The sequence below is a fragment of the Methanoculleus sp. genome (assembly GCF_036677455.1).
Lineage (GTDB): Archaea > Halobacteriota > Methanomicrobia > Methanomicrobiales > Methanoculleaceae > Methanoculleus.
In genome coordinates, this window is record NZ_JAVBWL010000008.1 from 1 (window position 1) to 55509 (window position 55509).

Consider the following 55509-nt stretch of genomic DNA (forward strand, 5'->3'; position numbering starts at 1 on the left):
TGACGTTCGCGATGATCTTCTCGATGCCGAGGTTCTCGGTCTTACAGGACCCGGCGATTGCCGCTCCGGCATCGCAGATGCCCTGCTCGTCGAGGTGGGATCCCATGGTGACGACAGCGACGCAACTCTGTGCATCTCCCGTGTGGAAGTCGCCCTGAACGATCGGCCATCCGCTGGCCGGTGATTTCTTTTCAACCATGTCCTTCACCTCACAGCAGTCCTAATACGACGACACCAGCAACCAGAAGGCCGATTGCCATGCCATACCAGAATGCGGTCACGCCTCCGGCGATGTTGAGAACTCCCTCCCTGTTCGGGAATGATGCCAGGAAGTTGCCCTCCCCGGAGAGCATACCGACCAGGTCGTCGGTGATCTTCTCGAGTTCTGCTACCTGTTCGAGCACGGGGGTGTACGAAACACCGGCGGTGGTGACGACGCCGACCAGCGGGTCGACAACCAGCCCGTACTCGGGCAGTACCTGGATGTATGCCATCTAGGCACCTCCCTTGGGCTCCAGGATCGGCTGCGCATCAAGCCACGCGTAGGCGTCACGCTTCGAGAGCGCGATGTACTGCACGTAGGTGTAGATCCACCCGATGAGTGAGACCAGCAGAGAGATGAGGGCCGGTATGAACGCGATGAACGCAAACGATATGATCGCAATGGGGATCATGGAGAGGAACCCGCACTCTGCGGCGAGCGTCAGCGTCCGGTCCTGCTTCTCCCCCGGCCCGAGACAGGCGTTGAAGGAGTGCTGGATGGCGATGGCGCCGAGCATGAAGATAACGGCGATGATGCTGCCGCCGACGAGGGAGAACTCATAGGTTGTGACAGCGAATCCGAGGATCGCGATCTCGCCGGTGATCATGCCGAGGAACTCGAACGTTCCGCAGGCCATCGCCGAGAGACCGAGGATGGTCATCGCGCCGACGATCGCAAGTTCCGTCAGGGATACGATCATGACCGGGATATCCATCCGGACCACGTGGTTCGCCAATACCCCGGCGACTGCACCGATGATCGCAGCGACGATGAGCGTCACGATGGGCGCAGCGATGCCGGTCGTCGCCCCGAAGAGCGCGCCGATAACACCGGACCCGAGCGCGATCATACCCGCCGACGGGACGCCGGTACCGAGACCGTAACTGCAGAGGTGCTTGATTGTGTCGGTACCCCAGAGGAGTGCGACCACGGCAGCAAGCCCGCCGAAGAACGAGAAGTACTCGGTGTTGGTGATCGTGTTCAGGTATGTCAGGTAGACGAGGACGAGCGATCCCACGAGGCCGTAGATCAGGATCTGGTTGTGCGGGATGCCGCCCCCTGCTCCTGCTTCAACTTTCACTGACATTTAGAATACCCCCACCAGTTCGAGCAGTGCGATCGAGAAGAAGCCTGCAACAGCGGATGCCACGGCGGCGGCAATGACCGCTCTCGGGAACCGCTTGAACTTGGGGTCGTGCGGCCCTTCGATCGTACCGGTGATGTTGTACGCAGCGAGGACGGCGTTCATCAGGAACATACCGACCGCGAAGATACCGGCAAGCGAGATGGCGACGGGCGCGATCTGCTCGACCGTTGCGTTCAGGATGACCGGGAGTTGCGCCTGGTAGATATCGAGGAGCTCGAGGTAGATGAGCGTTCCGCCGAGACCACCGAGTGCGCCGCCGATGACGCCGCCAACCCAGGAGATGAACGGGAGGCCGTGCCCCTCGGTACCCTGGCTCTTATACTCGGGGAAGGTGTCGCCGGTGATCGGGTCCTTTGCGACCTTACCGGAAGCTGCCGGGATACCCATGCCGAAGACGTAAATGACGTTGACCATCGTACAGGTGACCGCCATCAGCAGCCCGCCGCCGATCGCACCGCCAGCGAGGGCGATGGGAAGTCCGAATGGGGCGGCCCATGCGCCACCGAAGAGTCCGGCAAGGCCGGCACCGGCGGCAAGCATCGCGACACCGGTCGCAATACCTGGTGCCTGTCCCATTGCAGCGGGGGCACCGCCGACCGGGACGAAGTGGACGCCGAACCCGACCAGGACACCGCCGATGATGATACCGACGAGCGCGATCAGTCCAGCCATCTGTGCGAAGAAGAAGGCAAGCACAAGTGCGATGATGATAAGTACAATGCTGATAGCGATGCCCATTCCCGTCGGGGACTGGACACCTCCAGTCTGTTTAGGTCCACCGAGTGCGCTCATGATGATGCCTCCTCAGGGGCCGTGTAGGGTCCGAAAGTCTTCCTTGCCCAGACCTCGATGTAACGGTCAATGATGGCAAAGATCAGGATGATAACGATACCGATGATGACCGCTCCCCATCCGGCGGCGAGCGGCTCGAAGACAACGGTACGCCAGAGTTCGAAGAAGACGATCAGGCCAAAGCAGATCCCCGATGCGGGACCGCCGAGTTTGGCGCTGAAGAAACCGTTGTCGAGCGAGTTCCGCTGGCCGGCTTCGGCGTAGCGGACGATGTTACCGGACGCGGAGATCGGAACACCAGCTCCGAATTTCTGCTCCTGGTACTGCCGCTCCTTTCCGTAGAACGGGTTACCGGTCGCAGACCCGGCTGCACCGAGCGCGATACCCCACACGAGGCCCAGCAGCGGGAGTGGGAAGGGGTGGCCGAGCGCGCTGATCATCAGGTGACACATCGCGACGGTGGCAAAGATAGCTACGAACGCGTGCGCCATGGTCACGGTCGTCATCGACTTCAAGATGTCGATATAGACCGGCTGTCCAAACTTAGCGAGACTTGCAGTACGGCCGAGATATGCGGTCGTTGCATAGACGCCCTGCACGAAGACCGCGAGAGCGCTCCCGAGCACAATTGCAAGTATCGGGTTTATCTGCATCGCCATGAATGCCCAGGCAAGGCCTGCACCCAGAGTAACCCATAAGCCGTACGCTGGGGGTTCACCGGCAATCGCCTTGTTAAAGATGCGGTGAATATATCCCATTTGCGGAGCAAGCTGAACCTGTGAGTTCGGGTCACCCTGTGATCCGATGTCAGATTCAACGTCTTCCGCAGCGCCGGCGACGGTTGCAAGAGCACCTGCCAATGCTGTAATGCCGATGCCAAATACGATCTCTTCCATTCAGCACCCTCCTCTGATGCGCATTGCGCCAGAGTATAAGTTCAAAACCTTTTTGGTTCATTTAACAGTTGTTTATGACTTAATTAAAGGTTTCGAAAAGTTGCGCCGATATCGCAATGAAATGTAAAAATTCGTCTGGAATACCCGTATTAGACATATGTGGTTACACTAGGGAAAAAAAAGTTGAGTTAGGATTACCGCGCCGGGATGATGAGGGAGCGCTCGCCGGCGGGCATGAACTCGCGGATTGCACCCTTCGCGAACTCGCGGCGGGGTTCGGCGAAGTCGAACTTCAGCGCCGGGTCGGCGAAGCAGATCTTCACCCGCGGGTCGAAGCACCACGCGTCGCCACGGCCGTAGTGGGCACCACCGGTGATCGCGGCGTACTCGCCCTGGTGACCGACGTTCATCGCGTAGTTCGGGTAGTTCGGACCACGGACCTCGCCGATCGCGCCCTCGTCTCCACGGATGGAGAGGGAGTTCGCGGAACCGCACTGGTCCTGGAGGTCGTAGCCGAAGAAGCCGAGACGCGACCATCCGTCCTTGTGCAGGAGCATGCAGAGGTACCAGGCGTTCAGGCCGGCGTTGGAGTTTCCGGTCGCGATGGAGGTCGACAGACCGCAGGCGGCGGCAAGCACACCGGCACGCTGGGACCCGCCGAAGTGGTCCTCCATCATGGTCGGGAACTGCTCGTACTGCTCCATGCCGTTGAGGGCGACCTCGGTCGCGATGTCGTTGACGATGTCGTAGGTCGGCTTGACCTTGTCGTTCGGGCTCGGGTTCTTCCAGTCGACCTTGTACTTGTCCTTGATGTAGTCCATACCGTAGTAGGTGAACTCATCGAGGATGTTGTCGGTGTAGGCCGCGGTCGCGTACTGGGTGAATCCGACACCGCCGGACATGTAGGAGCCGAGCCAGATCTGGTCGTAGAGCATGGTTCCGGCGCCGACAACCTCGAGGGAGGCCCGGGCGGGGTCGTTGGGGTACTTCCGGTTCGCCTGAACGATATCCGAGAAGAGACCGAATGCAAGGCCACCGGGCTCGTTCGGGCCACGGGCACGCCGGGCGGGCAGGTGGGACGCCATCTGGATGACACCCGCGTGCTTCGCGGCGTAGGAGAGGTCGGCGACGGCTGCTTCGCCGGCGCACATGCGGTAGGCGCCGATGAAGGACATACCGATCTGCATCGCAGACCACCGGGAGGTCGTTCCACCGTCGCAGGTCCGGACGACTGAGGTCGGGATGTGGATTGCCTGCCAGAGGGACTTTCCGACGGCGGCGGAGAGAGCCTCGGCCTGCTTGGCGGGGAAGGCCTTCTCGACGTCGATGACGAACTGGGGTTCGATATCGTCGGCAAGTTCCTGGTCGCCGGTGAAGACCTTGACGTAACAGTCGTCGACGAGGCCGGGGTGAGTCTCGACCATGTGTTCCTGGACGACGGCCGCGCCGGGCATGGCGTGGTTCAGCACGTGCAGGTACTCGTTGATCGTCTCGGGGGTGACTTCCTTGCCCAGACGCTTCTGCAGGGTCTGGTGAGCGAGGTCCATGTTGACGATGACAGTCCGCCGGATGTCGTCCCACATCTGCTGCATCGCAGCGTTGTTGACGAAGTGCAGGTCGTCGCCCTCCACAAAGACTCCGGTGCCGCTGACCTCGTAGGTCATCAGCTGGCGCTGGCCGAGCGGGATACCGCCAAGGTGGCAGCGCACGGGGTCATACATGGATATGTTGCGCTCCATCTCGATGGCACGGCTGGCCTTTACGAACTCCTCCTTGCGGGGGGACTGGTGGTAGCCGTTGAACTTGTAGAACTCGGTGTTCTCGGCCTCGACATCCTGTCCCTGGAACTTCTCCTTGAGGGACTTCAGGAACAGCTTCTGGGTTCTCTCAATCTTTGCCATCTTCATGCCTCCTTCGGAAGGAACCCGTATTTCGTTCTCAGCGTGTGGATACGCTGGACGTACTCGATATACTCCTTGTCGTCACGGTACTTGACATCGCCAAGCGAGTGGAAGATCGTCGTGTTGGCCTTGAGCCACTTCTCATCGAGCGGCTTGCCGATGGCAACCGCACGGTCGAGCGGCTCGCCGATCTGGTTCTTGACGTAGCGGACGACGCCATCCTCACCGAGGACGCTCCTCTGAAGCATATCGAACATCATGCCGTTCTCGGCAAGACGAAGCGAGTGGCCGTGCACGGTCGCACCGCGGATGCCGGTACGGGCCGCATCGAGGAGGTTGTTGTTGATGAGTTCCTTTGAGTACTTCTCGAGGTCACGCTCGCGGCACTCGACGATCTGACGACCGGAGAGCGTGCCGGGGTCGATGCCACGGAAGCGGTAGCACTCGGTGTATGTCCGCTGGTAGGGGTGGCAGGGCGCAAAGAGCATCGAGTCCGTGAACTGGATGTAGCGGACACGATCGCCGGCCTTGGCACCGTCGGTCGGGGTTACAATCTTCCTGATGGGACAGTCGGGCTCCTGCTGCTCGGCGAGCGGCGGGTGGGCCGTCGGATAGGCGGCTCCCGGCGCCCTGTGGCCGAGGATCAGCACGATATCCTCGTCTGTCACATCGCGCATCTTTTCAAGCTTCTGGTTGGGGTTCATCTGCTTGCGCCGGTTCTCGGCGACCTTGGATGTACCCGGTCCGTATTGGGGCTTGTATGCCATGTCTCAATTCACCTTCATGTTGGGCTTTTTAGCACTTTCATAACGGCACGAACGACTTCTGCCAATTTTTCCCTGCCAGGGGTCTGACCCCGTGTCACACCGCTGACGATATCCATCACCATGCCTTTCGTCTTAACCCGGTCGGGCGGCGGCATAACAACCGCTGTCCTGACTCCCTCCTTTGCGAGATCTTCAAAGTCTATCGGGACCTGAGAAACGACGATCGCCCTGATCTTCACGTGCTCAAGGATAAACCGGATCTTCTGCACCACATGAGAGCGGACATTCCCGTGGTGCAGGATGGCGACCTTGTGCTGCTCGATCTGAGCAATCTCCTTCTCCGTTAGCCCGAAGTAGGCTCCGAGGACATGACCCTTGATAGGTGAATCTGCCGGGACTCCGCTCCCTGCGTTCAGGACAAGCGTGGTCACGGAGAACTCCGTCCCTTCCCTCCGGAGGCCGGAGGTGATGTCGCAGACCGGTTTTGTGACGTGTCTGCGGCCGGGGGACATTCCAATCACGATCACATCCGGGGACCTGGCTTCAGAGATAGTCCCGCGCTGGGCAAGACCGCCTCCTTTTCCCATCCCCATGCTCTCGCGGCAGTCGACGACCTGGGTTACTCTTCCGATAGGCATCTTACTTGGTTCCCTGAATGATAATGGGACCGTCTTTCTTTCTTGGATCGACAAGTCCGAGAATATCTCTGTCGGCGTCAGGTCCGTACTTCGCGTAGTCGGACGTTGTCGGCTGGGTCTTCATGTATCGTCCCTTCTGGACGATACAGGAGAAGTCCTTATCGGCAAAGACTTCGTCAACTGCTTCCCCGATAACCGGAATGTACGACTCGTCCTCGAGTTCCAGGATGATTGTTCCGACCTGCACCTGGAGCTGGACGTCCTGGTCTCCGACACGGATAACCTTACGGTCCGGATGGGGGTTGGGTTTCCCCCGTGCCGGGCCGTACGGAACGGTGGCGGGGAGGTTTGGTCCATTGATGGACATCCGGCGAATCCCGCCGACCTGAACAAGTCTGTTCAGGAGTTCTTCTACCGTATCGGGTCTGAGGAATCGCGCAGAAACGATTCGAACCTGAGGGTATATGGCGTCAGTCATTAGCATCCTTATGTTATTTACACACCCTGTGCGATCTGCTGGATCGGCTTGTTGAAGACGTCGACCTTGCCGTAGGTGTCGGCATAGATCTTCGAGGTGCTCTCGGGCGAGAACATCTGGGTTCCGGCGTCGAGCGCCGCTGCAGCGACCACACACGGGATAGCCACGCCTGCGGCGTGCCTGGTCACGACGTGGTTGCCGCTGAAGATACCGGGGCCGCCACCGCCGTAGATCGAGTGGCTGAAGAACGAGAACCCGACGGCAGTACCCATGACACGGCCGTAGTCGCAGCCGGGGAGGCCGGTCTCGTGCTCAAGCAGGTCGTTGAAGTACAGGAGCGTCGAGGAGACTGCCTGGGCGAACCGTCCGGCACCGCAGTTGACCATGGTGGCTGCCATGGTTCCTGCAGAGGCGTAGGCGTTCCAGAGCATGGGGTCCTTGGTGTCGTAGAACTGGAAGTACCCGCCCTTCTTGCCCGGGGTGATGACCTTGTCCTCGATGGCGCGCTCGACCAGGCTCTGGACGACCGTGCCGATGGTTCCGGTCGCACCGTTCGCCTTGACGAGGTCGTAGACCATGTTGTTCGCGTTCAGGCCCTGGTAGGCGTACGCGAGCAGCTGGGCGCGCTCGAACGGTCCGATGGCGTTACCCATCTCAAACATTCCTGCCTGCTCGAAGGTGGACGAGAGTGCGGCGCCCTGCATAGCGTTCCGGTTGGTCATCATGACACTGTGGTTGACCGGGATGTTCCGGAGCGCGTAGCCGAGACCTTCGTTGTTCTGGGGGATCGACAGGATCGACGTGACGTTAGCGCCGGAAAGATCCATCGTGTGCGGGTAAGAACCCCAGACTGCCGTCTTGACCATCGCTGCGTCGAACGCTCCGATGTTGAACTGCTCGACGAGCGAGTAGGTGGTTGCGGCTGCGACCGAGGTGATCGCGGCATCGTAGGTGGATGCGGCCTCCAGGCGGACGCTGGGCACCTCGACGAGGATGAGTTTACCGCCGCCGAACTCGCGGATCTTGGTGTTGTCACCCTCCTCGACCTGGACCATCTCCTTGATCTTGGAGATGACGGCATCCTTGTTGCCAATGATGTCGAGGTTCATCTCGCGGCCAAGGACGCTCCCCTTTGCGACCTTGCCGGTCTTCAGGGACTCCTGGATGCCGTTCAGGTTGACTGCAACCGTCCTCTTGGTCAGGTCGATGAGCTTCCTGGTTGCCGGGTTGACCAGCGGGCTGATCTTTTCAAGCGGCACACCACTCTTCAACTGCTTGCCTGCATCATCGTACAGGTCAATAGTTTCCTTGTATTTCGCCATAATCTTTCTCCATTACCCTCTTTAAGTGCATACAGTCCGTAACTGTGTGGTGAACGCTAAAAGTATCGCTGATTGTGTCTGATGGTAACTACTGCACGTCCTCGTGGGACAAGAGATAGTAACCTTCTCTGATGATATAAGCATTGCTATTTATACCTATGATCAGGTATATATCCGGAGTGCAATACCAAATATCTGCTAGATTACAGTCAATTGCACAGAAAAGCAAATTATTATATCCCTCCGGCAGGTGATATGAATTATAAGCAACAGTAATACTCTGTGTTACTCTTTACCCTGGCGGTCACGCTCTAACATTGTAGGCCTCCGCCGCATCGTCTGCGCGGTAAAAAAATAGGGAAATTTCAGGCCTTGATCCGCTGGTATAATTTGCCGTAGATCGTCTGGCCTTTTCTCTTTCGGTGGCGCTCACCCAGGTCACCCTCATAGAGAGCAAACCGTCCTTTGGTGCCGTTCACCTCGATATCGACATCCTCGCGGTAGGTAAACCCGGGCATCATGAGATCGATGTCTCCAAAGACATAGATCTCGCCCTCGACCATCTGGCCGCCAAGGCGTCTCTTTGCATTGCCCTTGATGATGATCTTCCCGCCCTCGGCATGGGTGGCAACGTGAACATCGACATCGCCGCCGACGATGATCTCGCCGCCGTTCATGAACGTGCCAAGATCGCTCCCGGCATTGCCCGCGACCGTGATCTTCCCGCCCTGCATCCCGCGCCAATCTCCGCGGTATGCAGCGCCGAGGTAGTTCCCAGCGTTGCCCTTGATCTCGATCTCGCCGCCTTTCATGCCAGTTCCGGCAAAAGCGTCGACATTCCCGTTCACGGTAATCTTGCCGCCCTGCATCCATGCACCGACGTACATGTCGGTGTTGCCGTTCACGACAACTTCGCCGGCGGTCATCTTCATGCCGATGTATTTGACCCGGGAGAGGTCACCGTTGACGACGATCTTCGTCTCAGCCGGGGTTGCTCCGGCCTTGCCGGAGATCTCGAAGAAATCTCCAAGCCGGTGCTCCTCTCGCCCTACGTAAACGGGGAGGCCGGCGATCTCTTCCGCCTTCTTCCCGGTGAACGCATCGGGTGTGATGGTGTTAGCCTCGAGGTATAGCCCGGGCTGGTTCTTTATAGTGAGTGTAACGGTTTCCATCCTTCTCCCCTCACTGCGTGGCATCAACCTCGATCACGTACGGGTTGGGTACATAGTGGTGACCGGTAACCTCGTAGTTGTTCAGGGTGACGGTGTAGTAGCGGAGGAACTTCTCCTTAACGTCACGCATCACCTGCGGGTTCTCGTTGACTTTGGCGTTCACCCAGAGCGTCCGCTTGTTGCCGTTCGAGACGATCTCATGGTCGCTGATGACCGGGACCCCTGCTTTGAAGAGGCAGTTCGCGTTGCTGAACGCAGTCTCGATCGCGTCGGGTGCGTAGGGCTCGTTCGGGTTGAAGTCAAAGATGGCAACGTCCCCTTCGAGGCCGGGTGCAAGCCCGCCATACATGTGCGCGAGGCCGAGCGATTTTGCCGGGCCGGCGCGGGTCATCTGCGCGATCTCGTAGAGGTCGAGTTCACGGTCGATACCGGCGAGGTTGGTCGCATCGATGACCTTGTCCTTGTGCTTGAAAGCATCGAACTGCTGCTCACGCGCTTCAGTGCTCATGAGCCACTTCATGATCCGCGGGTAGCGGATGAACGGCCCGGCGTTCGGGTGGTCGGTGGTCATGAAGACCCGCATGGGATCTTTCGCGAGCAGCGCGAGTTCAAGGCCGATGGCCCACTGAATGGCGCAGACCTTGATGCTTGGGCTGTAGATGTACGGCACGACCCCGGATCCGGTCTCGAGTTCCACGTCGGCGTTTGCCCACTTTAAGTGGTTCAACTCGGTGAGGTGGTGCTCGAACGGCCCGTCGGCGGTCATCGTCGTGGTCTCATCAAGCGTCACCTGACCCATGTCGATGGTGATGTTGTCATGAGAGTTCACGTAACCCATGATGTCCTTTGCTTTGGACTCCACGTTCGCCCAGGAGTCGCCACCATAGGAGTGGAACTGGACGTGGGTGTGGTGCATCACCTGGTCGCGGCCGAACTTGCTGTTCGGCTTGATACCCTCTGAGAGTTTGAACGAGTCCAGCGTCGTCGTGTAGTTGCCGGGGTTCCCGAGGTTGTTCGCGTGCATGTGCATGGAGTGCGGGAGCCCGAGATACTCGTTTGCCTCGATGAGGCCCTTGATGATCTGTGCCGGGGTGATATCGAAGTAGGGGACCGGGTCGTGAACGTTCTCACAATTCAGGCCCCATGCCCAGGCTTCGGTGCCGCCGGGGTTGACGACCTTGACCGCGTAGCCCTTTGTCGCGCGAAGCAGCCAGGCGATGTAGGCGGCGGTGTTCTCGATCTCGTGGTTCTTGAGGTACTCAAGAACGAACCAGTTGTTCCCGAAGACCGGGTAGGCACCCTGGTCGAGGATCGGCGTGTCTCGCATCTCCTCGTGGGTGTGCCGGGCGTAGAGCGGCGGCATGGCCGCTTCCATCACGGTGGTATAGCCCATGCGGGCGTAGTTGTAGCCGGTCCGGATCGTCGTCGGGACGGAGAACCCGCCCTGCATCCGCTCGATACCGCGCCCGGGCGTGTATCCGAATAGTTTGTCTTCCGGACGGAAGTTCCGGCCGATGTTCACCTTCGGGCCGGCAACGTGGGCGTGGACGTCGACACCACCGGCCATAACTGTCTTGCCGGTCGCATCGATGACCTTCGGGCTCTTGACCGCCGTGGTCTCGACGATCTTCCCATCTTTGATGGCGATATCGGCCTTATCGCCCTTGATCCCGAGGACCGGGTCAATGACGAATCCATTCTTGATAAGATACTCTGCCATCGGTTACACCCCCTTGATCTCCTTGACACGCGTAAGAACACGCTTCAAGAACTCTTCATCGGTCATCATGCCCTCAGGGGGCTCAACGACCTTTCTGGTCTCGATCGGCACGTTGTCCATCCGGTAGGCGCACCCGCCGATCTCGACGCCCACGAAAGCGACCGGGACGTGGACCTTGCAGACCTCGGTGGTCGGGGTCTCGTGCGGGTCGATGGCGACTGATGGGAGGTTGTAGATCTTCTTCACCGAGCTGAACGGGAAGTGTGCACCGGGATCGCTGCCAAGCACGAAGACGGCGTCCACTTCATCCCTGCGGAGCAGGTCGTTCGACGTCGTCTCGCCGGGGTTGTACCGGGCGAAGCCGCGGGAGAGGTCCACCGCGAAGGGGAACCCGAACTGCCAGCCCCAGACCTGGCCGGAGCCGGTGACGTTGTAGTGCCCGCGCATCGGCATGATGGCGGCTTTCGTATATTCGTTTAAGTCACGGGTGACCGCGATGGCTTCGTCGATGTTGTGGTTCTTGCCGATCGACTGGGTCACGCCCATGCCGAAGAAGATGATCGCGAAACGGCCGCTCTTGAGCGTCTCGGCGACCTCGTAGATCTTTTCTTTTGGGATCCCGGCGACGACGTCGGGAAGTTTCTCACCCTTGAACGCCACACGGAGCGCGTTGAGGAGTTCGTAGTCGTGCCCCTGCTCTATCTGCAGGTGGACGTCTGCCACACGGGCGGTGTCGGTGACACGCGGGTCGACGACGATCACCTTCCGGCTCGCGTGACCCTTACCGGTGAAGAATCCACGGGGGAAGATCGAGTAGCGGGACATGTGCCGCGGGTGGGCATGTGCCGGGTTGCACCCCCAGAAGAGGATCCGGTCGGCACGGTTCTTGACCTCGCCGAGCGTGCAGCTCGGGATACCGATATCCTGGACCGCGATGAGCGAGGTGCCATGGCAGACGGTTGCCGTGTTGTCCATGACCGCTCCGACGGCCTCGCCGATCTCGGACCCGACAGACTGGGCTTCACAGTTTGTGGAACTCCAGCCATACATCAGGGGCTTCTTTGCATCGGCAAGCATCTTCGCCGTGTATTCGACGGCCTCGTCGTAGGTGATCTCTTTCCAGGAGCCATCTTCCTGCTTCATGCGGGGCCGGGTGATACGGTCCTTTGCCTGGGAGTGAAGGAACTTCTCGGCGCCGATGGCGCAGGCGTTATAGACTTCGAGAAGTTTCTTCCCGTCTTTGCTGACGACGACTTCAAGGTCGTCGCAGAGCGTTCCGCAGAACGGGCAGATAACGTCGGTTACAGTCTGTGTCATGCGAGTTCACCTCTGCATCCTTTGCGCACCAGTTCCAGTGAGCCGAGGACGGGTTCGTTCTTGGCGACTTCTATCTCAACCGGCGTACCCTTGAATGTTGGCATCCCTGTTGAGTAAGTGTCCGGGTTGACAAGCATGTTCGCCCATGGCCCCATCGGTATGTATGCCACACCGGGGTGGGGACCCTGGGTCGCCTCGACCGCTTTGACGACGACGCTACCGTGGTCGCTGGTGACACGTACGTTCGTGTTGCGGAAAACTCCCAGCTTTTTAAAGTCCGCTGGGTCCAGCTCAATGATCCCGCAGGCAGTGGTGTAGGCGGGTTTTTCCTTCCCCGCCTCCATTGACACCCCCTGCTGGATGGTGCGACCCGTGATCAAGTTCACTCTGATTGCCATTGTTATTCATCCCCTGTCTATGGTATTATCTGGCAAACTCTTTGAGCGGGCTTGGGCCGAGCTCGTTGATGGTCTTGACGACGTCTGTCATGACCGTCCCCCACTTTGCACCCTCTGATGCGGAGACAAAGGTCATCCTGAGACGCTTATCGTCAAGACCGATGTTCTTGAGGACACTCTTCAAGAGGAACATCCTCTTGGCCGCCTTATAGTTGCCCTCAAGGTAGTGGCAGTCGCCGAAGTGACAGCCGGAGACCAGCACACCGTCCGCTCCATCCTGGAATGCCTTCAGGATGAAGAGCGGGTCGATCCGGCCCGTACACATCACACGGATGGCACGGATGTCCGGGGGGTACTGAATGCGGGCGCCACCGGCAAGGTCTGCACCGGCGTAGGAACACCAGTTGCAGATGATGGCGATGATCTTGGGTTTCCAGTTCTCGTCTGCCATTTACTGTTCACCTCCGAGGAGGAACGCATCGATCTGTGCAACGATCTGCGGGGTTGCAAAGTGCTGCATCCAGATTGCACCGCCGGGGCAGAACCCGCCACAGGTACCGCAACCCTTGCACTTGGCCTCAGTGACCTGCATGACGGTGCGGCCGTCCTTCTCGACGAGCGAGAGAGCGCTGTAGGGGCACTGCGGGACGCACATTCCACATCCGGCGCACTTGTCCTCCATGCACTGGGCGAAGTAGGGCTCGAGCTCCACCTCTCCCCTGTGGATCGGGATGGATGCCGCGGATGCCGCACCCTCTGCCTGGGCGACTGTGTCAGGAATATCTTTGGGTCCCTGGCAGACGCCGGCGAGGTAGACACCGGCAGTGGTGGTGCCGCACGGGTTCAGCTTCGGGTGTGCCTCAAGGAGCCAGCCGTCCTGCGAGCAGGAGACACCGAAGAGCCTCCGGGTCTTCTCGGTCTCGGCGGCGGGCTGGATAGCTGCCGCGAGTACGACCATGTCGACTTCCATGTCGATAGGCCGGCCGAGGAGCGTATCCTCTGCATTGACGTGGAGGTTCTTGGTCACCGGGTCTTCGGTGATGTTGGCTACCCTGCCGCGGATGAACTTTGCACCCTCGTTCTGGATGCGGTAGTAGAACTCCTCGTACATCTTGCCGAAGGACCGAATGTCCATGTAGAAGATGTAGGGCACTGCCCCGGGGATCTTCTCGATGATCTGGTGGGCGTGCTTGAGCGAGTACATGCAGCAGAACCGCGAGCAGTAAGGCTTGCCGACGCCGGTCGAGTCACGGGAACCTGCACAGAGGACGAACGCGATCTTCTTCGGGGTCTCGCCGTCGCTCGGGCGGATGAGGTGACCGCCGGTCGGGCCGGACGCACAGATCAGGCGCTCGAACTCGAGCGACGTGATGACGTTGTCGTAGTTCTTGTAGCCCCACTCGAACTTCTTCTCGATGGGGAAGATGTCGTATCCCAGGGCGAGAATGACGGTGCCGATCTTGACGGTCATGAACTCGTCCTTCGCGTCGAGGTCGACCGCCTTCTTGTCGCCGCACGACTCGACGCAGAGACCGCACTTGACGCAGGAGTCGAAGTCGACGGTGTAGATCAGCGGGGAGACCTGCGGGTGGTAGATGTAGATCGCCTTTCTCGGCGCCATCCCGAGTTCGAACGGGTTCGGCTTGATGACCGGACAGACCTCGGCGCAGTCGCCGCAGCCGGTACAGCCGCCGCCGACGATGCCGCGGGCCTCGGCCTCTTCCGGAGTGAGGACGCCGCGTGCCTTCTTCCGGAGGGTCACATCGAAGTTGCCGATGTATCCCTCGACCGCCTCGACCTCGGTGTAGGTGAGGAGCTCGATGTTCTCGTTCCGGTACACGTCCACCATCTTCGGGGTCAGGATACACTGCGAGCAGTCCAGCGTCGGGAAGGTCTTGTCGAGCTGGGACATCCTGCCGCCGATCGTCGGGCTCTTCTCGACGAGGTAGGTCTTGATCCCGGCGTTCGCAAGGTCGAGCGCTGCCTGCATGCCGCCGACACCGCCGCCGACGACCATTGCGGTCTTCTCTACGGGGACGCTCTTCGGAACGAGGTCCTCAAGCAGAGAGGCCTTTGCTACGGCGATCCTGACTGCATCCTTTGCCTTCTCGGTAGCCTCTTCGGGCTGGTGCATGTGCACCCACGAGTTCTGGTCCCGGATGTTTGCCATCTCGAACCGGAAGGGGTTCAAGCCGCCCGCCGCGGTCGCGTTACGGAACGTGGGTTCGTGCAGACGGGGCGTACAGGCCGCTACGACGACTCCGGTCAGTTTCTGCTCCTTGATGGCGTCTGCGATCTTGTTCTGCCCGGGAGTCGAGCACATATACGCGTAGTTGTCAGCGACGACGACGTTTGGGATTGTTTTGGCGTATTCCTTTACTGCCTCGATGTTGATGGTACCCGCAATGTTGGTACCACAGTGGCATAGAAAGACGCCAATTCTTGGCTCTTCGTATTTCTTGATTTCTGCCATGTATTTGCACCTCACAGGATCTTCTTCAGGAACGGCTGAACATCGATGGCATGGAGGTCGAGTGCGAGCTCGTCCGGGCTCATGCCCTGTGCCAGTCCCAGGAGTTCGTTGTAGTGCAGGACGGGGATGCCGTGTTCGACACCAAACTTCTCCTTGATCTCAATCTGGCCGCGGTCGAACTGGAGCTGACAGAACGGACAGACCTCGGTGACTGCATCGACGCCTACCTCTTCCATATTGATCAGCTTCTCATTCGTGATGTCGAGCGCGTGCGTGATATCGAATCCGCGGACACCGCCTCCGGCACCGCAGCACTGCATCTTGTTCCGGTACTGGACCGGCTCGGCGCCGAGAGCGGCGACGAGTTCTTCCATCCACATCGGGCTCTCGGTGTTCCCGAAGTGCCGCTCTTTGCTCGGCTTCATCAGGTGGCAACCATAGTGGACGGCGACCTTCGCACCGGTCAGGGGGCGCGTGACGCTGTCGGCGAGCTTCTTGACGCCCACGATCTCGGGGTCGTAGTAAAGCTCGGCGAGGTGCCAGACATCGGCGGTCCCCTTGAATTCCATATCGATCTCTTTGAGCACCTCGTTGACCCCGTCGCGGAGTTCATCGTTGTGCTTCAGTTTGTGGTTGACTTCCCAGATGGACTTGTAGCACCCGTTGCAGACCAGGGCGATATCCATGCCCATCTGCTCGGCGAGCACGACGTTCCGGGCCGCCATTGCGTACCAGACGTTTAAGTCGATCGACCCGAACGCACCCGGTGCCGGGCAGCAGCTTGCTCCCTTCAGGGGCAGAAGGTCGATGCCGACGTTCTTGCTGGTCTGGATGGCCGCTGCCTCGATTCCCGGATACCGGTTCGGGGCAATGCACCCGAGGAAGAATGCATACTGATGTTTGTTCGCGCTCATGGTTTCACTCACCCTCTGCCAGTATTCTGTCTGCGTTCTCTTTGAGCCTGTAGTGGTCAAGGATCCTCCGGATGCCGGGCAGGTATTCGGGGTACTTGTGTGTCGTCTCAGGCTCCTCATCGAGGCCGAGTCTCTTCCGGGCGGCGCGGTTCGCGTCGTTGTTGGGGACGCCGTGGCCGCTCTTGTAGATGAGCTGAACGGTCTGGAGGAAGTTGCGCGGAATGATGTCCCGCTTGAATGCCAGGTTCCTCATCGCCATGATCGCGTCGGTGGGCGCGAGGTCACGGGGGCACCGGTCAGTGCAGCTGTAGCAGGTGGTGCAGAGCCAGAGGTCCGGATCGGTAAGGGCCTCTTCCTCGAGGCCGAGGACTGCCTTGCGCATGAACAGCCTGATACGATACGAACTCCGGGGTGCCGAGGGGCACGATCCGGTGCAGGTGCCGCACTGGTAGCACATATGGGCGGCCGTCTGCCCGATCTTCTCGACATCCTTGATGAACTCAGGGTTGCTGTCAGGAATGTAGTACTTCCTGTCCCGGAGTTTCTCAGCGAGTTTCTGGTCCTTGTAGTCTTTCTTTACTGCCATTGACTATCCCTCACGCCTCTTCTGCTTTTCGCAGACGCTTGATCTCGACCTCTCCAGGGGTGGTCTCATGTACCTTTGACGTCCTTGTGGTGAGCAGTTTCTCCTTGATCTGCTTGAAGAGATCCGTCTCTTTATCCTGCATCCGGATGGCCGTCCGCCGCAGGACGATCGCGTCCTCGCTCGGGCAGGCGTTCACGCAGGCACCGCAGAAGATACAGAAGTCCTTGTTGATGGCGATGTTGGGCTCAATCTCTCCCTTCATCTCCTTTGCCGGGACAGGGGTGGGCAGGTAGAGCGCGTTACAGGGGCAGACCTCAACACAGGTCGAACAACCGCCGGGGCACTTCTCGGGGTTGATCTCGATGTCGCCCTCGAAGATCTTCTCGACGGTGATTGCCTCTTCAGGGCAGGACTGGACACACCAGGTGCAGGTGCAGCAGTTTTCCTGCTCGATGTCGACCTTGCCGGGCAGTCTGTCGCTGACGACCTCGCGCTCGAGAGTGATTGCATCCTGGGGGCAGGCTTCCACGCAGATCGTGCAGCCGTCGCAGGTGCTCTCTTCCCACAGGACATCCCCCTGGACCTCAGGGCTCTCGGGGTTTGCAGCCTTGCGAACGACGGTGATGCTCGGACAGAGTTCGCCGCAGATGCCACAGACGTCGCACTTCTCGGTGTCGACGGTGAACGTAGTCTTGGTCTGCAGTGCGGTCTCGCGCGGCCTGCCGGCCTCGTCGCCACCCTCAAACGCGGGGACATCGCGTGCGATGGCGTCCCGCGGACAGACCTCCTCGCAGATGGTGCACCGGTCGCACTTCTCCTCATCGATCACGGTGACCATGTCGTATGTGGGGAACCCTTCCTTCTCAAGGATCGGGAGCCTCTCCTCCCCGTCGACCTTGAGTGTCATCGCATTGAAGGGGCACATAATGACACAGACGCCGCAGTATGAACACTTCTCGGGGTTGACGTCGACAGGTTCTGCGTAGTCGATTGCCCCGCGGCGCGTCGCACCCACAGGTCCGAGCACGATTGCCTCTTCGGGGCAGGCGTCGACACAGATACCGCAGCCTGTGCAGGTTTCTGCGTTCAGGATCAGGTTGTTGACCGCCTTCAGGAGCTTCTGCTCCATGATGACGTTCTGTCCTTCCCGCGTTTTGGAATACTTTGGAAACAATGCCATATTTTCGTCTCACTCCTAGGCTTCCACTTTTCGGGCCTTCGCCCGGCTCTCCCACGGTCCTGCAAGCTTGATGACTCCATAGGGGCACGCCTGGACGCATACGCCGCAACCGGCGCAGAGCTCGGAGTTGAAGTCAAGGATGACGGCTTTACCGTCCTTTACCTTGTAGATCTTCTCCCTGGTTACCGGATCTTCGGTATAGAGCTCGAGAGCGTCGACCGGACATGCCACCACGCAGTTATTGCAGCCTGTACATCTTTCCATATTGATGTGCAATGCAAATGCCATGGTATCACGCACCAGATCTGATCGATTAAAAATCGATATAAAAAGAATAGTAAAAGAATATACATAAACTTTCTGAAATCCGGCAGTCTTATATTTCAGAACCATGATTATTCGTCGATTTTTATAAGTGAAAGGAATTGTTATCCAAATCCAATACTCAAGATGCCGCCGTTAAACACAGTTGCCGGGAAAACAACAAACCGGAACCCTTAAATTATAGTTTCAACGATTTGATGAAAATCGGTGGCAAATTCAGGTCGATAATGGTGAGTGCAGACCGGATCTCCATGGAAACCGGGCACAATTCCAGTACCATCTCTGTTCAGGCCGTGTCACCGGGTGCGCGGTGTGAGTAGCAACCGTTTCGGTATCCGTTAGTTCTCCACTCCCCGTGCAGAACGGATCTGCTTCGTCCTGAAGTGCCTGCGCCGATCCCCGCCCACGGTCCCGGCCACGTCACGGACGGGGCCTCCCGGCAGGGCTCGTGGTTCGAGGCGTGTTGAGTCCGGCCTCTCCTTGCAAGTATGGCTATGTGCCCAGATCTAATCTGAAATGTGCAACGGAGAGGAATCCGGGTGTTCCACGATCTGTTCGCCGGTCCCCTCCATCCTTCCTCCTCACGGATAGCGGATATCGGTGGGTGGGGGGGTGCCGCGCGGTTTCGGCCTCCCGGGGTTTCCGGCGCCGGCTGTCGCGCCGCCGGGAAAAAAAGAAACCTTATTCTGTCCGCATCGTGACATTGTAGCAAACGAGGTGAACTCTGTCCATGGAACTGAATGGCGTTACTATCGATGATACCTATGCAGAGGCGTTTCCAACCTGGGTAGCACGGCCGATTATCACTGCCGTCACTGAAGAATGGGCATACAAGGCAGCAGTGGAGGCCGTCGGCTTTGCCACCTCCACCATCGGATGTCCGGCGGAGGCAGGTATTGACTGCTTCGTCCCCGCTGACGAGACCCCCGACGGGCGCCCGGGCTATGCGATCATGATCTGTGCGAGCAAGAAGAAACTCAAGGAGCAGGTCGTTGAGCGGCTCGCCGAGTGTGTCCTCACCGCCCCGACGACGGCAGTCTTTGACGGCCTCGCGGACGTCGTCGCCGAGGTCCCGGAGAAGATCCCGGTCAAACTCCACTTCTTTGGCGACGGGTTCGAGGAGAAGCGCGAGGTCGGCGGCAGGACGGTCTGGGCCATCCCGATCATGGAGGGTGAGTATATCGGTGAGGAGGAGTTCGGTATCGTCAAGGGTGTTGCAGGCGGTAACTTCTTCATCATGGGTGAGAATCAGATGGCTGCTCTTATGGCTGCCTCGGCAGCGATCGACGCTATCAGTGGTGTCTGCGGCGTCATCACATCCTTCCCCGGCGGTATTGTCGCGAGCGGCTCGAAGGTCGGTAGCAAGAAGTACAAGTTCATGGGTGCCAGCACCAACGAGGCCTACTGCCCGACGCTCCGGGAGAAGGTCGAGGGGAGCAAGGTGCCCGAGGGCGTGAAGGCCATCTACGAGATCGTCATCGACGGCGTCGACGAGGACTCGATCAAGACCGCGATGGCCGAGGGCATCCGGGCGGCGACCAAGGTGCCGGGTGTGAAGTTCATCAGCGCCGGGAACTTCGGCGGCAGCCTCGGACCGTTCAAGTTCGAGCTGAAGGATGTCCTGGCGGACTATCTCTAATCTTTTTTGTATCTGTTCCCGAATTCGCCTTCTATTTGCCCTTGTTATCGGGGCCATGGGGTTGGTGGTGTAAACTACCATCGCCTGCGGGAGGCGCTCAGGGACACGTCAACAGCCCTTCGCCCGCCGCCGGCTTCTCCCGATCGATCCCATTAAATACCGTTATCAACGACATTCTTGTTAACGATAATTTCGGTGACATCATGATCACGCTCACACCTGATGAAGTCAGGGGCCGGTTCGGCCCGTTGTTCTCGATGAAGTACCTTGCCATGGTCGACCAGAACGCCGGTCTTGCGGAGATCCGTGAGCAGTGCCGGGCCCGGGGAACCATCGAGTGGGATGCGGCGAACCGGGTGCGGGCGAAAGGTGCGGTCCGGTCCTGCCATGTCGAGGGCACGACGATGACGATGCTCGCCCGGCTGGGTGTATCCCCGGCGAGCTTCGGGGCTGCCGGTAAGGAGATCGGCGGACAGGCCCTCGAAGGGGTCGAGGTCCTCGGGGACGAAGTGGTGACGACCTGGGCCGGGATTGCCGGAGCAGGTGTCGGCGTCGCGGCCTGCCTGCCGCAGGCGCCGGGCGTGACCCGGGCCGAGTACCCGTCCGATGACGACCTCCGGATCGGCGGTGCCCGGGTCTGCCGGGTGCGAATCGTCTCCCCGCTCTACGAGAAGGTGACGATCGGGATCGACGACACCGACACCCGTGAGGAAGGTGCCACCTGGGTCCTCGCGCTCAAGTGCGCGGAGGCCTGCACAATCCCCGGAGTGGAGTATCTGGACATGCGCCTCGTGCAGTTGAATCCGGCGGTCCCGAAGAAGACCACCAACTGCGTCGGGTCCGCCCTGAACTTCGCGGCCCGCCCCGGGAAGGTTGACGCGCTCCTCGAGTATGTCCGCGACTTCGTCGAGTCGGGAGCGGTCAGCAACGACACCGGTATCGCTGTCTACCGGGGGATTGCGTTTGCCGAGGAGTCCCCGTATCTCAAGCGGGTCAAGACCGAACTCCTGACGATCGACGACGCGGAGAAGGAGGCCGCGCGGATGGGCGTCCGGTTCATCGATTCAAACGCGCGGAAGGGCCGGATAGGAGCGCTGGGTGCCGTCCTCTGGGGGAACAAGGGCGTCGAGGCGGCTGGTCTGTATGGAGAGACTCTCTGATCCCTACACAATACGGTATCCGCAGATCGTGGCGGTGGCCGACGAGAGCGGGGAGCACGTGGAGCTCATCGAGTTCTTCGACTGCACTGGCGGAGCGATGTGGGTGAAGCGCCACTACGCGCAGAGCCCGCTCGTTTGTTCCGTCCGCACCGTGGGCGCGACCAACCGCTACATCCTCATGACCGGCAGCGCCGACCTCGCGCTCGAGGGATCTGTCTTCCCGGCGGGTATCAGCGCCGTCGCTGTCGAGGACGACGAGATCGCTGTCACCTATCGCGGCCTCGGCGGCGGCGGCGTGGGAGCATCCATCTGCCGCGCCACCGCTCGCGGTGTCGTCCGCCACAGAAGCGACCCGGCCGGCGGCGGACGCCTCGCGGGCTCGACGATCTGGCTCCCCCGGCGCGAGCGGGTGATCATCGGGGTCGACGACACTGATACCCCGGAAGAGGGCGCCACCTGGACGCTCGCCCACAACATCGCCCGGGCCGTCGAGGACGACCGTTCCCGCTACCTCTCCCATACCATCGTGCAACTCTACCCTGTCCCCTACCGGACCAAGAACTGCGTCGCCATCGCCTGTGAATTTGCCACATCCGATCCCGCGGGGCTGGTCCGGCGCTACCACGACTACCTGAATGAGTACACGCTCTCGGATGAGACCGGGATGGCGGCCTGGCAGGGGTTCGATCCCGCCCCGCTCGAGGAGTTCGGTTGCCGCGTAAAGAGGGGCGAAGTCGCGCCCGACGAGCTTGCCGCTCTCGCCGACCGGCGGCTCTCCGTCATCATGAACGGCCGGGGCGCGATCGGGGCGGTCGCGGCGATCCCGTTCTCCACCCGGTATGAGGAGGCGCTGGCGCTATGGAATGGATCCGGTTAAAGGCCAGGCTGCTTGAGGCAGGTGCGGCCCGCCTCTCCGGCGAGCCTGCAGATGAATACGTATCTCGTTCGGCGGCCGGCCCCTCGGCAGGGAGGAAGTCCGGCTCGCTCTTCTTCTCCGTCGGCGATCGAAGGGTCCGTCTCGGTCTCGACGAGGCAAGTCCCATTATGGTTTTTCACCGTGGAGGGGGTGAGGCGGTCCTCATCATCGACAGGGAGGAGGTCCCCGGCCGCCTCGAGCCCGCTGCCCTCCACTGCCCCCGCCAGGCCTACGTCACGGTCAGCGAGACCTGCGTCTTCCACTGCCGCTACTGCCGTGTCCCGGCTCTCCCCGGGAGGCGTAAGGATATCGCCGATATCGTGGAGATGGTTGAGAGCGTGGCTGACCGGGTTGATGCCATCTCGATCACGAGCGGCGTCGCCTCTTCGATCGAGGAGGAGGAAGCCTACATCCTCGAGGTCGTGGCGGCGCTCATGCCGTTCGGCCTTCCCATCGGTGTCTCGATCTATCCTGGTTCCGAAACCCCGGCCCGGCTCCATGCCCTTGGCGTCGTTGAGGTGAAGTTCAACATCGAGGCGGCAACGGAGGTGCTCTTCCGCGAGATGTGCCCCGACCTCTCGTGGGGTGCGGTCTGGGATTCACTGCGGTCATCCGTGGCGCTCTTTGGGCGGGATAGGGTCTTCTCGAACGTCATCGTCGGCCTCGGGGAGACCGACGAAGACCTGGAGCGGGTTATGCAGGACCTTGCCGCGATCGGGGTTATCCCGGTCCTCCGCCCGCTCACCCCGGCGGCATCTCTCACCGACCGGTCCCGCCCGCCCGCCGCCCGTCTGCTCTCGCTCTACGATACCCACGAGCGGATCCTCCAGCAGGCCGGGCTCGACCCCCGCCGGGCGCTGACGATGTGCGCGGCATGCACCGGGTGCGACCTCGTGCCGGGGAGGGACAGATGAAGGGCACGGAAGCGCTCGCCATGGCGCTCCGGCGATCTGCCGACCGTTGCTATGCCGTCCCCGGCTACCCGGTCTCAGGGCTTGCCGCCCTGACCGGGGCCGCGATCACGACAAACGAGAAGGTAGCGCTCGAGTATGCCCTCGGCGACTCGCTATCGGGGCGGAGGGCCGCGGTGATCGTCAAGCACGTCGGCCTCAATGCCTGCGCGGACCCACTGGTGCATGCCACCGCGCAGGGCCTCCGAGCAGGCGTCGTGGTCGTCGCCGGCGATGACGTGCGCGCGGCCGGATCCGATGTCGTCCAGGACTCCCGCTACTACGGTGAGGTTGCCCGGGTGCCGGTGCTTGAGCCTGACGGCGAGACGCTCGGTCCGGCGATCGAGGCGGCCTTCGAAGCATCCGAGACCTTCTCCCGGGTGGCCATCGTCCGGGTCACCCCCGGTCTCCTTGATGCGGACGTAGAAACCCCTCCCGTGCTCCGCACGGATCGGCCTGGGAGCCTCGCAGACCCGGACCTTACGATGGGCGGCCGGGCGCGGGCAGCGGATCAGAGGACTGCGGCGATGTTTGCCTGGTCGCGGTCATCACCCCTCAACCGCTTCTCCGACGGGAAGTTCCGCCCCGTCACCGTCTACCCCCCGCCGGCGGACCCGGAGCTCCTTGCCCGAGCCGTTGAAGTCGGCCGCCCCTTCCTCAGAGAGCACCGGCTCCTCACCCCCCCCGAGACTGCCGGGGAGCCCGAACGGTTCTCGTCCCGGGGCTTCTCGCGGACATTCTGCCGGGACTGCCCGTTCCACCCCGCTCTCGCCATCCTCTCCGAGCGCGGGATGCAGGCAACCTGCGATGCCGGGTGCGCCATCCTCGCGATGAACCCGCCCTACCGGGTCGGCATCGCCACCTACGGCCTCGGGTCTTCGGTTGCCGTGGCGGCGACCGGCCCGGGCGTCGCGCTCACCGGCGACTACGCGCTCCTGCACTCAGGGTTGAATGCCCTCATCGACGTCTACGAGCGCAACTTCCCGCTCCTCTGTATCGTTTTCGCGAACAACCAGATGGGGATGACCGGCGGTCACCCTATCCCTGACGTCCTTCGCTACATCGCCTGGGCAAACCCGGTCGTCTGCAACGCTGACGACATTGCGGCGCTCCGCCGGGCTCTCTCCCCCCCGCGGGAGGGACCCCGGACGGTGGTGATCGAAGGTGCCTGCCCTGAAGGTGCACGACATGAAACCGTGGCATATTGAGATCTGTGATGTAACGCTACGGGACGGGGAGCAGACTCCCGGCGTCTCGTTTACCCGTGATGAGAAGATGGCGATCGCAACATCGCTCGACGAGATCGGCGTGGAGGTGATAGAGGCCGGTTTTCCCGTGGTTTCGGCGATAGAGAAGGAGTGCGTCGCCGCCATCGCCCGCAGCGGTCTTGATGCGCGGGTCTGCTGCCTTGCGCGGGCGCTCAAGCCCGACATCGAGGCGGCCATCGATTGCGACGTGGACATGGTCAGCATCTTCTTCGCGACCTCGGACCTCCACATCCGGCACAAGTACCGCAAGCCCCGTGAGGAGGTGCTCGACGGCGCTCTCGATATGGTGGAGTTCGCCTCCGACCACGGGGTGCAGGTAAGGTTCGCTGCTGAAGATGCGTCGCGGACGGATCCGGCGTTTCTCATCGAGATGTATACCCGCGGCGTCGAGTGCGGCGCGGGTCTTGTCAGTTTCGCGGATACCGTCGGGTGCCTCACCCCGCTTGAGATTCACGCGGTCATCTCGGAGATCCTCGGTGCGGCGCCTCTCCCCCTCTGCATCCACTGTCACAACGACCTCGGTTTTGCGGCGGCAAACACCATCACGGCCGCGGCTGCGGGGGCGTTCCAGCTCCACACAACCGTCAACGGTATCGGCGAGCGTGCCGGCAACGCCGCGCTCGAGCAGGTGCTCGTCGCCCTGCGGATGAAGGGCGGCGTCGACCGCTACGATCTCTCCGGCCTGCAGGAGACATCAAGGCTGGTTGCCCGGGCTTCAGGCGTCTTCCCCGAGCGCACCCGGCCGATCGTCGGCGAGAATGCCTTCGCCCATGAGAGCGGGATCCACATCGCCGCCATCCTTGAGGACCCCTCGACCTACGAGTACGTCCCTCCTGAACTTGTGGGCGGCGAGCGGCGGTTTGTCCTCGGGAAGCACACGGGGAAGCGGGCGCTCGAGCACGTTGCGAAAGCCTACGGGTTCACCCTCTCCGATGAGGAGGCGCGGTGGGTGCTCGAGCAGGTCAAGCAGAAGAGCGAGGGCAAGTGCAGCGTCACCCGGGATGTGCTCTGTGGAATCCTCAAGCAGGCAAAGGAGGGGATTCTCGTATGAGCACACTCTCTGAAGCGATCCTTGGCGCACCGGCGGGGGCATACGTGGATCGCGAGGTCGATATCGCCTTTGCCCACGACGGGACCGGCGTCCTCGCCCGGGAGGCGCTCCGGGAGATGGGCGTAGAAAACCTCCCCCACCCTGAGCGCCTGCGCCTCGTCTTCGATCACATCGTCCCGGCAAACACCGGGACGACGGCGACGCTCCAGGCGGAGCTCCGGGAGTATGCCCGGGCATCGGGGATCGCGCTCTCGGACGCCGGGGGCGGGATCTGTCACCAGGTGATGAGTGAAGGAGTCGTCCGTCCCGGCATGATCGTCGTCGGCGCCGACTCTCATACCTGCACCCTCGGCGCTTTCGGTGCGTTTGCCACCGGGGTGGGGGCGACCGATATGGCGGCGATCTGGGCTTCGGGGTCCACGTGGTTCCGGGTCCCGGAGACGATCGCAGTCAATCTCTCGGGGAGGCTCTCCAGCGCCGCGGAGCCAAAGGACGTCGCCCTCAGGTATGTCGCAGAACTCGGGATGGAGGGGGCGACCTACCGGGCGCTGGAGTTCGTGGGCGACGGGGCGGCGGGAATCTCCATGGACGGGCGGCTGACCCTCTGCAATATGGCGGTCGAGACGGGAGCGAAGGCCGGGATCTTCTACGCCGATGCGGTCACCATCCGCTACCTCGCGGACTACGGCCTTGCGGCATCACCGCAGGCACCGGAGGACTCCCACTACGAGCGGACGGTCGAGATCGATCTCGCCGATATCGTGCCCCTCGTCGCGGTCCCGCACCGGGTGGATACCGTCCGCGAGGCGGCGGACGTCGCCGGGACGCATCTCGACCAGGTCTTCGTCGGGACCTGCACGAACGGCCGCTACGAGGATCTTGCCCGGTTCGCCCGGATCGTCCGGGGGAGGAAGGTTGCGATCCGCACCCTGGTCGCCCCCGCCTCGCGGGCGGTGCTCTCCCGGGCGATCGCCACCGGCGTCCTTGCCGATATCGTGGATGCGGGGTGCATGGTGGCGACGCCCGGGTGCGGGCCGTGCCTCGGGGCGCACGCCGGCGTGATCGGGGAAGGCGAGGTCTGCCTCTCCACCGCCAACCGGAACTTCAAAAACCGGATGGGCGTCGGCGGCGAGATCTACCTCTCGTCGGTGGCAACCGCCGCGGCAAGCGCTATAGCCGGCGTAATCACCGTGCCGGAGGGAGCGTAATGCAGGGAGCCGGACCGGCGGTCTGCCTGGGGAATGATATCGATACCGATGTCATCATCGCGGGCCGTTACCTGCGGACGAAGGACCGTTCGGTCTGGGCGGAGCACGTCCTTGAAGATCTTGACCCCACGCTTGTCGGCCGCCTCCACGGTGCGGTCATCGTCGCCGGGAGGAACATGGGGTGCGGGTCGTCCCGGGAGCAGGCGGTGGTCGCCCTCCGGGGGGCCGGGGTGGTCGGTATCGTCGCCCCGTCGTTCGCCCGTATATTCTTCCGGAACGCCGTCAATGTCGGCCTTCCGGTGATCGAGGCCGAGGTCTCCTGCACCGAAGGTGCTCATGTCGCATTCGACCTCGACGCGGGATGGGTAGAGGTTGATGGGGAGCGGCACCCTGCCCGCCCACTCTCCCCGAGGATGGTCGCCATCCTCCGTGCCGGAGGGCTGGTCCCCTACTGGAGGTCGTGCCCATGATCTTTCCATCGCACTGCAAGTTTGTCGGGTCCGCGAACGGCACACCGTGCGGGAAGCGGGCCTACTTCCTCTCGCGCTACCTGGTCCGGGAGACCGCCGACGGCACCGAGGTGCTTGAGGTGGTGCCCGACCCAAACGGAACCGGCCTGATGCGCGACGTTCTCTCGGCCCGGGTGCTCGCCTCCGGCGACGAGGTCTACCGCTACCCGGATCGAGTGAACGTTCAGGATCGGACATTCTTAGTACAGGAGGCGATGCGATCCGGGTACCGGTGTACCGTGTTCTGCGGTCACGGCGAACAGACCACGTTCGTCCTCGACCCGGACCTCTCCGGGTTCCTCCGCATCCACGTCTACGATATCACCCCTCCCCGGCCGCACCTCTCGGCCACGCTCGGCGACCTCGAGGGGACCGGGCTCTTCGGCGACCTCGAGGTCGTCTTCGAGCACCATGTCCGGGATATCCGCGATATGAAAGCCGACGTCTATCCCTGCCGGGCAGCCGGGTTCCCCCGCACCGTCGATGCGGACCCGCTCCGGCCCGGCGACCGCGTGGCGGGGTGCCTGACGGCAAGGGAGCTACTGCGGGAGTGCTACGGCAAAGAAGTTGCCGTGGAGAACATCTGCCCGCTCGAGACGCTCGCGGCCGAACCTTTCATCGCACGGTGCTGCAGGAGCGAGCGGGCCGGGATCGGCCTCCGGAACGGCCTGTTTGGCGCGGTCGTTCACTGGGGAGCATCGTCGTGGGAGATTGCGACGGCGGCAAGAGAGGTCGCAACTGCGTGGAGGAGAGAGCATGGTGAAGGTAGCGGTCGTTGAAGGCGACGGCATCGGGCACGAGGTCGTCCCCGTCGCCCGCGATATCCTCGCGGCCGTGCGCCCGGACTTCGAGTTCTTCGACGTCGAGGTGGGGTACGGGCTCTGGGAGCGGACCGGGAGCGCCTGCGGGGAGGAGACGATGGCTGCACTTCGGTCGGCCGACGCCATCCTCTTCGGGGCCGTCACAACGCCGCCCGACCCCGGCTACCGGAGCGTTATGCTGCAGATTCGCCATGCGCTCGATCTCTACGCGAACGTCCGGCCGATACGGGGCGAGGGGGTTGATATCATCATCGTGCGGGAGAACACCGAGGGGCTCTACTCGGGCATCGAATGGACGGAGCCGGACCGGGCCTGCACTGTCCGGGTCGTCTCCCGGCGCGGGAGCGAAAGGATCGCCCGGTATGCCTGCACCCTCGCGAAGTCCCGCCGTCACCTCACCGTCGGCAACAAGGCAAACGTCTTGAAGTCGGACTGCCTCTTTGTCGAAGTCTGCACGGCGGAGGCGGCCCGGGCGGGCGTTCCCTGCAGGGCGAGTTACATCGACGCGCTCTGCCTCGACCTCCTGACACATCCGGACCGCTATGATGTGGTCGTGACCACCAACATCTTCGGGGATATCCTCTCCGACGCCGCCGCCTACCAGGTGGGAGGCCTGGGTATGCTCCCGAGCGCGAATATCGGGGAGCACCACGCCCTCTTTGAGCCGGTGCACGGGAGTGCCCCCGATATTGCGGGACAAAATATCGCAAACCCCATCGCGGCCATCAGGAGCGCCGCGATGCTGCTCTCCCACTTCGGGGACCCGGCATCGGCGGCGGCCGTGGAGGAAGCAGTCTCCCTGGTGCTTCGCGGGGGTATCCGGACCCGCGACCTCGGCGGCGTCGCCGGCACCCGGGAGTTCGGGGCGGCGGTTCTCAGCGAGGTCGGGAGAAGGAAGGCCTAAACAATTCAACGTCGAGAGTTACAGCATGGTGCGCGTGGGATGCCATGTCTCCATCGCCGGCTCAATCGACCTTGCGGTCGGCAGGGCTCATGATGCGGGGTGCGACACGTTTCAGATCTTCTCCCGGAACCCCCGGGGCTGGAAGGCAAAGGACCTCGATGCGGGCCCGACCGATGCGTTCAGGGCGGCGCTGCGTGCATCGGGGATCGGCCCGGTCGTCGACCACATGCCCTATCTCCCGAACCCGGCCTCGCCCGACGACGAGATCTACGAGAAATCGGTCGCGGCGCTCACCGGAGAACTCCAGCGGTGCGCTCTTCTCGGTATACCTTACCTCGTGACCCACCTCGGGCACCACCGCGGCGCCGGTATAGAAGCCGGGCAGGCACGGGTCATCACCGCCGTCAACCGGGCGCTCGCCGATGCCGGGGCTGACAGCGTGATGCTCCTTCTCGAGAACACCGCCGGGGAGAAGAACAGCGTGGGGACGACCGCCGCGGATCTCCGCCGGATCCTCGATGGCATCGAAGCGGGAGGGAGAGTCGGGATCTGTTTTGACACCTGCCATGCCTTCGCCGCCGGCTACGACCTCAGGACCGCGGAAGGGGTCGATGCGGTCTTCGGGGAACTCGATGACCGGCTCGGCCTCTCCCATCTCCGGGTCATCCACCTCAACGACTGCAAGGGCGCTCTCGGGAGCGGGCTTGACCGGCACGAGCACATCGGGCTCGGTTCTATCGGGGAGGAAGGCTTCCGGCATATCCTCCGCCACCCGACCGTCCGGAGCCTCCCCCTCATCTGTGAAACCCCGGTTGACGGAAGGCGGGACGATGGGGGGAACATCGCGAAGGTCAGGGAACTCGCGGGAGAGTGAGGTATTCTCCAGAGCCGGGCCCGGACAATATTCCCTCATTTTTATAAAAATGTCCGATGCTCTCTCCCGCAGCCGGGAGGCGTAGGGGATATATATTTATAGCCGGATCATGTCCTTCACGAACCCTTTATCCTGTGGAACCCGGTGATTCTCCGGCACCCTGCAGGACCTCAGTTTGCACGCCGGCGGGTCGATAGGAGTCTCCACCCGCCTGCAGGCACCATCGTGTGAGACGAAAGGGGGCGTTCTCATCGTGGTGATCGAAGAATGGCAGGACGTATAACGCTGATAGTAGTCTGCACCGTCGTTCTCGCCGGGCTGCTGGCCCCGCCCGTTCTGGCGGTGGAGGCGGCCCCGGGAGAGACGGTGTTTTATTGTACCGCTGGCGGATCACAGGAGCATCCGGATATCGATGGTGGTATGGTCGTATGGGAAGACGGTCGGGACGGGAAGTATATCTACCACTCAGGTAGCCCCGGCAGCGATGGCCTGAGGATCACCGACGGCTCCGCTGCACAGGCGTACCCATCTTTCTCGGGAGATTACATTGTCTGGGAGGACCGTCGGGATGGTGACTCGGAGATCTACTTCTTCTCCTCACAGGGGGGCGAGAAGCGGATCACCGACAGCACGACTGACCAGCTGAGGCCCGTCGTCTCCAGGGATCACATCATCTGGTATGACTCCCGGAAGGGAGAGGTCGATATCTGTCTCTACACCATCGGAACGGGTCAGGAGACCTACCTTGAATGCTCGCCGGTGACCCAGTGGAAGCCTGCGCTCTCGGAGAGGTATGTCGTCTGGGAGGAGAGCACCGGGGGCGGCGACATCTGGGCATTTGAGATCAAGACCGGTATCAAACGACAGATCACGGGAAACAGTGCCCGGCAGGCTTACCCGGCGATATCAGGAAGTCGAATCCTCTGGGAGGACTACCGGAATGGAAACCCAGATATCTACCTCTCCGATCTCGACAACCCGTCCGGCGGGGAAGAGAGGATCACCGACGATCCCGCCGGGCAGGTCTCCCCGGCGATCGATGGAGACCTCATCGCCTGGGAGGATAAACGGAGCGGGGTATGGAACATCTACATCTGCGATCTCGCTCTTGGCAAAGAGGTGCAGATGCCCCTGTATCCGTCCAGTACCGAGCAGATCTATCCGTCTGTCTCCGGCACTACGATCGTCTGGCAGAATGGCCGCGGTGAGAGTGCAGATATCTATGCCTTCACCTACAGCGCCGACGGAGTGCCGCCGGCGGCGGATTTCTCGCCGGATCCGGCCGTCGGCACGGCTCCGCTCACCGTCCGGTTCACTGATCGATCGACCGGCAACCCGGATGAGTGGGAGTGGGAGTTCGGCGACGGGGGGTCGTCGGTGGAGCAGAACCCGGAGTATACCTACACGGCAGCCGGTGAGTATACGGTCTTACTCACGGTGAGCAACCGGTTCGGGTCCGACACCGTCACGAAACTCGATCAGATCACCGTTATCGATCCCCCGGTAGCCTCATTTGAGGCCAATACCCGGAACGGGACCGCTCCCCTCACCGTCCGGTTCTCGGACTCCTCGACCGGCGATATCCAGACCTGGTCCTGGAAGTTCGGGGACGGCGGGACCTCCTCGGCTCAGAACCCGGAGCACACCTACACGGCAGCCGGCACCTACGCCGTCTTGCTTGAGGTCGAGAACGCGGCCGGGAGCGATACCGAGATGAAGGCCGGCTACATCACCGTGGTTGAGCAGCCGGTCGCGACATTCACCGCAAACCCGACGATGGGGATCGCCCCGCTCGTAGTCCAGTTTACGGATGCCTCGACCGGGGTCCCGGCATCCTGGTCCTGGAAGTTCGGTGACGGGGGCGTCTCTGCCGACCAGAACCCCGTGCATACCTACGGGAGTCCCGGGAACTATACCGTCACCCTCGCCGTCGCGAATCGTGCCGGAGAGAATACGACGACCCGCACTGGGTACGTAACTGTCGTTGAATCTCTGGCTGCCGGGTTCGAGGCGAACGCGACAGCGGGCAGGGCGCCGCTCACCGTCCAGTTCGCCGACCGGTCCGCCGGCACCCCGGAATCGTGGCGGTGGGATTTCGGCGATGGCGGTTCGTCGAGTGAGCAGAACCCAACCCATACCTATCGGAGCGCGGGCACCTACACCGTCAGGCTCACTGCCGCGAATGAACTCGACAGCGACATCCAGACGATGGATGGATACATCAGGGTCACTGCACCGCCGGAGGCCGGGTTCTCCGCGAACGTGACCGAAGGCAGGGCCCCGCTTGCGGTGAAGTTTTCGGATGCGTCGACAGGCGGCACGGAATTGTGGTCGTGGGATTTCGGTGACGGCGGGTCCTCGGCCGATCGAAACCCCGTGCACATATACCCGGCTCCCGGGACTTATACCGTCACCCTCGCCGTAACAAACGATGCGGGAGAGAACACAACGGTCAGAACTAACTACATCACGGTCCGTGAATCGCTGGCTGCCGGGTTCACCGCCAACGTGACCGTCGGGGCCGCCCCGCTCGCAGTCCAGTTTACGGATGCGTCGGTGGGAGAGCCCCGGTCATGGTCCTGGGACCTCGGCGGTAGCGGGACGTCAACCATCCCGGACCCGGTCCACGTGTTTGAGAAGCCCGGTAACTACACTGTCAGCCTGACGGTCGTCAACGGCAGTGATCGCTCAACGAAATTCCTGCCGATCCGTGCCTTCGGTCCGCCGACTGCAGGGTTCAGTGCCGCGCCCCTCAACGGAACGGCCCCCCTCAAGGTTGCGTTCACCGACACTTCCACCGGAGAACCATCTTCCTGGCTCTGGAGTTTCGGTGATACCAGGACCTCGACTGACCGGCACCCCTCGCACACCTACACCGTCGCCGGGAACTATACCGTCAACCTGACAGCAGGGAACGCTGCCGGGAAGGATACTGTGGTGAAGACCGGGTACGTCACGGTCCGCCCCGCCCCGGCCACCCCGGCTCCGACACAGACATCGGGTGGCGGCGGTGGTTCGAGTAGCGGTGGCGGCGGAGGGGGCGGGGGCGGTGGCGGCGGCCTGAAAAGCCCGGCCTGGAACACCCCGACCCCCACCCCGACCCCAACGACGAGCACGACGCCGATCGCGGCCCCCGGGGCTCGTCCCGGCCAGCTCACTCTCGGGGAGACCGGCCTCGTGGAAGACCTCGTCAGGATCGGCTCGCCCGACGGCGTCGCGAGCCTCGCCGTTGCGGAGGGTGTCAGGGCCGTTGATGCCGCCGGGACTCCGCTTCGCGCGGTGACCCTCGACGTGCTCGATCCAGCCGACGTGCCGGCGGTGCCCGGCGAGGGAACGTATGCGTTTGCCGGGTATGCCTGCACCCTCGGTCCGGAGGGCGCCGTCTTCTCACCGCCCGCGACCCTGGCGTTCAATCTCACCGGAGAGCAGTGGGATGACGCCTACAACAGCAGCGGGCAGATCGGACTCCAGGTGCAGTGGTACAACCGGTCGGCGAACGCCTGGGAAGAAGTCCCCACCACCGTCTCCCCGGAGACCCGGAGCGCCACGGCAGAAGTCTCGCACTTCAGCCTGTATGCGCTCTTTGTCGAGGCCTCCGGGGGCAGCGCAGCACAGGTGGTCGCAGACGGCGCTCAACCGCAGCCGGATACCGTGCAGGGTCTCCCGTATGCGCCCCTCGTCCCCGGTCTGCTTGCTCTCATCCTCGTGGGTGCGGGGGCGTTCCTCTATTTCCGGAAGGGGGAGCCCTGAAACAATTTTTGGTGATAAAAATAGGATTGCGAGATAGGGGTTATCTTCCCCGCTTCCTTCCCGCGATCATGAGAAGGAGGAACGCTGCCCCGGCCCCGATCGCACCGAATCCCGGTGTCGTCGGAGCAGCTCCCACCGGCTCCTCAAGGCCGGCCATCCAGGCGGCGCTGGTCTCGGGCGAGAGGAACCGAATACCCGCAAGGGTGTAGCCGCCGGGAGCATCGGTGGCCGCGTAGACCCCGGTCCCGGGGAACGTGGTGTTCCACTGGATGGTCCCGTCTCCGTCGGTCCCGAGGGCGAACCCCTCTCCGCTCCTCGCGTCCGTGCCTGCAATCATATACCCCCCGGAAGGCCGCAGGGTGACGGCGTATCCGGTGAGGCCTTCCATGTTCTTGAGCCAGACCTCCTCGCCCTGCGCGTCGACGAGGCCGTACCAGTAGTTCCCTGAGTAGACGAACTCGCCTTCATCGGTCTCTGCAATGTCCAGGATGGTCGGCGCCGAGTAATTGTTTCGCCAGAGCGTGTTGCCGTCGGCATCGAGACGGATGAGGAAGGCGTCCCCGATATCGTTGTTGAAGGGCGACTTCGTGCCCCCGAGGATGTAGCCTCCGTCGGCGGTCACGATCCCTGCGTTCGCTGCGGCGCTGGAGAATGTGCGGTTCCAGACGGGCGTGCCGTTGCTGTCGGTCTTCGTGACGACCGCCGTGGTATCATCCATCGACCCGGACTGGCTCCAGAGCCACCCGAAAGCGACGTATCCACCGTCGGCGGTCTCTGCAACGGACGAGACCTTCATCCCTGGCAGGACCTCTCGCCACTCCTCCTTTCCGGCGGCGTCGGTCCCGATAAGAACCGAGACACCCTGATAGATGGGGTTCTCACCAACCTCGGTTCTTGAGATGTTGTAACTCCCGATGATATACCCCCCTTCGGAGGTCTCAGCAACGGATGCCGGAGCCAGATCGGGGAATCTCGTGGTCCAGACCTCGTTTCCCTCTCCATCGGTCTTTACAAGCAGCAGGTCTTCCCTGCCCCCGTAGAGTTCCGTAAGGGCGGAACCGAGAGCGATATAGCCGCTGTCCGCGGTCGGCGCAACGGCATCGAACTTGTTGTTCTTCTCCGGCGAGAACGTCGTGTTCCAGGTGATCGAATCTGCGGCCTCTGCTGCAGTGACGGTCGCGACCGTCAGCACCGCCGCGATGAGCAGCGCAGCCACGAGTGTTCTGGAATACCGGGGGTATCGGTAACTTTTCGTCATGGAATCGATCATGGGTGCGGTGCGGCATGCAAAAAACGTAGTGGTCCATCGCCGCGGACGCGCTGGCAATTCATCAATCCATTAATGAACGTGAACTCCCTATAGTTGAGCACGTGTTAGCGATATTCGACGGAACCTGGGTGCGCCTCGGCGGTGAAGGACGCACGCTCTACGAACAGGGCGGCTACGGGAGGCTGGAGGGAACAGGTCTTCGCCTTGCCCCTGAAGAGGCGCTCTACCTCATGGAACGGAACAAGATCGACGTGAAGGATTTTGGGTTTGATGCCCTGCTCGGTCTCTTCGCCGGTCAGCCGAACTTCGTCCGCAGGTATCTCGTCTACCGCGACATCCGCGAGCGGGGGTACGTGGTTCAGCCCGGCCCCCAGGACTTCCGTGTCTTCCGCCGCGGTCACAAGCCCGGGGTCGGAAAGTCCCAGTACCTGATCCGGGTCCTCTCCGAGCGGGATCTCATCGACTTCGACCGGCTGAGCCAGGACGTGCTCACCGCGGTCAACATGCGCAAGCAGTACCTCCTCGCGGTCGTGGACGACGAGGACGAACTGACCTACTACGAAGTGCGGGTGCAGGACCCCCCCGGGGTCGGGGAGCCGGCAGGGTGTGCAACACCGGTGGAGGCGTCCCTCTTCGGAACCTACGCACTGGCTCACCTGCCCCCGGGGACTCCACTTGAAGAGGACTGGTATGGCAAACGGCTCGATCCCGAGCGGCTGCTCCTCCGCCCGGTCGAGTCGATCTATCTCATGCGCCAGGGGTGCCTCTCGGTCAGGCGGGACAGTGCACCGATGACCGCAGAGCAGTTCCTCGATGCGGTGGCGGAGAAGGACATTGAGATCCAGGAGAAAGAACGGGTCTTCTCCGACCTCAGACAGAAGGGCTACATTCCGAGGACCGGATATAAGTTTGGGCACCACTTCCGCGTTTACTCCGGTAAGAAGACCCATTCCGAGATGCTCGTCCACGCCGTCCCGTCCGGGACCTCCACCCCGATGAGCGGTGTCTCCCGCTCGGTCAGGCTTGCTCACAGCGTCAAAAAAAAGATGTTGTTTGCCTGCATATACAATACCGCTATCAAGTACGTCGAATTTGCCCGAATCAAACTGTGAGCGTCAACTCATGCAGTCCGGAATGAATCCGTGGTCGAGTAATCAGACCGTCGATGTAGATCGACTCTTTGCCGAGTTCGGCATCGAGCCTGTCGGTGAGGTCGCCCGAAGGCTTCCCGAGGTACCGCCGTTTATGCGCAGGGGTGTCGTCGTCGGACACCGGGATTACGGCCTGATCGTCGACGCCATCCGGAACCGCACACCGTTTCACGTGCTGACCGGGTTCATGCCCTCAGGCCTCCCGCACCTCGGGCACCTGATGGTGATGAAGGAGGTGGTCTGGCACGTCCAGCAGGGTGGGAACGGCTATGTGGCCGTCGCCGACCGGGAAGCGCATGCGGTCCGGGGCGTATCGTGGGAGAAGTGCCGCGAGTACGGAAAGGAGTATCTCAAGGCCCTCTACGCCCTCGGGTTTTGCGGCACGACCTACTACCAGAGCAGGAACGATCGCTTGAAGGACCTCGCGTTCGAGGCGGCCACGAAGGTGAACTTCTCGGACCTTGCGGCGATATACGGGTTCGGGCCGGAGACCTCGCTCTCGCATGCCATGAGCGTCGCTACCCAGGTGGCCGACATCCTCTATCCGCAGCTCGACGCCGGTCCTGCCCCTACGGTCGTCCCGGTCGGCCTTGACCAGGACCCGCATATCCGGCTCACCCGGGACGTGGCTTACAAACTCCGGATGTTCACGGTCGAGGACCGCGGCGACCACGTCAGCGTCCGTTCAAAGAACGCGCCGGAGGAGGCCATCGAAGCCGTACACCGCGCATTCTCGGGGTCAAAGAAGTATACTGGCCACGTTGATATCACCGGTTGCCCGATCGGCCAGGTCGAGGATGCCGTCAGGCGGATCGAGATCGCCCACGGGGGATTTGGGTTCTACCTGCCCTCGTCGACCTACCATATCTTCATGCCCGGGCTCCAGGGCGGGAAGATGTCGAGCAGCGTGCCCGATAGTTCGTTCGGGTTTTATGAATCCGAAAAGTCAGTCAAGAAGAAGGTCATGAGCGCGCTGACCGGCGGGCGGATGACGCTTGAGGAGCAGAGGCGTCTTGGAGGCGAGCCCGACGCCTGCTCGGTCTATCTCCTGAACCTCTTCCACATGCTCGATGACGATGTGGAACTTGCCGACCTGCGCCGTCGGTGCGAGAGCGGTGAACTCACCTGCGGGCAGTGCAAGAAAGAGACGTATGAGCGTGTGCAGGCGTTCCTCGCGGATCTGCGGGATAAGATGGATGCGGTCGAGCATCTTGCAGAGGAGGTGTGAAGAGTGGAACTGACGTTAAACGAGAAGAAACTCCTGGTTGCCTTAGAGGCGGTGGGGTCTGCCGACGCGGCCACCCTTGCGGAGAAGATGGATGCCCGCCGGGAGGCGGTGGTGCAGTATGCAAACCTCGCCGGCGATCGGGGGCTCGTGGACGTGGAGAAGCACGTCTCCCGGCGATATGTTCCGACCGAGGAGGGCCGGGCTTACGTCGGCAAGGGTCTCCCCGAGCGGCAGGTGCTCGAGAGTTTCGATGAGACCATCCCGATGCGGGACCTTCAGGCGCATCCGCTCGCAAAGATCGCGATCGGTTGGATGCGGAAGAAGGGCTGGATCGCCATCAATGGCGGGATCGTACAAAAGACCGGTAACGTCGTTCCGGGGCCCGACGAGGCCGCGTTTGCCCGGGTGGGCGAGAGCGGTTCGATCGAGGACGGCGAGGGGGTTCTCGACCTTCTCCGCCGCGGGCTCGTCGCGGAAGAGGAGACCGCCACCTACACCGTCTCGATCACGCCCCGGGGCCGGGAGATCCTTGTCGAAGGGCTCGACCTGCAGGAAGAGGTCGGCACGCTCACCCGGGACCAGATCCTCTCCGGTGCCAAAGACCTCCCCCTCCGGCGCTACGATGTCTCAAAACTCCCTAAGCGCGTCTACCCGGGAAAGATCCATCCCTACCAGCGCCTCATCGACGAGATGCGTCGTGTCCTCCTTGACATGGGATTCACGGAGATGGCCGGCGGGATCGTCCAGAGCTCGTTCTGGAACTTCGACGCTCTCTTCCAGCCTCAGGACCATCCGGCACGGGAGATGCAGGACACCTTCTTCCTCGGCGAGCGCTGGCCGCTTCCGAAGGGGTTCGAGCACGTCCGCGATATGCACGAGCACGGCGGCGGGACCTCTTCCACCGGGTGGGGAGGCACCTGGAGCGCCGCAAAGGCGGAGCAGTGCGTGCTCCGGACCCACACGACGAGCCTCTCCATCCAGCACCTCGCCACGCACCCCGAGCCCCCGGTGAGGGCGTTCTGCATCGGCAGGGTCTACCGTCGGGAGGCTATCGACCCCACCCACCTCGCTGAGTTCGAGCAGCTCGAAGGGATCGTCATGGATGAGGACGTCAACTTCCGCCACCTTCTCGGGTTCCTGAAGGAGTTTTACGCCAAGATGGGTTTTGAGAAGGTCAGGTTCCGGCCCGGCTACTTCCCCTACACCGAGCCGTCCGTGGAGCCCGAGGTCTACGTCGACGGGCTTGGCTGGGTGGAACTCGGCGGGGCAGGCATATTCCGGCAGGAAGTGACCGCGCCCTTCGGTGTCGAGCACCCCGTCCTCGCGTGGGGTCTCGGGATCAGCCGGGTGGCGATGCTCCGGCTCGGCCTCCGGGACCTCCGGCAGCTCTACAGAAGCGACGTCGAGTGGATCCGGGAGACACCCACCTACGGCGGGAGGCGGTGAGATGGCGATAATTACGTTACCCTACCGGTACCTTGAACGGCTTACCGGGACCGACCGGCAGACGATCATCGACCGCGTTCCGATGATCGGAGCCGATATCGAACGGATTGAGGAAGACCATGTGGACGTCGAGTTCTTCCCGGACCGACCGGACCTCTACTCGCCCGAGGGTGTCGCCCGGGCGATGCGCGGGTTCCTCGGCATCGAGGAGGGCCTCCCGGTCTACACCGTCCGCCCCTCCGGGATCACCTTCGCGGTCGATCCGGGCCTTGCCGATATCCGGCCGTGCCTGGGCTCAGCGGTCATCCGGAACGTCGACCTCGACGAGGAATCGATCGAGAGCCTGATGAGCCTCCAGGAGGCCCTCCACTGGGCGGTCGGGCGCGGTCGGGCCAAGGTGGCGATCGGCGTCCACGACCTCGACGCAGTCAGGCCACCCTTCCGCTACATCGCCTCCTCCCGTGACCGGTCCTTCGTCCCGCTGGACTTCGAGCGGGAGATGACCATGGAGGAGATCCTCACCGAGCACCCGAAGGGCCGGGACTACGCCCGCCTCGTAGAGGGTTTCCCCCGGTTCCCGCTGATCATCGATGCCGACGACCGGGTGCTCTCCTTCCCGCCCATCATCAACGGGGAGCTGACGAGGGTCACGACGGCGACGAAGAACATCCTGCTCGACTGCACCGGCACCGACGAGAGAGCGGTGATGACGGCAGTCAATATCATCTGCACGGCGCTCGCCGAGGCCGGGGCGACGATCGAGAGTGTCACCGTCAACGGGCGGGAGATGCCGACGCTTGCCCCCGCAGAGCGGGTCGTCTCGGTCGAGGAGTGTGTCTCTCTCCTTGGCCTCCCCCTCACGGGCGAGGAGATGGCGCGGCTCCTTCGCCGGATGCGGTTTGGTGCCGAACCCGATGGGGACTCCCGGGTCAGGGTCCTCGTTCCCTGTTACCGCTCGGACATCCTCCACGACTGGGACATCTTTGAGGACGTGGCCATCGCCTACGGTATCGAGAACTTCGATGCCGCCCTCCCGGCAACGCCCACGGTCGCAGAGGAGCACCCGATCACTGCCATAGCGGGAGCGGTCCGCTCGGTGATGATCGGCCTCGGGTACCTCGAGATGATGCCGTTCACTCTCTCAAATGATCGGGTGTTGTACGCGAACATGCAGCGGGAGCCCCTGCCCGGGACCCTCCGGCTGCTCCACCCGATCAGCGAGGAGCAGACGGTGGTCCGGACCGACCTGCTCCCCCTGCTCATGGAGATGCTTCTGGCGAATAAGCACCGTGAGCTCCCGCAACGGCTCTTTGCAGTGGGCGACGTGGTCGAAGACTGCGTTACCTACCAGAAGATCGCGGCAGTGAGCATTCACCCGGCGGCCGACTTCTCCGAGGCGTATGCGGTTGCAGACGTCTTCTGCCGGGAGTTCTCGCTCTCCTACACGGTCGTAGAATCGCCTGATCCGGCGTTCCTGGACGGTCGCCGCGGTGATATCGTCGTCGACGGGAACATTGTCGGGGTCTTCGGGGAGATCCACCCGGCCGTCCTGAACGCGTTCGACCTCGAGCACCCGGTCGCGGCGCTCGCGCTCGATCTTAGAGCCGTACCGGGATACCCCGTCCCGCCAGGTACTCTTTGACCTGGCGAACGGTGAACTCCCCGTAGTGGAAGACGCTTGCCGCGAGGCAGGCGTCGGCCTTTCCTTCTGTAAACCCGTCGTAGAAGTGCTCGAGCGTCCCCACGCCGCCGCTCGCGACCACCGGGATACCGACCGCTTCCGAGATCGCTCTGGTGATCGGGATATCAAACCCCTCCTTCGTCCCATCGGTCTCCATGCTGGTGAGCAGGATCTCGCCGGCTCCGCGTTCCTCGACCTCCCTTGCCCAGGCGACGGCGTCCAGCCCCGTCCCCCGGCTCCCGCCATGGGTCACGACCTCGTACCAGCATTCCTGATCGTCGGTGAGGGGGATCGGGGTCAATCCCTTCTCCATATCGTAGTTTCGGCGGACATCGACGGCAACGACGATGCACTGGTTGCCAAACCGTTCTGCGCCCTGCGAGATCAGTTTCGGGTCGGTGACGGCGCTTGAGTTGATGCTCACCTTGTCCGCACCCGCCCGGAGGATCTGTTTCATATCGTCGATCGTCCGGATGCCGCCGCCGACCGTGAGCGGGAGGAAGAGCTGGTCGGCCGCTCGCTGCACGACATCGATGATGGTGCCCCGGTTCTCCCTGGTGGCGGTGATATCGAGGAAGACCACCTCGTCTGCACCCTGTTCGTTGTAGCGCTGGGCGAGCTCCACGGGGTCGCCCGCATCGCGCAGCCCGACGAAGTGCGTGCCTTTGACTACCCGCCCATCCTTGAGGTCCAGGCAGGGGATGATCCGCTTGGTCAGAACCATGAGTAGTGGTTTTGGGCGGGAGGTGATGAGGGTTTCTCAGGGTCACACAATTTCCTTATGTTTAAGTGATCGCGGAAGATACCTTTACAGACAAACCGGAGGAATATCCGGGCAAAAAGCCGGTCAGGTGGTTTTGATGGAGTCTGGAGATCTCAAAATTGCGTGGGCGCGGCAGTATATGCCGGTCCTTGCTTCCATTCGGAAGCGGTTCGTCGAGGAGAAGCCTTTTACCGGCATGATTGTTGGTATGGCCCTGCATGTCGAGGCAAAGACCGCGGTGCTGGTCGAGACCCTCGCGGCAGGCGGTGCAGAGGTGCACATCACGGGGTGCAATCCCCTCTCGACCCAGGACGACGTCGCGGCGGCGCTCAACACCCGGGAAGGAATTCATTCCTATGCCCGGCGGGGGGCCGATGTTGAGGAGTACTACGCTGCCATCGACCGGGTGCTCGATGCCCGGCCTGCGATCACCATCGACGACGGCATGGACCTGATCTACCGCATCCACACCGAGCGGCAGGATGTGCTCGATGCCGTCATCGGCGGGTGCGAGGAGACCACAACCGGCATTCATCGGCTTCGCGCGATGGCCCGGGACGGCGCGCTCAAATTCCCGGTCATCGCCGTCAACGACACCCCGATGAAGCATTTCTTCGACAACGTCCACGGCACGGGGGAGAGTTCGCTTGCATCGATCATGATCACGACGAACGTGCTCATCGCCGGCAAAAAGTTCGTCGTCGCCGGTTACGGCTACTGCGGGCGGGGACTTGCACAGAAGGCCCGGAGCCTCGGGGCCCGCGTCATCGTGACCGAAGTGGATCCCCGGCGGGCGCTCCAGGCACATATGGACGGGTTCGACGTCATGACGATGGATGAGGCGGCACCGTCAGGCGACATCTTCGTCACCACCACCGGGAACGCGGACATCATTACGGGGCGGCACTTCCCGGTGATGAAGAACGGGGCCATCCTCGCCAACGCCGGCCACTTCAATGTCGAGATCGATGTCGAGTGGCTCGCATCGCACGCGGATTCCACTCTCCACCGGGACGGCATCGAGACCTACGTGCTCGGCGGGAAGTCCATCCACGTCCTTGCCGAGGGAAGACTCGTGAACCTCGCAACACCGAAGGGCATGGGCCACCCCGTTGAGGTGATGGACCTGAGTTTCGCCGTCCAGGCACTCTCCGCGGAGTTCATTGCGAAGCATGGCCGCGAGCTCGCACCGGGCGTCCACGACGTCCCGTCTGCTATCGATGAGGGAATAGCACGGCTGAAACTCTCCACACTCGGTATCTCGATCGACCGGCTGACGCCCGAGCAGGAGAAGTATATGGGCAGCTGGACGATCGGGACGTAGGTCGTCCCCCCTTTTTGTCCCGGTCCGGTGTGAACCCCGGGAGACGGCTCAGTCTGGAATGGCCGCGTCGTCACGACCTGGGGGCGTCCTCGCCGCCATCCGTCCGCACCATGAACCCGTGGCCGGACTTGCAGCATCGGTACTGTGTGTAGAGGCCACGCCCGGCGGCATCGACAACTCCGATACATTCTCCCGGAGACCCGCACCGGGGGCATCTCGGTTCGTCGAACCTCCGGCCGCATTGGAGGCACTGGTGAGCAGTGTGTATCTCCGGGCTGGCGGCAACGGCATCCTCGACGTGGTCCCGGCACCCGCAGAAGGGACAGGGAGCGCGTGTGCCGTCCCTGTTGTCATCCGGTGGGCAGGTGGCCGCCGGCCGCCGATCCGATCCGCGCATACAGAAATTTCTCCTGCTTTGCATGGAGTTTATTTCCTCAAATCGGGTCTCTTTCAGCATTTCATACTCCTATGTGGCGTATTCAGCAGGTCAAAACCGACTACCTGCCCTGTCGCATACATCGGTGTATACGCTACCGGAGGCTTAAAGATATCTATAGGTATCTCATGGTATCCTACCGGAAAAATAAAAACAATGTAATATAATCGTTCAAACGGAACCTCTGAATGGAATAATGGGTCTCTCCGACAGCGTCTCAAGCAAACAGGTGGGCGTACGACTGCCAGGTCACCTCTACCGGTGGCTGAAGGATAAAGTTGACAATGGCGAGTACTCGAATATGGCCCAGTCCGTCATCGGGGAGCTGACGAAGGTCAAGACGCTTGAAGAAGTTCGATGCCGGGAGACCACGTCATACGCTACTTACGAGGACGAACCTCTCTCCCGGATGGTGAACGAGCGTATTGAAGGGGTCCGCCGCGAGCTCCTTGATGAAGTGAAACGGCGGCGTACCTGACCTGCAATCATCCGCCTGCCGGTGAGGTCATCCCAATATTCTCGCGATCATGATGCTGCATACCAGGTGAATGAGTCCCATGAATGAGTGCTCGTACCGCTCGTATCGTGGGACAATCTTCTTAAATGCTTCAATCCAGCTGAAGAACTGTTCTACCGCACTGCACTTTCTTGTAGAGTTCCGGATCGAACCCGATTGGCCTTACCCGTTTTTGGATATTTCCGGGATCTTCGGTTGACCGGGATATTGCTCTTGATCCTTCGTTTCCGGTTGTATTGTCGGATTTCCCGGGCATCGTAGGCTGCATCTGCGGAGATGATTGCAGGGCGAACCTGCACCTCGGGAATCTCAGATGCTTCGAGGGTTGGCTCGTAGAACCGGGAATCATGGGTATTTGCCGGTGCAACCGTGCAGGCAAGCGGGAGGCCGTTCCGATCGACCAGAGCACTCAGCTTACTCCCGTTTACCTTTTTATAGCCATCATAGCCGGCCGATCCCCTTTTTGTATGGAAATGCAATTTCCATCCTGTATGCCTGTGCCCTCCAGGGGCTCATGAGGGTTTTTAGCCTTGATATCCCTGGTATCTGTCGCACAATGCAAGAGATCGATTTTCTTGATCTCGTATCCGGATCGGAGCAGGTCGAAGAAGATCACCTGGTACACGCCCTTCGCGCAGAGTTCGAGGTGGTACCGGTGAACCGTCGATTTGGTGCCGTATCTCGCCGGTACATCGAGCCAGGAGCAGCCGGTGGTCAGAACGTACAGGATGCCGTTGATCAGCCCGCGGGGATCACGCCGGGGTCGGCCAATGTGTGGCTTTGGTGGGGGGAGGTATTCCTGAACAATTTCCCGGAGATCATCGTCAATTTCCCGGAATACCATGATCCCCGGTTTTATCTAAAGAGTCTTATAATTATAGGATCACCTCGGTGTATCCTTCTGCGGTCGCACCCCTGTAAGGGGCATGCGAGGGAATCTTCTTACTCCGGGCCTATCGGCATGAAAAATCTTCTAGAATTTTCTTTTCACTCGTTCCAGCATCGTCTGCCTGCGGACCTGGCCTTCCGCCCGACTGATGCTCCACACTTCGCATCTCCGGTGGCGGAGCTCCGGAGACGCCGCATACTTTTTATAATCGTCGGGATGGTAAATCAAATATCGTTTATATGGGCTCCAAATCAGCTAAATTAAATATATCGTGCCGCAATTCTCTATGGGCAAGGTGTAAGTATTATGAAAGTATCACCCCGGGCAACCCTTGTTGCCGTATGTCTTCTGATGATTGCCGGTCTCCTGGTCGCGGGATGCACGACCACCGAGCAAGCACCCGAAACGACAACCCTGACCGTCTTTACGGCCGCATCGCTCACGGGAGCCTTCACGGATATCGGCAAGGCCTACGAGGCAGAGAACGAGAACGTCAAGGTCGACTTCATCTTCGACGGCTCACAGACCCTCCGCACCCAGATCGAACAGGGCGCGAACGCGGATATCTTCGTCTCCGCGAGCACAAAGCACATGAAGGCGCTCCAGGACGGCGGGTTCATGGAGAATAGCACCGTAACCCCGTTCCTCGGGAACAGCCTGGCCCTGATCGTCCCGGTCGATAACCCGGCAGGGATCACCAGTGTTGCCGACCTGAGCAAACCGGGCGTAAAGCTCGTCATCGGCACCAAGGATGTTCCCTTCGGTGACTATACCCGGCAGATGTTCGACAAGATGGTCGCCGATTCAGCCTATGGTCAGGCCTACAAGGACGCCATGATGGCTAACGTCGTCTCCGAGGAGACAGCGGTGAGCTCCGTGGTGCCCAAGCTGGCACTCGGTGAGGCGGATGCAGCGATCGTCTACAAGTCGGATGTCTCAAAAGACGACCTGACCAAAGTGACGCGGATCGAGATCCCGGCCGCATACAACGTCGTGGCCACCTATCCGCTCGGCATTCTTGCGGAGTCGCCGAGCAAGGCCGAAGCAGAATCGTTCATAGCATTCGTCCGGGGTCCGGACGGCAGCGCCATCCTGACGGAATATGGTTTTGACCCGATCCCAGCCTGAACGCGGGATATCCCTGTTCGGCAGCCGGACGGTATTGAGGAGGGCGGTTCTCACCCTTCTCACCGCCGTCCTTCTTGCGCTCTTCCTCCTCTTCATCACCCTGCCGGTAGCCTCGCTCTTCCTGCGCATATCGCCGGAGGCATTCCTCAGCTCGCTCACCGAACCGGTGGTGCTCGATGCGCTTTATCTCTCCTTCGTCACCGCGACGGTGAGCACGATGATCGTCGTCCTCTTCGGGACGCCGCTTGCCCTGGTGAACGCCCGGCGCGACTACCGGGGCAGGGAACTCGTCGACACCCTCACCGATCTTCCCATCGTCCTCCCGCCGGCGGTGGCGGGTCTCGCGCTGCTGATGGCCTTCGGCCGCCGGGGCGTGATCGGGCAGTACCTCGATATCTTTGGCATCCAGATCGGTTTCACCACGGTCGCAGTGGTCATGGCCCAGGTCTTTGTCGCCTCGCCGTTCTACATCAGGCAGGCGCGGGCGAGTTTCGAGGCGGTCGACCGCCTCTACGAGGATGCGGCGCGGACGCTCGGGGCCTCTCCCGGGACCATCGCTCTCCGAATCACCATCCCGCTTGCATGGGGCGGACTCGTCTCCGGGGCGATCCTCTCGTTTGCCCGGGCGCTCGGGGAGTTCGGTGCCACGATCATGTTTGCCGGGAACTTTCAGGGCAAAACCCAGACGATGCCGCTTGCGATCTACACGACCATGCAGGGAGATATGAACGCCGCGATCAGCCTCTCCATCATCCTTGTCGTGATATCGTTTGCCGTGATCTCTGCCGTGAAGATCGTCACCCGGAGGAAGTACTGATGCTCTCCGTCCATGCCGTCCGAGATCTGCGAGATTTCGTCCTCGACGTCACGCTCTCGGTCCGGTCCGGCGAGACCCTCGTCCTCATCGGTGAGAACGGGTCGGGCAAATCCACGGTGCTGAACCTGATCTCCGGCATCCTCACTCCTGACTGCGGTGAGATCGTCCTCGGGGACCGGACGCTCTTCTCTTCCGGGGAGCGGATCGATATTCCTCCCGAAAGCCGGAACATCGGCCACCTCTTCCAGTCCTATGCTCTCTTCCCACACATGACTGTCTCTGAGAACGTGGCGTTCGGCCTCCGGTGTCGGAAGGTTCCGAAAGCCGAGATAGCCGATGCCGTGGCGGAACAGCTCGCGGCGATGCACCTCTCCGACCTCGCGGACGTCAACGTCGGCCGGCTCTCGGGAGGCCAGCGACAACGGGTGGGCCTCGCGCGGGCGCTGGTGCTCGACCCGGACCTCCTCCTCCTCGACGAACCGCTTGCGGCCGTCGATATGCGGGCTCAGGGAGCGATGCGGAGCGAACTGTGCGACCGGATAAAGGACGCTGGCATCCCCTGCATCGTCGTCACCCACAACCTCCGCGACGCCCTCGAACTCGGCGACCGGCTTTGCCTCCTCGAAGATGGGCGGGTGGTTGCCGATGGGGTGCCGGCGGAGGTGCTCTCGATGCGGGAGAATGGATTCATCGCGAGTTTTGCCAGGTAAGGCCCCGCAACGGCTTTATGCCCCCTCTCCCCATCACAGATCATGGCAGGGGGCCGCCGGGGCTCCCGCCCCTCCGGGAAACGATCATGAAGATGGAGACGGTGCTGATCCTCGCCCTCCTCACGGTTGCCGCACTTCTGCCGGGAACGGCCGCAGGGGAGACCCCCATCGAGTGCCCCTTCGACGAGGCGCACGCGGAGGTATACGAGCAGATGCTCGCGGAGAATGCATCTGTGGGTGAGTACTATGAGCGGGTCTGCCCTGAGTTCCTGGAGAGCATGCCCCCGGAGACGAGGGCGCACCTCTACAATACAGCGCTGGACGGGTACCACCGGGACCTCGCCTCCGAGAGGGTGGTGTTCGTGCCCCCGGAAAAGCAGGTCGCAATTGGTATGGCCTCCGCCGGGCTCGGGATCTGTGGGGTGCCCGTCCTCCTCTACACCGTCGGGATCCTGACTCTCTTCAGCCTCGTCATCCTTGCCCTGCTCGCGGCGGTCGCTCTCGTCCTGGAGCGGGTCCTTAAGAAGAAGGAGTGAACCTCACCCCGCCCGGCTCGCCGGGCCCCGTGCGCAGTAGAGGTACTCCTGCGCGTATCCCGCGTACTCCCCGAAGTAGCCTCGGGCGAACCGCCGGATCCGCTCGTACTCCGCCGGGGTGCACCCCTTCCCGGCAAGGTCAGGGAGGTATGTCTCCGCCATGATCCGGTGTATCCAGACGTCGACCGGGAACGCCTCGAAGAACCCGAACGCAAAGAGCAGCACGCAATCCGCTGCTTTCGGCCCGACGCCCTTAAACCCCATCAGCGCCTGCCGTGCCTCCTCGAAGGGAAGGGCGGCGACCCGTTCTGCCCAATCCGGGTGCTCGCTTGCGAATGCGGCAACTTTACGGACATAATCCGTCCGGTAACCGAGTTTGCAGTCCCACAGGTCTGACCGGGAGACCCCCGCGAGCGCTCCTGACTCCGGGAACGTGTACGCCGTGCCGAAGGGTCCGTCTATCGCCCTCCCATAGCGCTCCGCCATCAGCGCGACCCGCCGCTTCACCGCCGGGATGTTCGTGTTCGTGGCGCAGAGGTACGAGACCAGACACTCCCACGGCTGCTGCCTGACAAGCCGGAGGCCGCGGCACTCCCTGATCGCGGCACTGATCGCCGGGTCGCGGTCGATCGACGAGAGGATCGTCGGTAGATCCTGGCCGAGCTGGAAGTAGTCGCGGACGAACTCCTCATCCGCTCCCTCAAACACGAGAAGATACCCATCCTGCCGTATCCGGACGGCCCGGCCTTCGGCGACGCCCTGCCACCACCCATCCACCTTCTCCCAGCGGAAGGCCTGCCCGCAGGAGAGCGTCCGGTCGAGGTCGAACGGCTGGTTGGCTTGAAGGATGATCGTTGTCATGGCCGGTCAGCCCGGCGGGTGAAAAAGAGGTTATTCTTTCTTCTCATCCTTCATCTGCTGATAGACGCAGGACTGGATATCCTGGCCGAGTTTCCCGATAGCGTCCGCACGACAGCGCGCGCAGTGGCGCATCTGCTTGATGAACGGGGCGCACCGGTCCTGCATCTCCCGTTTCTCCGCCGGGGTGGGCGGGGTTATCCCGGCGAACTTGTACTGCGGGATGATGGGGATGACGTTGAAGGTGAACGCTCCCATCTCACCGACCTTCTTTGCGATCTCGGGGATATGCTCATCGTTGATCCCGGGGATGTAGACGGTATTAATCTTGACGAACATCTTCTTTGCAACCGCCATCTCGATCCCTTTCATCTGCTGGGAGAGGAGGAGCTCCGCGCCTTCACGCCCGTGGTATTTCTTCCCGTTGTACTCGACCCAGGAGTAGATCTTCTCGCCGATCGCAGGGTCGATGGCGTTGAGCGTGACCGTGACGTTCCCGACATCGTACTTTGCCAGTTCCTCGATCGACTCCGGGAGCATAAGACCGTTCGTGCTGATGCACATGATCAGTTGCGGGAACGCCTCGTGGACCAGCCTGAGCGCCTCAAACGTCTCGGGGTTTGCGAGCGGCTCACCCGGTCCCGCGATGCCGATCACCTTCACGTAGGGGTGCTCCTGCATGACCTTCCGGACAAGGTCGAGCGCCTCCTCCGGCGGGAGGACCCTGCTCGTCACCCCCGGCCGGCTCTCGTTCACGCAGTCGAAGTCCCGCACGCAGTAGTTGCACTGGATGTTGCACTTTGGAGCGACGGGGAGGTGACATCGCCCAAAAGAGTGACACGCTTTGTCAGAATAGCAAGGATGTTCGCTGATCTTGCGCAGTTGCTCTGGATCGTAGGGGACCTCCCTGCCCTGGACCGTCGCGGTCCGATACGATTCATCGGCCATATGTTGATCTATGCGTCAGGGGATGTTATATACTGATGGTTCTCGGCGGGCTCGCGGCACTCGTACGCTGTGATCCGATCGGCCGGTTCCGTGTGCACCCGGCCTTTGGATTCCAGCGCGGATCCAGGAGGCGTGCCACGGTCCCGGTCAAGGATGGCCGAGATGTCGGGGAGAACGAGGTAAACCGGGAACAACCCGAAGAGGCTGTGGCAGGCCGAGGTATACACTCTCATTCGCCGGAAGTCATCCTGCATCCGCGATAGCTCTGCTATGAGGTCTGTGAGGTGATCGGGGTCCGTGATCTCATCCGGAGTTCTCGGGACCGCGGCGAGCCGTCGCAGGATCCCGTCTTGCAAGGCATGGATCTTGTGGCCCCCTACATGCAGGAAGAGTTCCCGGCTGTACGTCCCCTGCAGGTACCGGACGATGACGACCTGCGAGGCGAATATGGCAAAGAGCGGCAGGAGGCCCCACCCGAGGCCGAGATCGACCGAGGCAAGGAACGTCGAGAGCGTCATCCCCGGGAGGAGCATCGCCGATACGGCGAGGATCCCGCTCACGGCTCCCAGGGCGGCGACGAGGAGGACGACCCGCATCGCCGCCCACCATCCGACCTGGACCTTCTCCTGCAGGTTCGTCCGGATCTCGCCGAGCGAGAGGAAAAAACTCGTCGTGTAGGGCTTGACATGCCAGATGCCGGCATAGAAGAGGATGATCGCAAGGGACTGGAGCGTGATCAGCGCCGCCGCTCCCGGTTCGAGGGATCCTGCAACGCAGACGCTCGCGACCGCAAAGGACACATTGATGCCGAAGACCAGCCCAAATCCGGCAGCAAGGGGTTGACTGTTGATGAAGAAGGTGTCCCAGAAGACCTTCCCGAACGCCCTCGCGTCGTGGGCCACAAGGCAGGAAACCCCTCCGGCTTCCCGGATCGATCGGAGGATCTCGCGGGCGGTCCCCATGCCCCGGAAGGTCGTCTTTCCGTCACCTGTCGGGATCATCAGGATGAAGGGGTTTGCCATATAAAGGACAAAACTCGATACGATCCAGTAGAGCATGAAGTGAGGGAGGACGAGCAGGAAGAAGAGGTTCGCGAGGACCGCAATGAGGATGAAAGGGCCGGTGGCGTGGAGCCGGTCGTCGCGAGCGAGAAGGGACGATTGCCGCCGCTCCTCACGCGCGATCTCATCTTTCACGCCTCTTGCGAGGGCTCCGGCCTCCCGGGCATACCTCATGAAGAGAACGTCGTCTCTCGCCACCGCCATCTGCGGGAAGACAGTGGTCTCTTTGGGATAAATGTATTCGCAAGACCTGTCCCACTCCAGCAAAAGATTGGGTGGGTCAGGCCGTCTGCCGCGTGAGGTCGAGCGGAGAAGGTTCTTTATCGGCCTCTCGCGCAGATCTCTCCTGCTCCAGACCCAACCGCTCCTCCGCAGATTTGAGGATACGGGCAAGCATCTCGGGATAGGTCAGGCTCGCGTGCTTTGCCATCTTTGCGAGGTGGCCATCCCAGCACCAACCGGGGTTCGGGTTGACCTCGAGGAGTTTCGGGTTGCCGTGCTCGTCCAGACGCCAGTCGAACCGGCAGTAGTCGCGGCACTCCAGGCGCTCGAAGAGGGCGAGGCAGCACCGCACGACCAGTCTCTCGGTCTCCTCGGGGAGGTCTGCCGGTCTCGATACGATCTTCCAGTACGGCGAGTCCGGAAGCCACTTCGCCTCGTAGCCGCAGATCCGGGGAAGTTCCGGGGGCAGCGCGGAGTAGTCCTCCTCGGTGATGGGGAGCACCGTGCAGTATCCCGATGGATTCCCGATGATGCCGACGCTGATGTCCTTTCCTGTGAGGAACTCCTCGACAAGGAGCGACTGGTTGTAGCCGAGCGTCATCCGCAGGGAGTTGATGACGTCGGAGAGTTCTTCGATGGTGTGGGCGATGCTCCTTTGCGTGATGCCGTATGAGGAATCCCCCGCGTTTGGCTTGACGATCACCGGGAACCTCATCCCGACGTCGTAGGTGCGGTCGCCGGGAGTGATGAAGCAGGCGTCCGGCACCGGGATCCCCATCTCTTTCGCGACACCGCGCACGAGCGATTTGTCGTAGCAGAACGCAAGCGACTGCGGCCCGGAGCCCGTGTAGGGAATATCGAAGATCTCAAGGAGCACCGGCACATGGAGCTCCTTCCTCGGGTCGTTGTTGAACCCCTCGTCGCAGAGGTTGAAGACGTAGTCCACCTTTCCCTTCAGTTTCAAGAGGTCCTGCACCAGGGTATCGTGCTTGCAGAGGTAGGTGAACCGGTAGCCCGCGAGCTCCCGGAGGGCCGCCTTCATCTGGTCGATGGTGTAGAAGTCGTCGTCATCGAAGGTGCAGGAGGGTTTGAGGGCATCGGGCTTGGCCGGGTCGCCGAGAATCACCGCGACGTGCTTTGCCATCTCCTGCCCTCTTGCCCTCGTTGTCGCCCACTCCTTCTTGATGACCGCGGTGACGATGTGGCGGCATTCCATCATGCCGAGGTCCTGGTTCCGCTGCGACTCCGTGGCGATGTCGTGGAAGGTGATGCCGGAGAAGCCTGCCTGTTCCAGGAGTTCCCGGAGCGCTTTGGGAGTGTAGAGGCGTTCAGCATAGAACTGGTCGGCGACGACGCCCTTATCGACGTCAGTGATCACTTCTCTTGAGATCAGGCGCTGCGCGTCGAGCGAGAGGGATCGCTCCCGGCAGACGAACATCGTCTCGTCGATCCACTCCCATGACCTCGGCTGAAAGTGCTCCTTTAAGTACTCCCCATCGGCCACATCCAGGAGCACCCGCCCCCAGGGCTTGAGGATGCGCCGGAGTTCGGTGAGGACCCGCAGGTCTTCCTCGACGGAATCAAAGTAGCCGAAACTGTTTCCGAGGACGAGGACGACATCGTAGGTGTCGGTGCGATAGGGCAAGCGGCGTGCGTCTCCTTCCCGGAACCGGACCGAGAGCCCCTCTCTCTTCGCGGTCGACCGGGCACGCTGGATCAGGTAATGCGACTGATCGAGACCCTCGGCATTGTAGCCCCTGCGCACGAGTTCGAGGGTGTGCCTGCCCTGACCACAGCAGAGGTCGAGGATCTTCGCATCGGGCCCCAGGTTCAGGACCTGGGCGATCCGGTCGGTCTCATTTCTGGTTATCTGCTGGTCGTCGACGACGTCGCCATCGGTTTTCAGGTAGAGGCGGTTGAAGATGCCCTTCCACCAGTCGGACTTCACATGCTCTTCAAGGTTCGGGACCGGACCGAACGTCCTCCTGTCCCGGTGTTTTCCCTTCGATCTGCTATCAGGGGGTTCGTCGATGTGAATCTCGTCGGTCATGCTGGGCCTCTCATTCTACTCTCCCCCTCGGGGTGAAATCGGTGTTTCACCGGGTTGCAAAAGAGATCGGTTGACGCGTGCCATAGTTGGATGATCATTGGGTCGGATGGTATCGATAAAAGCGTTGTGTCATGGTTCTCCCTGTCCGGATAAACGGCTGCCTGACAGGGTTATTTCTCTTCTCTAAGAGCCCCTCACGCACCGGTCGGTGTAGGACCTGCGTATGGTGCGTGATGGAACCCGGGTGGGCAGATCGAGACCGGTTTTGCTGCCCGGGATCCCCGGAGAAATACCTTTATACCGGCGGGTTGTTGTATATGTGCAGACTATCTGCATGGTTGAAGTATATGGATGAGAGATATCCGAGCAGGGGTCCCCGTTCGTTCCAGGACCGCCCCCGCGAGTTCCACAAGGCAGTCTGTTCCGACTGCGGCAAAGAGTGCGAAGTTCCTTTCAAGCCCACGGAGGGCCGGCCCGTCTACTGCCGCGATTGCCTCCCGAAGTACAGAAAGCCCCGGTACTGAATCGTCTGTGAATACAGTAACCCAGAAGTGAGTGAAATCCAATGGAAGATAGATATCCACGCAGGGGTCCCCGCTCGTTCGATGACCGCCCTCGCGAAATGACAAAGACCGTTTGTTCCGACTGCGGTAAAGAGTGTGAAGTTCCTTTCAAGCCCACGGAGGGCAGACCCGTCTACTGCCGCGACTGCCTCCCGAAGCACAGGAAACCCCGATTCTAACTTTTTTTGCGTGCGCCCGTAGGATGTGCTTCCTCCGGCCGTGCTGCCCGTAGTACCGGTTATACTACCCTGCTTTACAGTCCCGGGCACGCAGTTCCACGGGGCCGGACGCCTCTCCCGGAGCTATATCGTGGATACTTCTGCCGCTTACACGATAAGCCGCCTTTTCATCAACCTGATGGCGAGGACGAAGAAGAACGCAGTCGCCACCATGATCCAGATGAGGTTGAAGAGATTGATCGGCGAGAAGGCCGAGAGCGTGATCGCCCGGTTGATGCTGACGACGTGCGTGAGCGGGAGGACAGCGAGGGCGAAGTACTGGATGGGCTGCGGGAGCAGGTCGAGGGGGAAGAACGTCCCCGAGAAGAGGAACATCGGGGTGATGAAGAGAAACGACGGGTAATTCAGTGCGTCGATACTCGGCGTGATCGCCGTGAAGCACATCGCAATGCCCGCAAAGAGGAGGCCGGCAAGGAACGCGAAGGGGATGAGGAGCAGGGACGACGGCATACTCACGACGCCGAAGAGAAGGAGGACCGGGAGCATCAGCGTCGCATAGATCATCCCTCTGGTGGCGCCCCAGAGCATCTCGCCGGCGATCACTTCATCGGTGCTGACCGGTGTTGCGATGATAGCGTCAAACGTCTTCTGGTAGTACATCCGGACGAACGACGAGTAGGTACACTCAAAGAAGGCTGAATACATCACCGATATCGAGACGAGGGCCGGTGCGATGAAGACTGGGTATGGTATCCCATCGACGGCCTCGATGTATGTCCCGAGGCCGAACCCCAGGGCCAGGAGGTAGAGGACCGGCTCGACAAAGGGCGGGATGAAGTTTACCTGATAGGTCCTGAGGAAAGCATCCAGGTTCCTCCGCCAGACACTCAACACCCTGCCGGTAATGTCGATCATCGTCTCCTCATTCCCGCAGTCTCCGCCCGGTCATCCGCAGAAAGACATCCTCGAGGGTCGCCGGGCGAACCGTCACCGCCGCCTCGTGCCGGCAGGCCTCGAGGAGTCCACGTGCCACGTCGTTGGGACGGTCCGTGAATACCTGGAGCATATCGCCGGCAAGGTCGTAGTTCACCTCAAGCCCGGTCAGGCAGGAGATCGCCTCTTCTGTCCGCTTGACTTCGACGACATTGCTCCCGGCATACTCCCTGATGAGGTCCGCCGGCGCGCCCTCGATGAGGATCCTCCCATGATCCATGATCACCAGCCGGTCGCAGAGGCGTTCTGCTTCGTCAAGGTAGTGGGTGGTGAGGACAAGGGTGTTTCCTGCCGCCTGGAGACTCCGGAGTTTCTCCCAGATCAGGTGCCGCGCCTGTGGGTCGAGCCCGATGGTGGGCTCATCGAGGATGAGCAGTTCCGGTGCATTGATCAGGGCCCGGGCGATGATCAACCGTCGTTTCATCCCGCCTGAGAGTTTGTCGATCAGGACATCCCGTTTCTCCTCGAGTTGCATGAATCCGAGGAGTTCTTCCGCCCGCGGCTCTGCCTCCCGCTTCGGGATGCCGAAGTAGCGGGCGTAAACCAGCAGGTTCCGGTAGGCCGAAAAGTCCGGGTCAAGGTTGGTCTCCTGCGGCACCACGCCGATGCGGTTTTTTATCTCCCGCTGGTGGGTGTCCACATTCATGTCAAAGACCTGCAGGGTGCCGCCGGTCTTCGGGGAGATACACTGGATCATCTTCATGGTCGTCGTCTTGCCCGCTCCGTTCGGGCCGAGAAATCCGAATATCTCTCCCTCTTGAACCTGGAAGGCAATACGGTCAACCGCGATGAGATCCTCGAACCGCTTCTCCAGATCGCGCGCTACGATGACATCGCCGATGATCGTTCCTCCTGATATGTCAGTGGAGTCGTACGAATACAACACTCTTTCGCCTGCCCATCCGCCCGGGGAGAGGATCCTTTTGCTTCTCTCCAGCGAAGGCAGGCGGGCGGCCGACGATCGCTTTCACCGGGAAAATAACCATAATTCTCTCGGGCCTGGCCTGAGTTCCGCATTCTTTTTGCCCGGGCCAGGTCAACTACTGTACTGTCATATGTGTGGAGAAGCGACGATATCATGACCGATGGTGCCGGAGAACTGGATACGGAGCTGCGCGAGGCCATCTTCCCTTCCGATCTCGTTTATCTCTCTTCATCGAGGAACCGCGGCCGGGGAGTGTTCGCTCGCAGGGATCTCATGGCCGGGGAGTTGATCGAGGCCTGCCCGGTGATCGTGCTGGGTGGAGTAGATGAGCAGGAACTCCTCGACCGGACGCGCCTCTTCAATTACTACTTTGCGTGGGGAGAACACCAGGACCTGGCCGCCGTGGCGCTGGGTTACGGGTCGCTTTACAACCACTCCTATCACGCGAATGCCGACCATATCTGCGACGTTCTCCGG

At 61.7% G+C, this 55509-nt stretch carries 55 protein-coding genes and 1 pseudogene (1 of these 56 only partly in view); 25 read left to right on the top strand and 31 right to left on the bottom strand.

Translation table 11 applies throughout. The annotated features are described in order from the left end of the window. From V6K60_RS02805 to V6K60_RS02900, 20 genes and pseudogenes are all read right to left on the bottom strand, one after another. Window positions 1-199 (bottom strand): annotated as a pseudogene (locus V6K60_RS02805) (tetrahydromethanopterin S-methyltransferase subunit A); the annotation flags it as partial. A 10-nt stretch (window positions 200-209) separates the two neighbouring features. Further along, on the bottom strand, window positions 210-494 hold the full coding sequence (mtrB, locus tag V6K60_RS02810; RefSeq protein ID WP_332448997.1) for a tetrahydromethanopterin S-methyltransferase subunit MtrB: 285 nt from the start codon (window positions 492-494) through the stop codon (window positions 210-212). Further along, on the bottom strand, window positions 495-1349 hold the full coding sequence (gene mtrC, locus V6K60_RS02815) for a tetrahydromethanopterin S-methyltransferase subunit MtrC (RefSeq protein ID WP_332448998.1): 855 nt from the start codon (window positions 1347-1349) through the stop codon (window positions 495-497). Continuing rightward, a complete protein-coding gene (mtrD, locus tag V6K60_RS02820) occupies window positions 1350-2201 on the bottom strand; it encodes a tetrahydromethanopterin S-methyltransferase subunit D (protein ID WP_332448999.1) in 852 nt (283 codons plus the stop codon). After that, complete coding sequence (mtrE, locus tag V6K60_RS02825) at window positions 2198-3097, bottom strand: tetrahydromethanopterin S-methyltransferase subunit E (RefSeq protein WP_332449000.1); 900 nt, start codon at window positions 3095-3097, stop codon at window positions 2198-2200. The genes mtrD and mtrE overlap by 4 nt, the downstream gene beginning before the upstream one ends. A 194-nt stretch (window positions 3098-3291) precedes the next feature. Beyond that, complete coding sequence (gene mcrA / locus V6K60_RS02830; RefSeq protein WP_332449001.1) at window positions 3292-4998, bottom strand: coenzyme-B sulfoethylthiotransferase subunit alpha; 1707 nt, start codon at window positions 4996-4998, stop codon at window positions 3292-3294. A 2-nt stretch (window positions 4999-5000) separates the two neighbouring features. After that, a complete protein-coding gene (mcrG, locus tag V6K60_RS02835; RefSeq protein ID WP_332449002.1) occupies window positions 5001-5765 on the bottom strand; it encodes a coenzyme-B sulfoethylthiotransferase subunit gamma in 765 nt (254 codons plus the stop codon). Window positions 5766-5779: 14 nt separating this feature from the next. Then, window positions 5780-6403, bottom strand: coding sequence for a methyl-coenzyme M reductase I operon protein C (gene mcrC, locus V6K60_RS02840; protein ID WP_292558829.1), 624 nt, complete (start codon window positions 6401-6403; stop codon window positions 5780-5782). A 1-nt stretch (window position 6404) separates the two neighbouring features. Then, window positions 6405-6881 carry a methyl-coenzyme M reductase operon protein D gene (gene mcrD, locus V6K60_RS02845; protein WP_292384358.1) on the bottom strand — a complete coding sequence of 159 codons (477 nt, stop codon included), beginning with the start codon at window positions 6879-6881 and terminating at the stop codon, window positions 6405-6407. Between the two features lie 17 nt (window positions 6882-6898). Further along, window positions 6899-8203, bottom strand: a complete 1305-nt coding sequence (gene mcrB / locus V6K60_RS02850; RefSeq protein ID WP_332449003.1) for a coenzyme-B sulfoethylthiotransferase subunit beta — start codon at window positions 8201-8203, stop codon at window positions 6899-6901. Between the two features lie 365 nt (window positions 8204-8568). Continuing rightward, on the bottom strand, window positions 8569-9375 hold the full coding sequence (locus tag V6K60_RS02855; RefSeq protein ID WP_332449004.1) for a formylmethanofuran dehydrogenase subunit C: 807 nt from the start codon (window positions 9373-9375) through the stop codon (window positions 8569-8571). 10 nt (window positions 9376-9385) lie between these two features. Beyond that, the gene (locus tag V6K60_RS02860; RefSeq protein ID WP_332449005.1) at window positions 9386-11095 is read right to left on the bottom strand and encodes a formylmethanofuran dehydrogenase subunit A; all 1710 of its coding nucleotides are present in this window, start codon (window positions 11093-11095) and stop codon (window positions 9386-9388) included. Window positions 11096-11098: 3 nt separating this feature from the next. Then, window positions 11099-12412, bottom strand: a complete 1314-nt coding sequence (locus tag V6K60_RS02865; RefSeq protein WP_332449006.1) for a formylmethanofuran dehydrogenase subunit B — start codon at window positions 12410-12412, stop codon at window positions 11099-11101. Next, window positions 12409-12810 (bottom strand): molybdopterin dinucleotide binding domain-containing protein, encoded by a 402-nt coding sequence (locus V6K60_RS02870; RefSeq protein ID WP_332449007.1) that lies wholly within the window; start codon window positions 12808-12810, stop codon window positions 12409-12411. The genes V6K60_RS02865 and V6K60_RS02870 overlap by 4 nt, the downstream gene beginning before the upstream one ends. Before the next feature lie 25 nt (window positions 12811-12835). Continuing rightward, window positions 12836-13261: a hydrogenase iron-sulfur subunit gene (locus V6K60_RS02875; RefSeq protein WP_067074763.1), complete on the bottom strand. Its 426-nt coding sequence runs from the start codon at window positions 13259-13261 to the stop codon at window positions 12836-12838. After that, window positions 13262-15283, bottom strand: a complete 2022-nt coding sequence (locus V6K60_RS02880) for a CoB--CoM heterodisulfide reductase iron-sulfur subunit A family protein (RefSeq protein ID WP_332449008.1) — start codon at window positions 15281-15283, stop codon at window positions 13262-13264. A gap of 11 nt (window positions 15284-15294) precedes the next feature. Beyond that, entirely contained in the window at window positions 15295-16197 is a 903-nt protein-coding gene (gene hdrB, locus V6K60_RS02885) for a CoB--CoM heterodisulfide reductase subunit B (protein ID WP_332449009.1), read from the bottom strand. Window positions 16198-16201: 4 nt separating this feature from the next. Then, window positions 16202-16783, bottom strand: a complete 582-nt coding sequence (gene hdrC / locus V6K60_RS02890) for a CoB--CoM heterodisulfide reductase subunit C (RefSeq protein ID WP_332449010.1) — start codon at window positions 16781-16783, stop codon at window positions 16202-16204. A gap of 10 nt (window positions 16784-16793) precedes the next feature. Further along, entirely contained in the window at window positions 16794-17963 is a 1170-nt protein-coding gene (locus V6K60_RS02895; RefSeq protein ID WP_332449011.1) for a 4Fe-4S binding protein, read from the bottom strand. A 15-nt stretch (window positions 17964-17978) separates the two neighbouring features. Then, window positions 17979-18251, bottom strand: coding sequence for an indolepyruvate ferredoxin oxidoreductase subunit alpha (locus V6K60_RS02900; RefSeq protein ID WP_332449012.1), 273 nt, complete (start codon window positions 18249-18251; stop codon window positions 17979-17981). A gap of 766 nt (window positions 18252-19017) precedes the next feature. Between V6K60_RS02900 and fhcD the strand changes: the two genes are divergently transcribed. From fhcD to V6K60_RS02960, 12 genes are all read left to right on the top strand, one after another. Next, the gene (gene fhcD, locus V6K60_RS02905) at window positions 19018-19926 is read left to right on the top strand and encodes a formylmethanofuran--tetrahydromethanopterin N-formyltransferase (protein ID WP_332449013.1); all 909 of its coding nucleotides are present in this window, start codon (window positions 19018-19020) and stop codon (window positions 19924-19926) included. A 203-nt stretch (window positions 19927-20129) separates the two neighbouring features. Further along, on the top strand, window positions 20130-21086 hold the full coding sequence (locus tag V6K60_RS02910; protein WP_332449014.1) for a tRNA(Ile2) 2-agmatinylcytidine synthetase: 957 nt from the start codon (window positions 20130-20132) through the stop codon (window positions 21084-21086). Continuing rightward, a complete protein-coding gene (gene mmp11, locus V6K60_RS02915; RefSeq protein WP_332449015.1) occupies window positions 21070-21963 on the top strand; it encodes a methanogenesis marker protein 11 in 894 nt (297 codons plus the stop codon). The genes V6K60_RS02910 and mmp11 overlap by 17 nt, the downstream gene beginning before the upstream one ends. Then, window positions 21945-22916: a radical SAM protein gene (locus tag V6K60_RS02920; protein WP_332449016.1), complete on the top strand. Its 972-nt coding sequence runs from the start codon at window positions 21945-21947 to the stop codon at window positions 22914-22916. Before mmp11 ends, V6K60_RS02920 begins: the two co-directional genes overlap by 19 nt. Further along, complete coding sequence (locus V6K60_RS02925; protein ID WP_332449017.1) at window positions 22913-24160, top strand: thiamine pyrophosphate-dependent enzyme; 1248 nt, start codon at window positions 22913-22915, stop codon at window positions 24158-24160. The genes V6K60_RS02920 and V6K60_RS02925 overlap by 4 nt, the downstream gene beginning before the upstream one ends. Further along, window positions 24141-25271 (top strand): homocitrate synthase family protein, encoded by a 1131-nt coding sequence (locus tag V6K60_RS02930; protein ID WP_332449018.1) that lies wholly within the window; start codon window positions 24141-24143, stop codon window positions 25269-25271. The genes V6K60_RS02925 and V6K60_RS02930 overlap by 20 nt, the downstream gene beginning before the upstream one ends. Next, window positions 25268-26479, top strand: a complete 1212-nt coding sequence (locus V6K60_RS02935; protein ID WP_332449019.1) for an aconitase/3-isopropylmalate dehydratase large subunit family protein — start codon at window positions 25268-25270, stop codon at window positions 26477-26479. Before V6K60_RS02930 ends, V6K60_RS02935 begins: the two co-directional genes overlap by 4 nt. Then, window positions 26479-26949, top strand: a complete 471-nt coding sequence (locus V6K60_RS02940; protein ID WP_332449020.1) for a LeuD/DmdB family oxidoreductase small subunit — start codon at window positions 26479-26481, stop codon at window positions 26947-26949. The genes V6K60_RS02935 and V6K60_RS02940 overlap by 1 nt, the downstream gene beginning before the upstream one ends. After that, entirely contained in the window at window positions 26946-27767 is an 822-nt protein-coding gene (locus tag V6K60_RS02945) for a DUF7714 family protein (protein ID WP_332449021.1), read from the top strand. The genes V6K60_RS02940 and V6K60_RS02945 overlap by 4 nt, the downstream gene beginning before the upstream one ends. Continuing rightward, a complete protein-coding gene (locus tag V6K60_RS02950) occupies window positions 27745-28713 on the top strand; it encodes an isocitrate/isopropylmalate dehydrogenase family protein (RefSeq protein ID WP_332449022.1) in 969 nt (322 codons plus the stop codon). The genes V6K60_RS02945 and V6K60_RS02950 overlap by 23 nt, the downstream gene beginning before the upstream one ends. A gap of 25 nt (window positions 28714-28738) precedes the next feature. Further along, window positions 28739-29587, top strand: coding sequence for a deoxyribonuclease IV (locus tag V6K60_RS02955; protein WP_332449023.1), 849 nt, complete (start codon window positions 28739-28741; stop codon window positions 29585-29587). A 267-nt stretch (window positions 29588-29854) separates the two neighbouring features. Then, on the top strand, window positions 29855-33337 hold the full coding sequence (locus V6K60_RS02960) for a PKD domain-containing protein (protein WP_332449024.1): 3483 nt from the start codon (window positions 29855-29857) through the stop codon (window positions 33335-33337). A gap of 40 nt (window positions 33338-33377) precedes the next feature. Here V6K60_RS02960 and V6K60_RS02965 read toward each other — a convergent pair whose 3' ends face one another. Continuing rightward, entirely contained in the window at window positions 33378-34595 is a 1218-nt protein-coding gene (locus V6K60_RS02965) for a hypothetical protein (protein ID WP_332449025.1), read from the bottom strand. Window positions 34596-34708: 113 nt separating this feature from the next. Between V6K60_RS02965 and endA the strand changes: the two genes are divergently transcribed. The 4 genes from endA to pheT are packed head-to-tail and all read left to right on the top strand — an operon-like array spanning window position 34709 to window position 40074. Further along, entirely contained in the window at window positions 34709-35719 is a 1011-nt protein-coding gene (gene endA / locus V6K60_RS02970) for a tRNA-intron lyase (protein WP_332449026.1), read from the top strand. A gap of 10 nt (window positions 35720-35729) precedes the next feature. After that, window positions 35730-36986 (top strand): tryptophan--tRNA ligase, encoded by a 1257-nt coding sequence (locus V6K60_RS02975; protein WP_332449027.1) that lies wholly within the window; start codon window positions 35730-35732, stop codon window positions 36984-36986. Between the two features lie 3 nt (window positions 36987-36989). Continuing rightward, entirely contained in the window at window positions 36990-38432 is a 1443-nt protein-coding gene (gene pheS / locus V6K60_RS02980; RefSeq protein WP_332449028.1) for a phenylalanine--tRNA ligase subunit alpha, read from the top strand. Window position 38433: 1 nt separating this feature from the next. Then, window positions 38434-40074, top strand: a complete 1641-nt coding sequence (pheT, locus tag V6K60_RS02985; protein WP_332449029.1) for a phenylalanine--tRNA ligase subunit beta — start codon at window positions 38434-38436, stop codon at window positions 40072-40074. On the opposite strand, the gene hisF is transcribed toward pheT, so the two are convergent. Beyond that, a complete protein-coding gene (gene hisF, locus V6K60_RS02990; protein WP_332449030.1) occupies window positions 40031-40837 on the bottom strand; it encodes an imidazole glycerol phosphate synthase subunit HisF in 807 nt (268 codons plus the stop codon). The genes pheT and hisF overlap by 44 nt on opposite strands. A 136-nt stretch (window positions 40838-40973) precedes the next feature. On the opposite strand from hisF, the gene V6K60_RS02995 reads away from it, so the two are divergent. Further along, a complete protein-coding gene (locus V6K60_RS02995; protein WP_332449031.1) occupies window positions 40974-42200 on the top strand; it encodes an adenosylhomocysteinase in 1227 nt (408 codons plus the stop codon). A gap of 70 nt (window positions 42201-42270) precedes the next feature. Here the strand turns inward: V6K60_RS02995 and V6K60_RS03000 are convergent, their stop codons facing one another. Beyond that, complete coding sequence (locus V6K60_RS03000) at window positions 42271-42597, bottom strand: hypothetical protein (RefSeq protein WP_332449032.1); 327 nt, start codon at window positions 42595-42597, stop codon at window positions 42271-42273. Window positions 42598-42832: 235 nt separating this feature from the next. Here V6K60_RS03000 and V6K60_RS03005 point away from each other — a divergent pair, with 235 nt between their 5' ends. Next, a complete protein-coding gene (locus tag V6K60_RS03005) occupies window positions 42833-43114 on the top strand; it encodes a hypothetical protein (RefSeq protein WP_332449033.1) in 282 nt (93 codons plus the stop codon). A gap of 152 nt (window positions 43115-43266) precedes the next feature. Here V6K60_RS03005 and V6K60_RS12820 read toward each other — a convergent pair whose 3' ends face one another. Together V6K60_RS12820 and V6K60_RS03010 are read right to left on the bottom strand one after the other, a co-directional pair. Continuing rightward, complete coding sequence (locus V6K60_RS12820; RefSeq protein WP_442919545.1) at window positions 43267-43632, bottom strand: transposase; 366 nt, start codon at window positions 43630-43632, stop codon at window positions 43267-43269. Beyond that, window positions 43578-43997 carry a transposase gene (locus tag V6K60_RS03010; RefSeq protein WP_332449034.1) on the bottom strand — a complete coding sequence of 140 codons (420 nt, stop codon included), beginning with the start codon at window positions 43995-43997 and terminating at the stop codon, window positions 43578-43580. The genes V6K60_RS12820 and V6K60_RS03010 overlap by 55 nt, the downstream gene beginning before the upstream one ends. 351 nt (window positions 43998-44348) lie before the next feature. Here V6K60_RS03010 and modA point away from each other — a divergent pair, with 351 nt between their 5' ends. From modA to V6K60_RS03030, 4 genes are all read left to right on the top strand, one after another. Beyond that, entirely contained in the window at window positions 44349-45170 is an 822-nt protein-coding gene (gene modA / locus V6K60_RS03015) for a molybdate ABC transporter substrate-binding protein (RefSeq protein WP_332449035.1), read from the top strand. After that, window positions 45145-45987: an ABC transporter permease gene (locus V6K60_RS03020; protein WP_442919546.1), complete on the top strand. Its 843-nt coding sequence runs from the start codon at window positions 45145-45147 to the stop codon at window positions 45985-45987. The genes modA and V6K60_RS03020 overlap by 26 nt, the downstream gene beginning before the upstream one ends. Then, window positions 45987-46697, top strand: coding sequence for an ABC transporter ATP-binding protein (locus tag V6K60_RS03025; protein ID WP_332449037.1), 711 nt, complete (start codon window positions 45987-45989; stop codon window positions 46695-46697). Before V6K60_RS03020 ends, V6K60_RS03025 begins: the two co-directional genes overlap by 1 nt. A gap of 86 nt (window positions 46698-46783) precedes the next feature. After that, the gene (locus V6K60_RS03030) at window positions 46784-47233 is read left to right on the top strand and encodes a hypothetical protein (protein ID WP_332449038.1); all 450 of its coding nucleotides are present in this window, start codon (window positions 46784-46786) and stop codon (window positions 47231-47233) included. 3 nt (window positions 47234-47236) lie between these two features. Here V6K60_RS03030 and V6K60_RS03035 read toward each other — a convergent pair whose 3' ends face one another. From V6K60_RS03035 to V6K60_RS03050, 4 genes are all read right to left on the bottom strand, one after another. Further along, window positions 47237-48094: a DNA-3-methyladenine glycosylase family protein gene (locus tag V6K60_RS03035; RefSeq protein WP_332449039.1), complete on the bottom strand. Its 858-nt coding sequence runs from the start codon at window positions 48092-48094 to the stop codon at window positions 47237-47239. Window positions 48095-48124: 30 nt separating this feature from the next. Continuing rightward, window positions 48125-49039, bottom strand: a complete 915-nt coding sequence (nifB, locus tag V6K60_RS03040) for a nitrogenase cofactor biosynthesis protein NifB (protein ID WP_332449040.1) — start codon at window positions 49037-49039, stop codon at window positions 48125-48127. Window positions 49040-49047: 8 nt separating this feature from the next. After that, complete coding sequence (locus tag V6K60_RS03045; protein WP_332449041.1) at window positions 49048-50304, bottom strand: hypothetical protein; 1257 nt, start codon at window positions 50302-50304, stop codon at window positions 49048-49050. Window positions 50305-50380: 76 nt separating this feature from the next. After that, the gene (locus V6K60_RS03050; RefSeq protein ID WP_332449042.1) at window positions 50381-52372 is read right to left on the bottom strand and encodes a methyltransferase domain-containing protein; all 1992 of its coding nucleotides are present in this window, start codon (window positions 52370-52372) and stop codon (window positions 50381-50383) included. A gap of 347 nt (window positions 52373-52719) precedes the next feature. Here V6K60_RS03050 and V6K60_RS03055 point away from each other — a divergent pair, with 347 nt between their 5' ends. Together V6K60_RS03055 and V6K60_RS03060 are read left to right on the top strand one after the other, a co-directional pair. Continuing rightward, complete coding sequence (locus V6K60_RS03055; RefSeq protein WP_332449043.1) at window positions 52720-52896, top strand: CxxC-x17-CxxC domain-containing protein; 177 nt, start codon at window positions 52720-52722, stop codon at window positions 52894-52896. Window positions 52897-52937: 41 nt separating this feature from the next. Next, window positions 52938-53114, top strand: coding sequence for a CxxC-x17-CxxC domain-containing protein (locus V6K60_RS03060; protein ID WP_332449044.1), 177 nt, complete (start codon window positions 52938-52940; stop codon window positions 53112-53114). Between the two features lie 147 nt (window positions 53115-53261). Here the strand turns inward: V6K60_RS03060 and V6K60_RS03065 are convergent, their stop codons facing one another. Together V6K60_RS03065 and V6K60_RS03070 are read right to left on the bottom strand one after the other, a co-directional pair. Then, window positions 53262-54029: an ABC transporter permease gene (locus V6K60_RS03065; RefSeq protein ID WP_332449045.1), complete on the bottom strand. Its 768-nt coding sequence runs from the start codon at window positions 54027-54029 to the stop codon at window positions 53262-53264. A gap of 7 nt (window positions 54030-54036) precedes the next feature. Then, entirely contained in the window at window positions 54037-54990 is a 954-nt protein-coding gene (locus tag V6K60_RS03070) for an ABC transporter ATP-binding protein (protein ID WP_332449046.1), read from the bottom strand. A 195-nt stretch (window positions 54991-55185) separates the two neighbouring features. Here V6K60_RS03070 and V6K60_RS03075 point away from each other — a divergent pair, with 195 nt between their 5' ends. Continuing rightward, window positions 55186-55509, top strand: partial view of an SET domain-containing protein gene (locus V6K60_RS03075; protein ID WP_332449047.1) — the 5' portion only. The gene runs 123 nt beyond the window's last position; 324 of the gene's 447 nt are visible here — the first part of the coding sequence; the start codon lies at window positions 55186-55188; its stop codon lies off the right edge, out of view.

Excerpts from the sequence above, each read along its gene's own strand:
- mcrG (WP_332449002.1), bottom strand. The coding sequence starts at position 5,765 with ATGGCATACAAGCCCCAATACGGACCGGGTACATCCAAGGTCGCCGAG.
- V6K60_RS03005 (WP_332449033.1), top strand. The coding sequence starts at position 42,833 with ATGGGTCTCTCCGACAGCGTCTCAAGCAAACAGGTGGGCGTACGACTG.
- V6K60_RS02975 (WP_332449027.1), top strand. The coding sequence starts at position 35,730 with ATGCAGTCCGGAATGAATCCGTGGTCGAGTAATCAGACCGTCGATGTA.
- V6K60_RS02965 (WP_332449025.1), bottom strand. The coding sequence starts at position 34,595 with ATGACGAAAAGTTACCGATACCCCCGGTATTCCAGAACACTCGTGGCT.
- modA (WP_332449035.1), top strand. The coding sequence starts at position 44,349 with ATGAAAGTATCACCCCGGGCAACCCTTGTTGCCGTATGTCTTCTGATG.
- V6K60_RS02900 (WP_332449012.1), bottom strand. The coding sequence starts at position 18,251 with ATGGCATTTGCATTGCACATCAATATGGAAAGATGTACAGGCTGCAAT.
- V6K60_RS03025 (WP_332449037.1), top strand. The coding sequence starts at position 45,987 with ATGCTCTCCGTCCATGCCGTCCGAGATCTGCGAGATTTCGTCCTCGAC.
- V6K60_RS03010 (WP_332449034.1), bottom strand. The coding sequence starts at position 43,997 with ATGGTATTCCGGGAAATTGACGATGATCTCCGGGAAATTGTTCAGGAA.
- mtrE (WP_332449000.1), bottom strand. The coding sequence starts at position 3,097 with ATGGAAGAGATCGTATTTGGCATCGGCATTACAGCATTGGCAGGTGCT.
- V6K60_RS03045 (WP_332449041.1), bottom strand. The coding sequence starts at position 50,304 with ATGGCGGTGGCGAGAGACGACGTTCTCTTCATGAGGTATGCCCGGGAG.
- mcrC (WP_292558829.1), bottom strand. The coding sequence starts at position 6,403 with ATGCCTATCGGAAGAGTAACCCAGGTCGTCGACTGCCGCGAGAGCATG.
- V6K60_RS02955 (WP_332449023.1), top strand. The coding sequence starts at position 28,739 with ATGGTGCGCGTGGGATGCCATGTCTCCATCGCCGGCTCAATCGACCTT.
- V6K60_RS02895 (WP_332449011.1), bottom strand. The coding sequence starts at position 17,963 with ATGGCATTGTTTCCAAAGTATTCCAAAACGCGGGAAGGACAGAACGTC.
- V6K60_RS02925 (WP_332449017.1), top strand. The coding sequence starts at position 22,913 with ATGAAGGGCACGGAAGCGCTCGCCATGGCGCTCCGGCGATCTGCCGAC.
- V6K60_RS02960 (WP_332449024.1), top strand. The coding sequence starts at position 29,855 with ATGGCAGGACGTATAACGCTGATAGTAGTCTGCACCGTCGTTCTCGCC.
- hisF (WP_332449030.1), bottom strand. The coding sequence starts at position 40,837 with ATGGTTCTGACCAAGCGGATCATCCCCTGCCTGGACCTCAAGGATGGG.
- V6K60_RS02995 (WP_332449031.1), top strand. The coding sequence starts at position 40,974 with ATGGAGTCTGGAGATCTCAAAATTGCGTGGGCGCGGCAGTATATGCCG.
- mmp11 (WP_332449015.1), top strand. The coding sequence starts at position 21,070 with ATGGAGAGACTCTCTGATCCCTACACAATACGGTATCCGCAGATCGTG.
- pheT (WP_332449029.1), top strand. The coding sequence starts at position 38,434 with ATGGCGATAATTACGTTACCCTACCGGTACCTTGAACGGCTTACCGGG.
- mtrB (WP_332448997.1), bottom strand. The coding sequence starts at position 494 with ATGGCATACATCCAGGTACTGCCCGAGTACGGGCTGGTTGTCGACCCG.
- mcrB (WP_332449003.1), bottom strand. The coding sequence starts at position 8,203 with ATGGCGAAATACAAGGAAACTATTGACCTGTACGATGATGCAGGCAAG.
- V6K60_RS02855 (WP_332449004.1), bottom strand. The coding sequence starts at position 9,375 with ATGGAAACCGTTACACTCACTATAAAGAACCAGCCCGGGCTATACCTC.
- mtrD (WP_332448999.1), bottom strand. The coding sequence starts at position 2,201 with ATGAGCGCACTCGGTGGACCTAAACAGACTGGAGGTGTCCAGTCCCCG.
- hdrB (WP_332449009.1), bottom strand. The coding sequence starts at position 16,197 with ATGAGCGCGAACAAACATCAGTATGCATTCTTCCTCGGGTGCATTGCC.
- fhcD (WP_332449013.1), top strand. The coding sequence starts at position 19,018 with ATGGAACTGAATGGCGTTACTATCGATGATACCTATGCAGAGGCGTTT.
- V6K60_RS02935 (WP_332449019.1), top strand. The coding sequence starts at position 25,268 with ATGAGCACACTCTCTGAAGCGATCCTTGGCGCACCGGCGGGGGCATAC.
- mtrC (WP_332448998.1), bottom strand. The coding sequence starts at position 1,349 with ATGTCAGTGAAAGTTGAAGCAGGAGCAGGGGGCGGCATCCCGCACAAC.
- V6K60_RS03030 (WP_332449038.1), top strand. The coding sequence starts at position 46,784 with ATGAAGATGGAGACGGTGCTGATCCTCGCCCTCCTCACGGTTGCCGCA.
- V6K60_RS02920 (WP_332449016.1), top strand. The coding sequence starts at position 21,945 with ATGGAATGGATCCGGTTAAAGGCCAGGCTGCTTGAGGCAGGTGCGGCC.
- V6K60_RS03035 (WP_332449039.1), bottom strand. The coding sequence starts at position 48,094 with ATGACAACGATCATCCTTCAAGCCAACCAGCCGTTCGACCTCGACCGG.
- V6K60_RS03000 (WP_332449032.1), bottom strand. The coding sequence starts at position 42,597 with ATGCGCGGATCGGATCGGCGGCCGGCGGCCACCTGCCCACCGGATGAC.
- V6K60_RS02910 (WP_332449014.1), top strand. The coding sequence starts at position 20,130 with ATGATCACGCTCACACCTGATGAAGTCAGGGGCCGGTTCGGCCCGTTG.
- V6K60_RS02930 (WP_332449018.1), top strand. The coding sequence starts at position 24,141 with ATGAAACCGTGGCATATTGAGATCTGTGATGTAACGCTACGGGACGGG.
- V6K60_RS03020 (WP_442919546.1), top strand. The coding sequence starts at position 45,145 with ATGGTTTTGACCCGATCCCAGCCTGAACGCGGGATATCCCTGTTCGGC.
- V6K60_RS02860 (WP_332449005.1), bottom strand. The coding sequence starts at position 11,095 with ATGGCAGAGTATCTTATCAAGAATGGATTCGTCATTGACCCGGTCCTC.
- V6K60_RS03050 (WP_332449042.1), bottom strand. The coding sequence starts at position 52,372 with ATGACCGACGAGATTCACATCGACGAACCCCCTGATAGCAGATCGAAG.
- mcrA (WP_332449001.1), bottom strand. The coding sequence starts at position 4,998 with ATGGCAAAGATTGAGAGAACCCAGAAGCTGTTCCTGAAGTCCCTCAAG.
- V6K60_RS02865 (WP_332449006.1), bottom strand. The coding sequence starts at position 12,412 with ATGACACAGACTGTAACCGACGTTATCTGCCCGTTCTGCGGAACGCTC.
- V6K60_RS02940 (WP_332449020.1), top strand. The coding sequence starts at position 26,479 with ATGCAGGGAGCCGGACCGGCGGTCTGCCTGGGGAATGATATCGATACC.
- V6K60_RS02950 (WP_332449022.1), top strand. The coding sequence starts at position 27,745 with ATGGTGAAGGTAGCGGTCGTTGAAGGCGACGGCATCGGGCACGAGGTC.
- V6K60_RS02945 (WP_332449021.1), top strand. The coding sequence starts at position 26,946 with ATGATCTTTCCATCGCACTGCAAGTTTGTCGGGTCCGCGAACGGCACA.
- V6K60_RS03060 (WP_332449044.1), top strand. The coding sequence starts at position 52,938 with ATGGAAGATAGATATCCACGCAGGGGTCCCCGCTCGTTCGATGACCGC.
- V6K60_RS02880 (WP_332449008.1), bottom strand. The coding sequence starts at position 15,283 with ATGGCAGAAATCAAGAAATACGAAGAGCCAAGAATTGGCGTCTTTCTA.
- hdrC (WP_332449010.1), bottom strand. The coding sequence starts at position 16,783 with ATGGCAGTAAAGAAAGACTACAAGGACCAGAAACTCGCTGAGAAACTC.
- V6K60_RS02870 (WP_332449007.1), bottom strand. The coding sequence starts at position 12,810 with ATGGCAATCAGAGTGAACTTGATCACGGGTCGCACCATCCAGCAGGGG.
- mcrD (WP_292384358.1), bottom strand. The coding sequence starts at position 6,881 with ATGACTGACGCCATATACCCTCAGGTTCGAATCGTTTCTGCGCGATTC.
- V6K60_RS03055 (WP_332449043.1), top strand. The coding sequence starts at position 52,720 with ATGGATGAGAGATATCCGAGCAGGGGTCCCCGTTCGTTCCAGGACCGC.
- V6K60_RS03065 (WP_332449045.1), bottom strand. The coding sequence starts at position 54,029 with ATGATCGACATTACCGGCAGGGTGTTGAGTGTCTGGCGGAGGAACCTG.
- V6K60_RS02875 (WP_067074763.1), bottom strand. The coding sequence starts at position 13,261 with ATGGCAGACGAGAACTGGAAACCCAAGATCATCGCCATCATCTGCAAC.
- nifB (WP_332449040.1), bottom strand. The coding sequence starts at position 49,039 with ATGGCCGATGAATCGTATCGGACCGCGACGGTCCAGGGCAGGGAGGTC.